Here is a 57,460-nt window from a genome sequence, read left to right as displayed (position 1 = left end):
GCCGCTGACGTTGCGCGCGAACGTCGGGGACTGTTTGAAGGTGAAGCTGAGCAATAAGATGAAGCAGGGCCGGGCGTCGTTCTCGGCGCTGGGCCTGGCGTTTGACCCGAAGGATTCCCTGGGCGCGAACGTCGGTCACAATCCTGGCGAGCAGACCGTCGCTCCGGGTGAGAGCCGCGTCTATACCTACTATGCCGATCCGTTCATTGGAGAGACCGCGTCCCTGGTGTGGGATTGGGGGAATGTCATGACCAATCCCCGCAACGGACTGTACGGCGGTATTGTGATCGGGCCCAAGGGGGCGACCTATCGCGATCCGAAGACCGGTGCGGATATTTCCACGAAGAACAGCTGGGTCGCCGATGTGATTGTGGATCGGACGATTCAGGGCTATGAACATCGCCAGAACTACCGCGATGTGGCCCTGTTCTTCCAAGACGAAGACAACATCATTGGGACGAGCTTCATGCCCTACGTGCAAAACACGGCGGGACTGACGGCCGTCAATTACCGTTCGGAGCCCTATAAATTCCGTGAATCGACCGGTTGTACTCTCGGCAGGGTGTTCCAGCCCTGTTCGGTGGACAAGCCGGAGAGCATCGCCACGCCGCTCATCGAAGCGCATGCGGGAGATCCCGTGCGCATCCATGTGTTCGGCGCGAGCAATGAGCAGAACGGCATGTTCAGTGTGGAGAAACATGAATGGCCGATTGAGCCCTTCATGCGCGGCGCCGACCAAATCAGCGTCGTGGAGTTCTCAGCGTCGGAAACGCTGGATGCCTTTATCCCTGCCGCAGGTGGAAGTTTCCGTCTGCCGGGTGATTATGTCTGGAGCAATCAGCGATTGCCCTATGCCCAATCGGGTCAATGGGGTCTGTTGAAGGTGTTGCCCACCGATGACCAGCGAATCCTCCCGTTGAGCCAGCAGGCGCCTTCGATCAAGCGGGCGGGGTCAGAGGCGGGAGATCCCATTGTCTCCCGCATGTCGAACCCCATCCAATAGGGTGAGGGCGGCGGCCTCTCTTCACGGGGGGCCGCCGTATGGATGCAGTGCCGGTCCTAATCACCAGACTGCGGGAGAGCCCACGGGGGCTCTCCCGCAGTTGTGTTTTTGCACAAATGGAATGTCGGAGTCCTGTGCCCACGGGCTGAGAGCATTGCGGCAGCCATGCTGTCGGGCCGTGCGTGAACGGTGGTCCGTTATCTCCCGCGTACCTGGGCCACCAGGCTCTGCAGCATCTTCAAATCCATGGCCCCTGGTACCAACTCGGTGCCGACGATAAACGCTGGGGTGCCGGTGATGCCGAGGGTCTTTGCGAGGCTGCGGTTGCGATCGATCACCGTTTGCCACTCCGGCCTGTTGATATCCGCCTCGAGCCGACTCACATCCAGGCCTACCGTCTGGGCAATCCGAAACAGGTGTTCTTTCGTGAGATCATCCTTCATTGCCAGCAGTGCCTCATGAAAAGCCTGGTGTTTCCCCTGTCGATGTGAGGCCAACGCGGCTTTGGCGGCCAGTTCGGACGTCTCGCCGAGAATCGGAAAGTCTTTATACACGACACGGATGCCGGTATCCCGTTGTTGTAGCTCGGTCAGCGCGGACGCCGCTCGTTTGCAATACCCGCAGCGATAATCGAAAAACTCCACGACGGTGATGTCACCAGTCCGGTTTCCGCTGATCGGGGAGTCCGGATCGTTGAGTAACTCCTGCTGGTGGGTGGCGATGGCGGCTTTCTGCCGTTGTTGCTCCTCGGCCGCCCGTGTGTTTTCCAATGCCTGCAAGGATTGTTCGATGACTTCAGGATGGGTACGGATGTAGCGTTCGATGATCTGTTCCAGGGCGAGTCCTGTGCCAGGGTCTCCCGTCGGTTCAGCAGGCCAGGCGTTTAAGGGAACAGAAGCCCACCATGAAGCGAAGGAAAACATCGTCAGAACGACCATGCGATTGGTGCCCGGTGTCATGCGGCCTCCCGTTGAGTCAGTGTGGAGCACGTCGTGGAACACGGTGCTGCAGGCGGGCATTATACAAGAATCGCGGGCGGCGAGGTCAGTTGGCGGGGTCTGTCGGCAGCTTGGCGATCTTGATCAACGTATGCTCGTCATTGAGTTCAAATGTGACATGGTCGCCAACGCTGAGGCCATGCAGCAGGCGAACGTCGCGAACGGGGAGGGCGCGTGATTCTCCCGTGGGAAGGAGAATGGTAAGCGTCAGGGCCTCCTGGTCGATGGATACAATCGTGCCGCCCAGCAGGGCAGACTCGGCGGGTGGGGCCGCAGCCACAAAGCACGCCGTGGTGCAGGGAAGGACGAGCAGGATGAACCGCAGTACCAGCAAAATCATCCGATACCATAACGCATACCCGATTCGCGCGGAACTAGCATTTCCCCTAAAGCGGCTCCGCGCAGTAGACCTAGCAGGATGCGGAAAAAGTCCACCAGCGGCGTTCTCGCCTCGTTCAGCGGCTCAACGTACGACACGAGTACGATTCGCCGCTTCACTCGCTGCGGCCTTGCTGGATGGCCTTGTTGCGCATCCTGCCGACTATCCTGATACCAACATGCCACGTGAGCTGATCGCGGCGTAGCGTGCAAAAAATGAGGTTTTCCGCAGCCTGCTAGAGCGGCGGTTGAGGGATTTTCCGGTTGCGCTGATCGTACGGGCGATTTATGGTGAGAGCAGAGAAAGGACGTCATGCCCCAAGCCGATCGTGAAGTCCCAGCCGTGCTGGTCGCGAACGCCGGATCGTCGAGCGTCAAATGGGCGTTGTTTCATGTGGGAGGTTCGCCCGTCCGGGCGGCAGCGGGGCGGATCGAGCGCATCGGGCTTCCGGACGGCATCGTGACGTTCACCGATGGCGAGACCGGGCAGGACCAACGGCGTGTCGCGCAGATCCCGAACCATGCGGCAGCCGTGCAGGTCCTCATTGATCAACTCGGGCAGAGCGGCCGGGGATTGTCACTACAAGCCATCGGCCATCGAGTCGTCCATGGAGGCAGCCGCTATACGAATCCGGAGGTGATCTCGAAGGCAGTGAGAGAAGAGTTGCATCGGCTCAGTCCCTACGATCCCGAGCATCTTCCGGCGGAACTCACCCTGATCGACGCCCTGGACATTCAATACCCGGCCATCCCGCAAGTCGCCTGTTTTGATACCGGATTCCATCAACATCTGCCGCCGGTCGCTCGTCTCATGGCGATTCCCCGCCGGTACGAAAAACAGGGCATCAGGCGATATGGATTTCATGGCCTGTCCTACGCCTACTTGTTAGAAGAGCTGGAACGGGTGGCCGGCCGTGAGGCCGCGCGCGGCAAGGTGATCCTGGCCCATTTGGGAAACGGGGCCAGTCTCGCCGCAGTGCGAGAGGGCGTGAGCATTGATACGACGATGGGTTTCACCCCGGCCTCCGGGCTGCCCATGAGCACGAGATCCGGCGACCTGGACCCTGGTCTGGTGTCCTACCTCGCTCAAACCGAGGGCATGACGGCGGATCAGTTTCATCATATGGTCCATGCGCAGTCGGGCCTGCTGGGATTATCCGAGCTCAGTTCCGACTTACGGGACTTGCTCGCGCAGGAAGGCCGCGATACGCGCGCCGCAGAGGCGGTAGCGGTATTTTGTTATCAGGGGAAAAAGTGGATCGGCGCCTACGCGGCGGCCCTCGGTGGCGTCGATCAGCTGGTCTTCAGCGGCGGCATCGGCGAACATTCATCCGTCGTGCGGGCGCGGATGTGTGACGGCCTGGCATTTCTCGGCATTGAGTTGGATCAGGCGCGCAACGAGGCCCATGACGCGGTCATCTCCCGGCCGGGCAGCCGGGTGACGGTGCGCGTGATCCAGACGGATGAAGAGCGCCACATCGCGCAATCGGTCTGTCGGCTATTGGCCCTGCCCGTCAACCGTGGAACGAAATGAACCCGTCGCGTCATCGTTTCGGCAGGAGGCGGCAAGGGACGCGTACATCTGAAAGAGGGACTTCATGAAAGAGACGACCCGTGCGAATCAGCCGCTGAGCCCCGAGATGCTTCAACGGATCCACGCCTACTGGCGAGCGGCCAATTATCTTTCCGTCGGGCAGATCTATTTGTATGCCAACCCGCTGCTCAAGCAGCCACTGAGGCGGGAACATATCAAGCCGCGCCTGCTTGGCCATTGGGGAACGACGCCGGGGTTGAATTTTATCTACGCCCATCTCAACCGCATCATCAAGGCGCAGGATCTCCCGGTGCTCTACGTCGCCGGACCTGGTCACGGCGGTCCCGGGCTGGTCGCGAATGTGTACCTCGAAGGGACCTACAGCGAAGTCTATCCAAACATCTCCCAGGATGAGGCGGGGCTGCAGCGTCTGTTCAAGCAGTTTTCTTTTCCCGGCGGCATTCCGAGCCATGTGGCGCCGGAAACCCCCGGCTCCATCCACGAGGGGGGGGAGTTGGGCTATTCTCTGGCCCATGCCTATGGGGCGGCCTTCGACCATCCTGAGCTGCTGGTGGCCTGTGTCATCGGCGACGGAGAAGCGGAAACCGGTCCGCTGGCGGGCAGTTGGCATGGCAATAAGTTTTTGAACCCCGTGCGGGACGGAGCCGTGCTGCCGATTTTGCATCTGAACGGCTACAAGATTGCCGGCCCGACCGTGCTCGCCCGCATGCCGCCGGATGAACTCGAATCGCTGCTGATCGGGTATGGCCATCAGCCGTTTTTTGTCGAAGGCGATGATCCTGAAACCATGCATCAATTGATGGCCTCCACGCTGGACGAAATCGTGGTTATGATCCGGCGCATACAACACGATGCGCGCACGAAGGGATTCACGACGCGGCCGCGCTGGCCCATGATCGTGTTGCGCTCGCCGAAGGGCTGGACCGGCCCGAAAGAGGTGGACGGCAAGTTGACGGAAGGAACCTTCCGTTCCCACCAGGTGCCGATGGCCGAGATGGATAAGCCCGGGCATGTCGAGTTGTTGGAGGGCTGGCTGAAGAGTTACAAGCCCGAAGAACTGTTTGACGACGCAGGGAGACTTGTGCCCGAGCTTGCTTCGCTGGCGCCGGCCGGTGAGCGGCGCATGGGCGCCATTGCCTGCGCGAATGGCGGCAGCCTCCTGCGCGATTTGCACATGCCTGATTTCCGTCAGTACGCCGTGCCGGTGGTCAAACCGGGGGGAGACATAGCCGAAGCCACGAGGGTGCAGGGCCTGTTTCTTCGCGATGTGTTGAAAACGAATACACACAACTTCCGGGTCTTCGGGCCGGACGAGACGGCATCCAACCGGTGGGGCGCCGTGTTCGAAGTCACCGACCGGTGTTCGACGGAGGAAGTGCTCCCGACCGACGAACATGTGGCCCATGACGGACGCGTCATGGAGATCTTAAGCGAGCACCTCTGTCAGGGCTGGCTCGAAGGGTATCTGCTGACCGGACGTCACGGGTTCATGAACTGCTACGAGGCGTTTATTCACATCGTCGATTCCATGTTCAACCAGCATGCCAAGTGGTTGAAGGCCTCGCGCGAGATTGCCTGGCGGCGGCCGATTGCCTCGCTCAATTATCTGCTGACATCCCACGTGTGGCGGCAAGACCACAACGGGTTCAGCCACCAGGACCCCGGGTTCATCGACCATGTGGTCAATAAGAAGGCGGAAGTGATTCGCGTGTACCTGCCGCCCGATGCCAACACGCTGTTGTCGGTGACCGATCACTGCCTGCGCAGCCGCAACTACGTGAATGTAGTCATCGCGGGCAAACAACCGGCGCCGCAATGGCTCGACATGGAGTCCGCCATCCTCCATTGCACCGCCGGCATCGGCATCTGGGAATGGGCCAGTAACGACCGCGGCAGCGAACCCGATGTCGTGATGGCCTGTTGCGGCGATGTGCCAACCATGGAGACCTTGGCGGCGGTGGAAATTCTGCGCGTGGCTCAACCCGATTTAAAGGTGCGTGTCATCAATGTGGTCGATCTCATGAAGCTGCAGCCGGCGAGTGAGCATCCGCACGGGATGTCCGACAAGGAGTTCGACGCGTTGTTCACCACTGATAAGCCGATCATGTTTGCCTTTCACGGGTATCCCTGGTTAATCCACCGCCTGACGTATCGTCGGACGAATCATCACAACTTGCACGTGCGAGGCTACAAAGAAGAAGGCACGACGACGACGCCATTTGATATGGTCGTTCTCAATGACCTGGACCGGTTCCATCTCGTGGCCGACGTCGTGGACCGCGTCCCGCAACTCGGCGCGCGGGCTGCGTATCTCAAGCAGGAGATGCGGGATAAACGCATGCAACACAAGCAATACGTCAAGCTCCATGGCACCGACATGCCCGAGATCAGCACCTGGAAGTGGAGCGGAAAGCGATAAGACATGGCAGATCCTACAGTGGTCGCGTTGTTCGATGTCGATAATACCTTGGTAGACAACGACCGGATTACGACCGACCTCACGCAACACCTGGATGAAGAAATCGGCGCCAGGGGAGAGCGGCAGTACTGGGCGATTTTTGAAGAATTGCGGGAAACGCTGGGCTATGTGGATTATCTGGGCGCGCTGCAGCGCTATCGCCAGGAGTATCCCCGCGATCCCCATCTGTTGACCCTTTCCCGCTTTCTGCTGAATTATCCCTTTGCCGAGCGGGTGTTTCCGCAGGCCCATGACGTGATTCGCCAGATGTCGCAGTGGGCGCAGGCCGTGATCCTTTCCGATGGTGATGTGGTGTTCCAGCCGCGCAAGATCGACCGCTCAGGCCTCTTTGAAGCCGTCGAGGGGCATGTCCTCGTCTATATTCACAAAGAGCGAGAACTGGACGACGTCGAGCAGCGGTATCCCGCCGATCACTATGTGTTGATCGATGACAAGTTGCGTATTCTCACGGCCGTGAAGGCGTATTGGGGCCGGCGGGTGACGACGGTCTTTCCTCGCCAGGGGCATTATGCAAATGATCCCGAGGTGATACGGACATTTCCTGCCGCCGATCTGAGCATCGATCGCATTGGCGACTTGCTCACCTTCGATCGGGGTTCGCTTGTCGCCGCTGCCAGGGCCCGCACATGATGAGGTATCAAAAATTTGTCGCCGCGAATTCACCCTCACCAGGCAGGTGATCCATGACACCAAAAATCCCCGTGAACAGAATCTGGTCCCTCCCGCTCGATCGCCGGCAGCTCTTGAAAGGACTGAGTGTCGCCGGATCGCTTATGGCGCTCGGGGGGCCGGGGCGTGTGGTCGAAGCGCTTGCGGCAGACGTTCCCGTCACGGGCAACTCATCTGGCGAGCTCCCCCGGCGCGCGTTGGGAAAAACCGGCTTGCAGGTGTCGGTCCTCTGTTTCGGCGGCGCGCATTGGGGCCGCATCCCGGATGATGGGGAAGCCATTCGCTTGGTACACGCGGCCATCGATGCGGGGATGAATTTTTTCGACAATGCCTGGGAGTACAACGGCGGGCGATCCGAAGAGCTGATGGGCAAGGCGCTGCAGGGAAAACGGCAGCAGGTGGCGCTCATGACGAAGGTCTGCTCGCATGGGCGCGACAAGAAGGTGGCGCTTCAGCAGCTGGACGACTCGCTCCGCCGATTAAAAACCGATTATCTCGATCTCTGGCAGATCCACGAAGTGGTCTACGATGACGATCCCGATCGGCACTTTGCCCCGAACGGCGGAGCGGAAGCCTTGTTGGAGGCGAAGCGGCAGGGAAAGGTGCGGTTTATCGGATTCACCGGGCACAAACATCCCGGTATCCATCTCAAGATGCTGTCGCGCGACTTTCCGTTCGACACGTGCCAGATGCCGTTGAACGTCTTCGACGGGACCTATCGCAGTTTCGAGCGGGAGGTGCTGCCGGTGCTGAACCAACGCGGGATCGCCCCGTTGGGGATGAAGAGTCTGACCGGCAATGCCGAGCCGATCAAGCAGGGCATTGTCCGGCCCGAGGAAGCGATCCGGTATGTGCTGAGTTTGCCGATCGCCTCGTTAGTGAGCGGGATCGACTCGCCGCAGGTCCTGAAACAGAATCTCGACATCGCGCGCCGCTTCACGCCCATGACTGTGGCTGAAATGGAAGGCCTGCGCGCCAGAGTAGCCATGTTCGCAATGGACGGGCGGTACGAACTGTTCAAATCCACGAATCGCTACGACGGGCGCATCGGCCGCGAACAGCACGGCATCTCGTAGCAGGCTGTTGAGAAAGGCCGCCCGCGGCGTTCTCGGTCGCACGCCTCCTTGCGACGTACAGATGGGTAAAACAGAACTACTTGTGGGTGTATCCGTTCGCCAAGAGTATCTGTGAGGGCGAACGGGTCAAACAAAGTTTGGTATGTACCTCCTCAGTCAGCGTGCTTCCTGCGGCCTTGCTGGACGGCCTTTCTGAACAGCCTGCGTGGTATTCAGGTTGTTGCTGTACTCGTAGGGCTACTCCAACAGGATGCCGTCACAAATCTCTTCGCTCACGCCGGCGGCGTTCCCGGTCGCAGATCTGGAGAGGCGCGTCATCGTTCGCCTCTCAACGCCACTCGACTGCGCCGAAGCCGGAATCACCTAAGATGACATACATCAGGCTGACGGCGGAGACCGTCTGGTTGCGGAATTCTACGCTCGGATACTGGGCATCCCGGTGGGAGACGGTGTAGCGAAGCGCCACGCCGTGCCGGTCGAAGACCCGAAGCGTAAGGGAAGACTCCGCGCGGATGATATTTTCCTGCCCGTGCCGTTCGGGCGAGAGAAAGTCACTGACATAATATTCCCGTCCCGTGATGTCCAACATGGCGCGATTGGCATAAATGAGCCGGAGCGCGATCAAGGCCTGCGGCGTCGTCCCGTAGTGGTAATCCCGTGCTTCCGTGCGCTGGATGCTTCCGGCTGCCCCATAGCCTGCCCCGCCCAGCAGCGTGCCTTGCAGCGCAAGCTGGTCCGACAACCATGACTGCCACACGGTTCCCAGCGAGAGAGCGGTGCTGGAGACCCGGAATACCTGCGGCGAAATATAATCGTAGCTCCCGAAAAGCCCCCAGATTCCACGGGTCGTGTCGCCGGATGCGTAACTTCGACCTGCGAGCAATCCGCGCGTGGTGATGGTCTCCAGCGTATTGGCCGTGGCCGCGGAGACATGAAAATCGAAATAGTCGAAGGGGCGTGCGTAGCCGTAGCCTTCCTTGCCGGGAAGTCCGTAGGTCAACGTGAATTCCCCCACCGCGCCGTGCTGACTCACGTTCGACGAGACGTTGTGGCTGCTCGAGGTCAGCGTGCCTCCGCCGGCCAGACGGATGAACGTGGCGGGGCGATGGCTCGGATAGACGGCGTCGAAGCGATCACCGAACATCAACCGATTGAATCCGGTGGGCGGCGAAATGATGGCGGCGCCGAGTTCGCGCCAGAAACCGGGGCGGCCATCGTCGGTTTCGAGGAGCAGATTTGCCATCCTGAATAGGGGCTCACCCAGGAATGTTCCGCCGATGGGCGTCGCAATCATGTCATTGATCGAAGGATTCGTTTTTTCGCCGCCGATTTCCCAGAGGAAACTCCCGGCGACGCTATACAGCGACGATTCCCAGAAGTTCAGCCCCGATGAGCGGGCCAGTCCATGGTAGACGCTGCCGCTGTAGGGATGCAGGAACTGGTTGACGGAAAACTGATCGTTGTCGAGCACCCATTTTGAATCGGTGAGGTGCTGCCGAATGGTGGCGCCGGTCGTACGGTACTCTTCCATCGGTTCTGTGAAGTGCCGGTCGAATTGGTTCAGCAGAAAGAGATACGTGAGAATCTCCGCGGCCGGAATCAGATAACTACGGCCCGCTCCCGTCTCCCAATTGAGCGTTGAGGAACGGTCTGACTGTTGTGCCGAAGCCTCTGCCGGATCGGCGTGATTCACCGGCCCGATCAGGTTGCGTTCGCCGGTTTCCTCGGCTGACTGAGGGGCCTCATCCCGAGTTAGGCCCGTGCCCGGCAACATCAAGACCAGCGCCGATATCAACGGGAGGATTCGGACAACCTGACTGTGGCGCAGGAACGACATGATGCCGTGCGAGACCTTTCACCCTGAGTTGAGCCCATCGGTCTGCGCCGGGGTACTCGGGGAACCCCTAGCTCCTCACGGATCATGGTTGGTCAGGCGGATGGGTTCGTTTCAGCGGGGCTTCACCAGTCGTTGGAGGCTGCCGCCGGTAGCAAGGCGCGCGAACTGCAGCTTCAACGCGTTCACCCTGGCGAGGTAACTGGCGGCATGGTGATCGCCGCATTTCTGGTGGGGACTGAGGCGGAACCCGCGAACGGCGAAGGCGTGCCCGGCGCCCGCACCGCAGAGGTGGATCAGCGCGGCGAGGTCTTGCTTCTGCTGCCTGCTGACGGAGGCGCTTCGCCGGGAACCGGTCACCATGGCGACCTGGCGATCGAGCAGGGCCGCAGTCAGCTCGATGGCATGGCTCGGCAGAACGCGGGTGTAGAGGCTGTTGAACCAGCAGGTACGAACATCGTTCCACGGGCCGTCCTCGACCACCATATGGTTCTGGATGCAATAGCGTTTCGCGTCGTGAAATGTGCCGTCGGTCAACTGAAACATTCCCACCGCGCTTGAGGCCGGCCGATACCAGTCGAACGGATTCCAGGAGAATCGCCAGCGCCAATAGGTTCGTGCCACAGGGTTTCCCGCTCCTTCCACTTGAGCCAGCGCCGCGAGAAGCTCCGGCGTGATGATCGCCGTCGAATGTTCGCGGAAGAGCGAGCCGTATTCCCGCCACGTCGCCGCAGGGTTCTTGTCCAGCGCCTCTTCCAGGGGAAACAACACTTCGGCCGGTTTGTTGATCGCGTGATAGGTCCAGTTCAGGGTCAACCAGAGAGAGACGAGGAGAATGACGCCGATGAGAAGGCGCGGGAGCGGATGGGTGGTTCCCAGCGCGCGCAGGAACGCCCGAAGATCGCGCCAGCGGCGGCCGGCAAATCGCCAGAGTGCGGAGAGCGTGAGCCGGCGGGGGGAGCGACTTCTGCGGCGGGGCGAGGTTCCGGCACGATGAGTCACTCTAGTCGCCATAGCTTCACTATACCCGAAATGGATGCGCGAGCCGCGTAGTTATGATCGAGGATAGGTGGCGATCGCTTGTCGATTGGCGCCTCAGCGCAGAGAGCTGTGGCTGCCGGATGGCGCTACCGCCCGTGGTGGCCGCCACCGCTGTGAGAATGACCGCCTCCACTATGCCCGCCGTGGCTGCCGGATGATCGCGGCGTCATGCTGACCGACGGGCTATGCTGCGGAATTGATGGAAGATTCTGAATGTTCGGCGGACTGGGGCGCCAGAAATGGTTGGGGTGGACCTGATATGGCGGCGGCTGCGGAACGGATTGGCGCGCGACCGGAGGAATCGATCGTGGTGTGGGGATGACGACCACGTCGCCCACCTTGGCCTGCTGGCCCTGGCTGTTGAGGAGTAGTGGGGCCTGATGCTGGTGCATTTGAGGCGGAGGTGGAACCAACAGCGAAGGGCGCGGTGGCGCAGAGGCCGGCGATTGTGCCGGGGGAGTGTGGTTGTTGTACGCCGTGATCGCCCGTTGCGCCAACGGGAGATGGCGATGATGCGGGGAGAGGCGCTGCGCCTGGAGCAACAGGCCGTTGATGCCCGCCGCTCCGAACCAGGGAGAGGAGGCGAAGCCCAACGTAGGATAGGTCCAACTCGTCCAGGCCTGTGACAGGAGCGCGTTGGCCTGCAACTGGTCGAGCATGTCCTGACGTTGATCCTGGTAGAGCTGGACGTTGCTTGGAGTAGAAGCTGCGGCCAGCGCGCGATTGGTGGCATCGACCTGTTCTTGTAATCGATCGGTCTCGGTCCGGAGCGCGAGCAGTTCCTGACGGGCCTGGTCGTTTTCCCGAAGCGCGGCAATCGCCTGCATCACGTCATGCGGGTCGATCTCCGCTGTCAGATCCACGCGAATGATGAGCTGGTCCTGTTCCAGCCTCGTCGTGACCGTCTGATCGATCACCTTCACAATTCCGGCGGTGAAGCTGCGGATCTCATCGCGCGTGACGGTGAAATCCCGCACCGCGGTGATGCGTTCGACAGAGGTCGCGACCTGTTCCAGCGCGTCCTGCTTCGCGGCTTCTGTCGCCAGGCGAACCGCATCGGCGCGACTGTCGTGATCACCCATGCGGTATTCGCCGCTGGCGGTGATCGTGCGCGTATCGGCCGAGCGCATCTGAGGATCGGCTGCCGGAGCAGGTGGTGGTGTGTTCCGCGCTACCTGCTGGTCGAGGTCCTGCTGCGTGAGTTGGTCGCGGTACTTTTCCGGGACTGATTCGAGTTCATTGGTGAAGGTCGGGACACCCTCGTCAGTGGTGTAACTGTAGATGGTGGTGGCTGCGAGGGTCGGGGAAGTCAGCACTGCGGAACCGGAGAACCAGAAGGAGAGAATCGCGGCGGACGTCAGCAACCTGCGTGAGAGGCACATGGTGAAACCTCCCGTGTCTTGACCAGGTCAGGATAACACAGGGCGCTAAGCCAAAACCGCTGGGGCTAGCCTATATATGTTGAGGAAACGAGGGGCGAGTTTGTCGTGTAGGCGTGTGGGACGGGTCGCCACCGCAGCCGATGCTCTGGTTAGGTGTTGTCCCGGAAGGATTGCTAATGCCGGGAGCACACAAAGCTATTGTTCTGAGACTTCCCAATCAGGAAATCGGTTGGAGTCCGGTCGTGTAAGCCTCACGGAACCGTTCTAAGCCATGCGCACCATCATTTACCAACCGATGTGCGGCTGCGAGATCTTCTCCCAAGAGTGCTTCCTTGATCGGCCGCTCCTTAAAATCCCGTTCACGCTGAGGACAGTATTGTTCCGTCCACCCCACCATTTTTTAAGGGTTGCCGTAGAATGGCGAACCGCTCATAGCCATGTTCGGTCGTCAGTTGCTTCATGAGATAGCCGTTTTCCCACTCGTTTGCCGAAACCGTCACCCGAATCCTGTGTGTATGAAATGGAACCATTTTTATTGGCCCGTAGATATGTTTATCTATGCCGGTCGTTACTCGCGACATGCTGTTGACAGCGAGTTTGATTGGCAGTAGCCTCCCTCGCGGCGCTCACGGGAGTGGTACCTAGGCAAGTAATTCAAGCAGGCAACTTCTACTGGGTTGGACGAGGTGTTTGAACTGTTCATCAATCGGGAATGCGCCTTGAACCCGTGGTTCCCACAGATCGCCACACCACGTTGTGGCTCATGTTCGGTACTGCCTCGGGCAACTGTTTGAGAGGTCTTTCGTGAAACCGCACACCTTTGTTGCGATGCCCTTTGGTGTGAAACAGGATAGCCAAGGAAATGAGATCGATTTTAATCGAGTCTATCGTGAGCTGATCAAGCCTGCATTGGAGGCGGCGGGGCTGGAGGTCTTCCGAGCGGATGAGGAGCAGCGGGCAGGAGGCATCTTGCCCGACATGTTTCAGGAATTGTTGGTGGCTGACCTTGTGGTCGCTGATCTGACCATCGACAATCCCAACGTCTGGTACGAACTTGGAGTTCGACATGCGCTTCGTGCTCGTGGGGTGGTGCTTATCTGCGGAGGGCGGGTAACGACGGCCTTCGATCTCTACACGGATCGTAAACTGCGCTACTCGATCAAGGATCGTGGGCCGGACCTCTCGACCATCGAACAGGAGAAGGCGAGTCTCACCGCCATGGTCAAGGCCACCATGGAGTCATGGCATGGCCGCAAGGTCAGTCCCGTCTACCACCTGATGCCGCATCTACGAGAGCCGGACTGGAAGTCGCTTCGCATCGGCACCGTCCGGGAATTCTGGGCGCAACATGAGGCGTGGGAGTCACGCCTGACGCTGGCGAGAAAAGCCGGCCATATGGGAGATGTCTTGGTGTTGGCGGAGGAAGCGCCCATCGCGGCATTTCGAGCAGAGGCCTGGATCAAAGCGGGCGAGGCGTTGCGCAAGGCCGAACACTTCAATCTGGGTTTGGAACAACTGGACAAGGGGCTTGCCATCGAGCCGGATAATCTCCGCGGCTTGCGGGAGAAAGGGATCTGTCTTCAGCGGTTGGCGTTGGCGGAAAAGCCGGGTCATTCGTTGGGCCGCACACGGGAGCACTATCGCACGGTGCTGGACTCTTTCCCGAACGACTCTGAAACCTGGGCCTTGCTGGGCCGCGTGGATAAAGATGCGTGGGTGGCGTCCTGGCGTCAGGCCTCGCGCTCTCCGGCCCAGATGCGGGATGACGCAGCCTATGAGGATGCCCTGCTGCGAGCGGCGATCGAGAGCTATGCCACCGGATATCGCCGCAATCCTGCACGCTATTATCCCGGCATCAACGCGTTGACGCTGATGCATGTGTATACGTATCTCACCAAGGATTTGCGATATGAGAAAGAGATGTCCTCCATGACTGGGGCGGTACGCTTTGCCGCTGAGTGCGAGTCTGATAACTCGCAAGCATTCTGGTCCAAGGCGACGCTTGGTGATCTGGAAGTCTTGGTAGGGACCGCAGAGACGGTTCGGGCGGCTTACAAAGAGGCCATCGCAAAGAATGACCAGGACTGGTTTGATTTGAACTCCTGCCGTGCGCAGCTGCAACTCCTCCATGATCTGGGCTTCCACCTGGAAACCGTCGATGCTGGGCTGGCGACGTTCAATCGTGCAGTGGAAAATCTCAAGAAGCCAGAAAGCCGCTGGCAGCCGCGGAAGGTGTTTCTCTTTAGCGGACATATGGTCGATGCGCCTGACCGACAGCCGCCGCGCTTCCCTGACAAACCAGAAACGTTGACAGCCGCTGCGCGAAGGATTGCCGATGCCTTGGCAAACCTCGATGCCGGCCCGGATGACCTCGCGCTCACACAAGGCGCTTGCGGCGGCGATTTGTTGTTCACTGAAGCCTGTCAGGAGCGGGGCGTGGACGTCCAGTGGCTGCAGCCCTTTCCTGAGCCGGAATTTATCGAAAAGTCAGTGGTATCCAGAGGTGAGAGCTGGCGCGCCAGCTATCTGGCGGCGAAAGCCAAGCTCACCAGAGCTATCCGTTCGGCTCCGGAAGCACTTGGCCCTCCGCCGAAAGGCACCGATCCCTATCAACGGTGCAATCTGTGGCTTCTCTATACGGCGTTGTCGTATGGCATTGCCAACGTTCAGTTCATGTGCGTGTGGAATGGTGAGGGCGGCGACGGCCCCGGCGGCACCGCGCACATGTATGAGGAAGTGAAGCGCCGAACCGGCCACGTCACGTGGATCGACAGCCGAACGTTGTAGGAGCCGATTCGATGAGGCAACTCTATTCCCATCACACCCACGTGTAGCCGGAGGCAAAATGAGCACGCACCTAAACGCACGCATGGCGGCTAAAGGGCCCAAGAAAATCTTGGCGCTTGATGGCGGCGGCATTCGCGGCATGATGACGGTCGAAATCTTGGCAGCCATTGAGGGGCTCTTGCGTGACAAGCAGCCGCCGACGACACGGGACGCGTTTGTCTTGGCCGATTATTTTGACTTTGTTGCAGGCACCAGCACCGGTGCCATTTTGGCGGCCTGCATTGCCATGGGTATGTCGACCAGCAAGATCCGAGAGTTTTACCTGCAGAGCGGGGCCGATATGTTCGACAAGGCGTCGCTCCTCAAGAAATGGAAATACCAGTACAACGATGGAGGCCTCGCCAACAAACTCAAGCAGGAACTCGGAGCCGACACCACGTTGGGCAGCGACAGATTGCGGACCATCTTGATGATGGTCATGCGTAATGCCTCGACCGACTCCCATTGGCCCATCTGGAACAATCCCAAAGCGAAGTTCAATCGGCGGGTGCGCGAGGATGGCTCACCACGGAATGACTGCAATCTCGATATTCCGTTGTGGCAATTGGTGCGGGCCAGCACTGCGGCTCCCACCTTCTTTCCGCCGGAGGTCGTCACGTTTGCTCAGGGAACGCCGGATGAATATCGGTTCATCTTTGTCGACGGAGGCATCACCACCTACAACAATCCTGCGTTTCAAGCCTTCATCATGGCCACCACCGAGCCCTATCAGGTCAACTGGCCCACCGGGGAAGACAAGATGTTGCTCGTGTCGATCGGGACCGGTACCAATCCCAATGCGAATAAGGATCTCGGCCCAGACGAGATGAATCTCATGTATCACGCCACCTCGGTGCCGTCGGCGCTCATGTTTGCTGCGCTCAATGAACAGGATCTTCTCTGTCGCGTCTTCGGAAAATGTCTGGCCGGGGATCCACTGGATCGTGAAGTGGGAGATCTCATCGGCAAGCAGGGACCGGTGTCCCCCAAGCTGTTCACCTACCTGCGCTACAACGCGGAATTGAGCGAGAAGGGCCTCGCTGCACTGGGATTGAGCCAGATCAAACCGGAAGAGGTTCAGCAGCTGGACTCAACGGACCACATCGATAGTTTGCAGAAAATCGGCCTGGCCGTCGCGACACACAAAGTGTCGGCAGAACATTTCGCAGGGTTCGTGTGAACGGTGTTGGAGAGAATTTTGAGAGGGCAATCTGAGTGGACTGAAGTGCTGCGCGGCTGCTGATCGAGCAAACGAGGGGAGATCGCGCAAGTGACGAGGAGCATGACCATGAACCGAGGCTGGTGGAGGTGGAGCGGTATCGCCATCTTGCTTGGGCTCTGCCTGGTGGCCTTGACCCGGGCGGCCGAGCCGCCCACGGAGCCGTTGCTGCGACTCGAAACCGGCATGCATACGGCGCCGATTAAACGCATCGCCACCGACCGGGAGGGCCGCTGGGTGGTCACCGCGTCGGAGGACAAAACGGCACGGGTGTGGGAGGTGGCGAGCGGGCGCCTCGTTCAAGTTTGGCGCCCCCCGCAAGGGGACGGCAACGAAGGGAAACTCTATGCGGTGGCCATGACGCCGGACGGGACGACCATGGCGCTGGGAGGATGGACCCAGTTCCATGATGGTCAGAACACCCTCGCACCAGATGGGTTCTCGATTTACCTCGTCGATCGTGAGAGCGGCCGCCTGCTGCGCCGCATCGCCGGCTTGCCCAGTGTGGTGAACCACCTGGGCTATTCCTCCGATGGCCGTTGGCTCGTCGCGAGTCTTGGCGACGCCGGCGTCCGCCTCTTTGAGGCAGCCAGCGGGGCCGAGGCTGGCCGCGATGCCGACTACGGGGCAGACTCCTACAGCGCCCGCTTCCGGGCCGACAGCCGGCGCCTCGTGACCACCAGCTGGGATGGTCAGATTCGTCTCTATACGGTGGAGGCCGGCCGCCTGCAGCTTCTGAAATCGGCCAAGCTGACCGGCGGCGCGCGTCCGTTTTCTGCCAGCTTCTCCCCCGATGGCCGTTCCCTCGCGGTGGGATTTGACGATAGCACGATTGTGCAGGTGCTCGATGCCGAGACCTTGGCGGAGGTGGCCCGTCCGGCAACCACCGGCATCAACAATGGCCGCCTGAATAGCGTGGCCTGGAGCGCCGACGGCCGGTTCCTGTTTGCGAGTGGAACCTGGGATGTAGGGGGTAAATCCCCCGTCCGTAGCTGGACGGTAGGCCAGTGGACGGAGTTCAAGGACGTCCCCTTAGCGAACGATACCGTGCTAGACCTCGCGCCGCTGCCGGACGGCGGGCTGCTCTTTGCGGCCGCAGATCCGACTTGGGGGGTGCTGAGCCGCGAGGGCTGGGTGGACCGCCGCCAGGACAGTGTGCTGGCGGATTTTCGGGGACATGGTAATGAACTGCGCCTGTCTGCCGACGGCCGCCGCGTGCGATTTGGCTATGAGCATGGGGGCAGAGAGGCCGCGACCTTCGATTTCTCCAGTCGCAGCCTGGGAGCGGATGATCCGAGTCTCCTCGCCGTCCGCATCGAGGCCCCGGGCCTCACGATCGAGGACTGGAAGAACACCAGGACTCCCCGCCTGAATGGCCAGGCCGTGGAACTCAAGCCCTACGAAACGTCGCGCAGCTTCGCCATCGCCGCCGACGTCCAGCATTTCGTCCTGGGTGCCGATTGGAGTCTCCGGTTCTATGACCGCACCGGCCAGGAACGCTGGCAGATCCCAGTGCCCGGCGTGGCCTGGGCGGTGAACCTCAGCGCCAATGGCCGTTACGTGGTGGCGGGGTATGGCGACGGGACGATCCGCTGGCATCGGGCTACTGACGGCAAGGAACTTCTGGCGCTCTTTCCCCATAACGACCGCCAACGCTGGATCGCCTGGACGCCCGAAGGCTACTTCGATGCGAGCCCCGGCGCGGAGGACCTGATCGGCTACCACCTCAACCGGGGCCGCGACCAGGCGGGTGACTTCGTGCCGGTACGCCAACTCTGGGAGACCTTTTATCAGCCGGGCCTCATCGCCCACCGGTTGGATGCCGATGGGGACCAGCGGGTCGCCGAGATGGTGCGGCAGCGTGGCGACATTCGGCAGCTGCTCACCGTGGCGCCGCCGGTGCTGGAATTGCTCTCTCCGGCGACGGGGGAGAGTGACGGGACGTATCGGGTCAAACTCCGGATCACCCACCTGGGGCAGGGCACGGGGCGGGTGGTGCTGCGGGTCGACGGGCAGGAATTAGCAGGGCGCTACCAGGCGCCGGCACTCACGCCGGGCGGGGTAGTGGAGTTGCCGTTGGAATTGGCCGAAGGGACGCGCGAGGTGACGGCGGAGTTGATCGATGGCCGGGGCATCGGGTCGAAGCCGGTCACGGCGCGCATCCAGGTGCGGGGGCAAGCGAACGCCGAACCGGCGACGCTCCATGTCCTCGCGGTGGGCGTGACGAATTACCGGGATGGCGATCTGCGTCGTGGTGTGGCCTTTGCCGCGAGTGATGCTGTGGCTATTGCCGGGCGATTGAAGGAACGCGGTGCGCTCTTGCCGACGTTCCATGAAAGAGTGGTCACGAAGACGCTGGTGGATCAGCAGGTGACCGTGGAGCAGATCGATGCGACGCTGAAGATGATGGCGGCAAAGGCACGACCGGAGGATGTGTTTGTGCTGTTCATGGCCGGCCACGGCACGACTCTGGACGACGAATACTACTTCATGCCGTGGGACTTGGACTATGAGAACGATGCGGCGTTGCGTCGCCAGGCCATCAGCCAGACACGCTTGCGTGAGTGGCAAAGCCGGCTGCCAGCCCGTTCGCTGTTTCTGTTGGATACCTGCCGTGCAGGGACCGTGCTGCAGCTTGCCTCTCGCGCCGGGGAGGACAAGAATGCCCTCGCGAAGATGATCCGTCTCAGCCAACGCAATGTGATCGTCGCCACGAGCGCCGACCGGATCGCCCTAGAAGGCCACGAAGGGCATGGGGTGTTCTCCTGGGCCGTGCTCGACGCGTTGCTTCACGCCGACTACGATGACAACGGCCGTGTGGACGTCACCGACATCGCCACCCATGTGCGCAAGCATGTTCCGGCCATTACTGAGCAGAAGTTCAAACACCGGCAAGTGCCGATGCAAGATACTCCCGGCGAGCCCTTTGCTGTTGCGGTTCCGGAGCCACTCAAGAAATAGATCGGTTGCTCTGCGTATCTGTGCCTTGACGCGAACTGGTCTCAAACACTGTCGAGAGGATTTGATGGATTTGGAGAATAAGTCCGACGCCGAGATTCTGGCTGTTGCCGACCCGATCATGGACAACCTGATGGAGGCGTCGACCGCCATCGACCATGCGCGCCATGTCCGGGACTTCACGGACCGGCTGAAGGCGATTGTGACGAAAGATTATCTCGAACGGGTGTGCCGCCAGTATCAAACCGAAAAGGGCGGGTTCGGCGCGCGTATGCCGGTCGCGGTGTTCCGCCGGCCCGGCTCCATCGCCATTGTCTGGAAACAACATTTTACCAACTCGCCAGGCGAATATGTCGCGGAGATGGTTCTGGTGCAGCAGGGGGGGCGCTACCTCGTCGATCACGTGTTTGTGTTGTGACCTGCATCGTTCGATGCGCGGAATCACAGATGATTCCCGCCTAGTCCGTCCTGTTCCCTTGATCACAGGAAATCGCGGGACTTACGCGGCCTGCGTCCCATTTCCAAAACATACAAAAGTCGGTGCGGTGCGGTTCGTGAAAGATGTCCCGGTAGCAGACCGTCCCATGATAGTAGAGCGCCGACTTAGCTGTTTGTATGGCCGTGATTTCTTCGGCGGTTAATGGCGCTTCGCGGATTGTTTCGGGTCTGGATACCTTGCCTACGAACCACTTTGGTTTGTCCGGCTGTTGATTTTCGGGGCAGGTGACTTGCTCGAAGTTCTTGGTCAGCGGGTAGTCGGCAACAGTGATGGAAGCCTGGATGGCATCGTTGTAAGCCGGGGTCCGCCCGATGTTCTGGATCGTCCCCCGGACCCGAGGCGATACGCCTTCTTTCAGCGCCGTTGGCCCGACCGCGCGGGCGTCGACGTAGGCCCGCAGTTCGAGTTTGGCTTTTTGCTGCGAGACGTAGTCCTGCCATGTCGGATAACCCACGAGCGCGCCGATGATCGCGGCGATGACCACACACACAAAGACGGCGAGTCTGAGGCGAAAGCTCCGCTCGTCGTCGGCGGTGGAATCCGCAGCCGTTTCAGGCACGAGACTATCAGGGGAGGAAGGGCTGCTCGGTCGATCTGCATCCATGCTCATCCTCCTCGTGTAAAGGCCGTAGCCTAGCGATTCTGGTACGTGGGATCAAGCAAGGATTCCCTGCACTGCAATCACACTATCTCCGGGCGGCTGAATCGCGTATCGTCGAGAGTCATGGAAACAATCGTCTCATTGCGCGGCGCGTCGGTGATTGTGGCGGGGGCAGGGCTGGCCGGACTGACCGCCGCGCGTGAGCTGCAACGGCGCGGTGCGCGAGTGAGGGTTGTGGAGGCCCGTGACCGCCTGGGCGGTCGGGTCTGGACGAGACGTGACGGATTTGCGGATGGGCAACATGCCGAGGCCGGGGGCGATATGATCGATCCTGATCAGGAAGCCATCCGCCGGCTGGCCCATGAGCTGGGGCTGACCCTGTCGCCGATCTTGCGCGGCGGGTTTGCCTTTGTCCGTCAGGCAGCGCGCGCGCCCGTGATCGTGCGAGCTTCGGAGGCCTGTGGGCTGTGGGCCGAATTGGCGCAAGCCGCCGAGCCGTGGGTGCGAGCCTATCGGTTGAACGAGCGTCGATGGGATGGTCCGATTGCACAGCGGCTGGCCGACCAGTCGGTTGCTGAATGGCTCGACGAGATCAGGGCCAACCGCCGGTTACGCGCGCGGCTGAACGGCATGCGAGGATTTTTCCTGGCCGATCCTGCGAACCTGTCGTTGCTCGCGCTTGTCGATCAACTGGCTGCGGAGTCGTCGGCAATGAACCACTTCTACCGCATCAGGGGAGGCAACGATCATCTTGCCACCGCACTCGCCGGGACATTGCAGGAGCCGGTTCAACTCAAGACCATCGTGCGCGCGGTTGCGCAGCATCGAGGCCGGGTGCGGGTAACCGTTCGCAGGGGGGACGGACAGGGCCACCTCACCGCGGATGCGTTGGTGCTGGCGCTGCCTGCCACCATGGTGCGGCGCCTCGCCTTCACCCCGCCGCTTCCTGTGCCGCAACGAAACGCGTGTCGGAATGTGCGATACGGACCAGCGACGAAGACGCTCCTGCAGTTCGATCGGCGATTCTGGCGGCGTCCGGGCAAGCCCCTGGCGTATGGAACCGACCTGCCGGTCGGCGCGATCTGGGACGGAAACGAGGAGCAGCGGGGTCGGGGCGGTATTCTGACGTTGCTTGCAGGCGGATCGGCCAGTCGTGATACGAAGCAACTCCTTGCTGACGGTGGGGTCGAGGCAGTGGCGGCAAGGCTGAAGTGGTTGGGGGTGACGAAGGCCCGGTTACGCGCGTCGCGCCACGTGTCATGGGAAGACGATCCATTCGTGCGCGGCGGGTATGCGGTGTTTCAGCCCGGATACGATCCGGAACAACGAGCCTGGCTATCCAAACCGTATGGACGGATAGTATTCGCCGGCGAACAGACCAGCTTGCGTTGGCAAGGCTACATGAACGGGGCGGTCGAAAGCGGGCTGCGGGCTGCGGAGGAAGTCACGGCTCTATTGGCGAGGTGTCGCCGGTGACCGCCGGACAACGGGCGAGATACTCCTGCCGCAACATGCCGTACACCTCCACATCGATGCGTTGCCCGAAACGAAGATAGTGTTCGCGCAGCCGGCCCTCGTGAGTCATGCCCGCCTTTTGCAGCACTCGCCCGGAAGCCGGGTTGGTATGAAAATGCGGCGCGTAGATGCGGTGTAGCTTCAGGTGGTTGAAGCCGTACTCCACGAGTGCGGTGACGGCTTCGGTCCCGTAGCCTCTGTTCCAATAGGCATGGCCCAGCCAATAACTGAGCCGCCCCTGTTCATGCTCAACGACGAGCTCCATACCGATGGAGCCGATGACTTCTCCGCTTCCCGCGAGGGTGATGGCACAGGTCACGCTTGTTCCTGCCGCCCCGTCCTTCAAACGCTGCGCGATCCAGTCTTGTGCCGCCTGCCGATCCATCGGATGCGGGAGAAAGGTGCCGGCGGCCACGTCTTTTGCCCCCGCTAAACGGTGCACAGCCTCGGCGTCGCCCATTTGAAATGGCCGGAGCGCGAGTCGCTTGGTTCGGATGGTGACGACAGGGGGCATCGGTCGATCTCATCACATCGACCGGGCAGGACACAACTGTCGGCTGTCACTCTGAGTCTTCACGCTCCTCCCGTTCCCACGTAAGAGTTCTCCTGTGTTATAGAAGGAGATTCAATGGACGTCGCTCAGGTGTTGATCGCGCAATATGGCTGGCAGGCGCGCTAGTTGTGAACGACCGGCCGTTACTCCCATCGTTGCTCAATCGAATCCATCCTACGCATGCACTCTTATCGCTCTTCGTCTCCTCGATAGGTCCTGCCCGATTACGAGCGCTGCTGTTCGTTTTTGTTGACATCGTTCCTTCCTCCGCTCGCGTTCACAGACAGACGGGAGAGGTCTTTTTCTGAACCAGGGCGCTGAGCCGGTACGGATCTGGTCCGGGCCACGTATTCTCCGCACACACGTCCTGAGCCAGGACGGCCACGCTTGACCATGGCCTGGAAGCCCCGGAGCTGCCGGCGCATACGCCGCCCCCCGGCCCTCAGGGTCTCGATTGAATGGATTGGCTGTGTACCGCGCTCTTGGTCGGCAGCGTGGTCGGCGGTCTGTGGGTCGGCACACGCTACGTCTTGTTCCGGTTGCTCGGTTGCCGGAAGTCGGATGCGACGGTTTTCGCCTTCATGGGGCTCGTCAGCGCTACGGCGCTGTTCTGGCAGCCCATTCCCAACTCCTATTCCTGGGGTTCACTGTCGATCGTGCTTGCGCTGTTGTTGTATGCCGAGCAGCGCCCCGCGGGAGCGAGCCGCTACGTGGCGGCCAGCGCGCTGACCTGGCAATGGGATGGGCATGCGATGCGCGTCACGTTACGCGGCCCAGCGCAAGTGTTTCGATTCGGAGCGGCCTTTCCCCCCGGCGCCGGGCTGACCGTCACGCATAAGCCGGCGACTCCCTGATGGTACGTCTTTCCATGCTCCTGTCGTGACCGCGCACCACATCGAGATGATGTCGCCGGCTCCCGAGTTCCTCCCCTCGCATCAATACGTCCGAAGGATTACAATCCAGCCGATGCCGATCTGTTTCGTGGCTACCACCATCGAACCGAGGAGTGTTGCCGATGTTGAAACCGGAACCGGCCGGAGGGCCGACCCCGCAGTTGTTCTTCCAGACGGCTAATGCCTACCAGCGGTCGCAGGCGCTGAAGGCCGCGGTCGAACTCGATTTCTTCACCGCCATTGGATTAGGCCACGACCAGGTGCCGACGTTGGCCGAGCGCTGCGGTTCGGCCAAGCGGGGCGTGCGCATTCTGGCGGACTATCTCACTATCCAAGGGTTCCTGACCAAGGAGGGCGATCGGTACAAACTGACGCCGGACAGCGCGATATTCCTGGACCGGCGCTCGCCGGCCTACATGGGTTCCGTATTGGGGTTTCTGCATGCGCCGAAGTTCATCGCGGCGTTTGAGAATCTGACCGGGGCGGTGCGCAAGGGAGGAACGGTGGCAGGGGAGGCGGGTACGGTCACGCCGGAGCATCCGCTGTGGGTGGATTTCGCGCGTTCCATGATTCCAATGATGGCCAAGCCGGCCGAGGAGATTGGCATCTTCGTGCGGCAGTCGCAGCCGAATGTGAAGAAGGTGCTGGACCTTGCAGCGGGGCACGGTCTCTTTGGAATCGAGATCGGAAGTCGTTGTCCTCAGGCGGAAATCGTGGCCCTGGATTGGCCGAATGTGTTAACCGTGGCCAGGGAATTAGCCCAACAGGCCGGCATTGCGTCGCGCTATCGGACCATCGCCGGCGATGCGTTCCAACAGGAATTTGGCGAGGGCTATGATCTCGTCCTGCTCACCAACTTTCTCCATCATTTTTCCGTACAGACCTGCGAATCGTTGTTGCGCAAGATCCATCGGTCGCTTGCGCCCGGCGGCCGGGTCATCACGTTGGAGTTCGTCCCGGACGAGGACCGGGTCACGCCGCCGCCGGTGGCGGAGTTCAGTCTGATCATGCTTGCGACGACCCCGGAAGGGGACGCGTATACGTTCCGGGAGTATGAGAAGATGTTTGCTGACGCGGGATTTTCCAGTACGGAGCGTCACCCTGTGGCCGGTTCCATCGAGCAGGTGCTGGTGTCCTCGGTGTAGTCTGTTACGCGGTCAGTCACCCCGGCTGCCGTGCCCGTTCATACAACGGACAGCCGGCGAGAGAGTTGAGTACGCTCGAAAGAGGAGGACACCGTGCTGCAGGTCCCGGTTGGTCATGATGCATAGACTTCGGTCGCCACGGGTGCGGCTGGGCGGCTATGTCATCCTGCCGCGACTCATTGACAAGGTGCGGCTCCATGCGGAGGGGCTCTTGCCTGAATCGTACGTGCCGTTTCTGCTTCGTCCCGGCTTGCCGTTGGATGGTCGTTTCCTCGCCTTTACCGGCATCCAGCCGGAGGCTCTTCGCCAGGCGGTGTGTTCAATTGACGACGATGAGGCCATCCTGGCCTGGGTCACAGAGGCGGCGCCGCCGCACGACCCCCAGGAGATCGAAGCGTGGAGCGACGGGTTGGAGCGGCTCCGGCCAGATCGAGCCTTGGCCCGGTTCCTGACCAGACTGAGCCCCGAGTTGGCAACGCAGGTCGAATTCACGCAGCATCCCCTCTTCGACCTCATCGATATGGATGAACGACGGCGAGCGATTCCCGCTGGTTCCTGATTCCTCTCGTCAGGTGGCGCGTTGCCCGCCGGCGTTCCGGCTCCGGTCGGGACCTTGGTTGCAGCCTCGTCTTTGGGGCGCCATTCTCTTCGATAGACGATTCCCCGTGAACCGGCATCCTGTCAGCTTGGGGTGATTCGCCCGGGAACTAGGGTTTCCGAGAGGTGCCTTCCACCTGTCGCCGGTATTCAATACTCGCAGGGTATGAGCGGTTGTTGAAAGGAGGGCCCCATGCGGTATGCCATCGCCATTCTCCTGACCTGCTTGTCGTTCGCCGTTGGCCATCCGGCCGAGGCGCGTGACCTCAGCGGCGTGTTCAAGGCCAGTGAGTTAATCGGGATGAAGGTGTTTGGAACCGATGGAAAAAACCTGGGCGACATCAAGGATCTGGTGATCAATCCCGATGACGGGGCCATTGACTACGCGGTCCTGGACTTCGGCGGCTTTCTGGGCATCAAGGACAAGTACTTCGCCATTCCATGGGATGCGCTGCAGGTCACGCCGGATAAAGAGAAGATTCTCATCGACGCGACGACGCGGGATCTGAAAAACGCGCCGGGCTTCGACAAGAACAATTGGCCCGACTTCGGCGATCTGGCGCAGACGACCCTGATCTACGAATTCTACGGCGTCCCCGTCCCCAACGTGAGCGGGGAACACAAGGTCACCAGGTGAGAGTCACGCGACAGTGCTTCTGTGGCTGCCAGGTTGCCTCGCGTCCACAATAGACGCCGCAGCGGCCTAGAAGCCGCGGCCGCCTCCGCCGCCGAATCCGCCGCCAGACGAGCCACCGCTGCTGAAGCCTGAGCCGCTAGAGCTGCGTGGCGCCGATGTCATCGTCGAACCGGTTCGTGATGCCATGTCGCCCATGCGACTCGTGAAGCCTCTCGTGTTGAACTGAGCGAGGTCGCTTCCCTGGTACCAGGCGGGAGCGGTCATGACGATCGACTCGAATGCGCGCGCCCAATTCTGTTCCACGCCCAGGGCCATGGCATAAGGGAGAAATTTCTCGAACAGTTCTGGTGTCTTGATGAGGCGATCGAACCGGTCGGCTTCGACGCGTGTCAAAAATTCCTCAAACCCTAACACCCCTTCCAGGGCCTTTGTGCCTTGCTGTGTACGGGCCGGCATGATGCGGCCGAATCCGACCACAATCACCCCCGAGAGCAAGCCGGCGGCCAGGGCTGTCAGGGGCGCCATGCCCCAGCGGTCGGCAAGGGCCAGGAGCCCGATGGTCAACACTATCCCGAGCGTGATGCCGCCGGCCAGATAGCCCTGCTTCACGCGGTCTGGCCGCTGCCCGTAATAGTGACGGGTCTGCAACGAGTTGAAAACCGCGTCGTGGATTCCCGGCAGGGATTGATAGAAGCGGTTCTCGAGAGCGCTGAGCAGAACCTCGTCGCCTTCGCTGTCCTTGAATACGGCTTCCAGCAGGAGCCGCTCGAAAGCGGGCAAGGCCGCCCACTCCTGCTGAGGCTTGATGCGATGGAACAGATAGTCCAGGCTCGACCAGAGTCCGAACAGGTGCTCTGCCTTCCGTTCGGTGATCCGCAGGTACCCTCGCACAGCCAGGTCCACCAGGGTCGCGGTGATATCGCGAGTGTCCGGGCGTTCATCCACGAGCGTGCCGACTTCCGCCGGTGTCAGTCGATCCGGAGGTTCATACATGACGGCAATGGGCCGGAGGCGCGGATCCCTTCCACGCGTGGACCAGAGGCGATACATCAGGCCGAAGATCAGCAGGGGAATTCCCAAGGGCCAGTTGCTCACGAGTGCCATGCGTGTCCGGTCCAATGCGGTCGGGGCGGTGACGAAGCCCGTATCCCAACCGACGACGGCGGTGAGTCCTTCGCGGAACCCAAGGGGGCGTGTCATGGTCATCTCGATGCCGGAGCCGGCGATCGTGACGGTCGCGGCTTGTTCGCGCGCGCCATAGGCTCCGGTGAAGGCCTGGGCGCGGACCCCGGTTGTCTGCGGCGGAAGGATGATGCGTACGGAGGCCTGCTCGATGGGCACATCCCATTCGTCTCCGGTGACGTTCCAGTACAGTTCGTCGTGGTCTTCGAAAAATTTCAGACCGTTCCGGACGAGGTATTTCAACACGAAGGTGCGTGTGGCGTCAGTCGCGCCGGGAATCCAGATCCGGAAGTTCCGGTAATGCCGTTCCCGGCTGCTTTCAAATGTGAGCGGGGTTCCCTGCTCGTCGGTGACCGAGACCCGATCGAGCAGCAGGGAGTAGTTGAAGCCTTGCGGGGTGCGATACTCGATGGGAATCAGGCGTTCGATACCGTTCCAGGCGCCCTCGAAGCGAGGACTGACCGTTTCCGTGACGAGCAGCGCACCGCCGGGCAACACGTGTAGCTCCACGTCGAAGCGACTGAGCACGAACGAGCGCGCATCTGCGGGCAGCAGGCTCACGCATTGAAGAAGGCACAGAAGGGCCAGGCTGAATAGGGCGGGAGAGAAGTGTGGGCCTCGTCTCGATCTCACGGTCGGATCGCCGGCACCATCCACGCTAAAACTGCACCCGTGGCGGCTCGCGCTGTGTGTTGTCGGTCAGCTCGAAGAACTGTCGGCCGACAAAGTGGAACCATCCTGCAATCACGTTGGTCGGAATCTCCTGGGTCTTGGCATTGTAATCGCGGACGACGGCGTTGTAATAGCGCCTGGCCTGCTGCAACGCCTCTTCAATCTGGTTCAGGCTGCTCTGAAGCTGATTGAAGGCTTCGACCGCGCGCAACTGCGGATAGGCTTCGGCGAGCGCAAACAGCGACTTCAGTGACTGGCTCAGCTGATGTTCAGCAGCGGCTTTGGCTTCGGGACCCTGCGCCGACATGGCCTTGGCTCGTGCATTGATTACGGCCTCCAAGGCTCCCTTCTCATGGGCGGCATAGGCTTTGACGGTTTCGACGAGGTTCGGAATCAGGTCGTAGCGGCGCTTGAGCTGGACATCGATGTCGGCCCAGGCACTTTCGCACGCGGCGCGGAGGCGGACCAGCGAGTTGTACATACCGATGACGATCAGCACGAGCGCAACCAGCACGGCGAGGATGATCCAACCCATCGGTGTCTCCTTGCGGAATTGGGTGAAGGTACGTATGGGACAGCCGGGATGATAGCCTGCCCCTCGGATTCTGTAAAGGAGCGCGCGCAGTTCCTGCCGCGGTCGTCGTGGGTTGGTGTCGGTTGCCAACTGGTAGGGGGTTGCGATGGCCTCGTGACATTCCTGAGTTCCCCCGCTATTCTCCTCGTGACGAAATCCTGTTTGAACGGCAGGCCCGGTTTCCCAGATGGTGCCTGATCATTATTTCAAGGAGGTACCTATGGTGCATCGCAACGGACGAATCGGATGGAGCCTCATCGTCGTACTTGTCTGTGTATTGGCGGGGGAAGCTGTCATGGTTCCGGCGGTCTTGGCTGAAGAGCCGGCGATTGAGGTCAACAGCCAGGAGGCGGTCCGGCAGACCCTTGAATCACAGGCGGGCAAACGCGTAAAGGTCAAATTACTGTCCGGGCAGGATCTCGATGGCAAGGTGGCGAAAGTCGGCGCCCAGGCGCTAGTCTTGACCGAACTGTCCGGGATGGAGTTCTTCGATGCGACCGTGCGATTGGATCAGGTGGCTGCGGTCATCGTCCGGCGCGGCAAGTAGTGTTCGATTCAAGTCACGTCGGCCAGGCTGGTGTGTCGCATCCAGATTGAGGCGATGATGCCTATGCCTATTCTGCGCAGAACCGTGGACCTGTCCGGGTTTCCGGACCTCGTGGTCATCTACCTCGGGATGCGAGTCAACCGCTGGACGGGGCTCAAGACTCTGTTCGGGTTCGGCCCTCACATTGCCCAATCAGTCGAAGCTCAACCGGAAGGGCTGCTGCTCCATGAAACACTCCTCTGGTCATTGATGCCGCCTCACATCGGGATGCGGCAATATTGGCGCGACTTCGATGCGCTGGAACGCTGGGCTCGCTCCGATCCCCATCGCCAGTGGTGGCAGCAGTTTCTCCGCGATACGGGAGGAACGGGATTTTGGCACGAGGCCTACTTCATGCGCGGCGGGATGGAGGCGGTGTACATCGACATCCTGCAGGACATCGGGTTCTTGCGGTTCGCACCGGCCCACGCAGCCAAGGGCGCGCTGTTCAGCGCGAGAAGTCGAGTAGGACGAACCGGTGAATCGACGTTGCCGCCGGCGGTGAAGGAGGAGGAGTTGAATCGGTGACTTGCGGGTCCTCAAGCCGATTCCTGGGCAAGCCCGAGGGCGGAGACCGCCGGCTTGTGGCGGAGACTTGGCCTCTTGCCCGCAGGGCTCCAGCAGCCCTGTGAAGACCAGTGTCGTGCAGGCATGTTTCTTCTATCGCTGCAGCAACTGTCTGCTCAGTATGCCCGTATTGCCGATAGGGCGCCACAGCATGACCTCCCCCGTAGTGGTGTGTCGAGAATTCAAACTGCGCGGACCCCGCGACCCCTTCGAGAACGCACGGAAGCCTGTAGTGTTACGCCGCGACCGGTGATAGAGTGCAGTCGTAGTGTATCCCGTGATCTGCAGTCCTCAATTTCTCGCCGGAAGGAGATCTTATGGGCCTCTTTAGCTCGATCCTTGACAAGCTTGGCTTTGGTGCGTCTCATGCGCAGGCGGCTTCGCCACCCGCGGCCCAAAAGGCGCCATCGACGCCGACCCCTGCCGCTCCTCCGCCTCCTGCTGCCACGACGGTAGTCGATGTGGTTGGGAAGTTGGAAAAACTCGCGGCGTCCTCTCCACAGAAGCTCAACTGGAAGACGTCCATCGTAGATTTGTTGAAACTCCTGGGATTGGAAAGCAGCCTCCAGGCCCGCAAGGATCTCGCGACCGAACTCGGCTGCCCGGCAGACAAAATGGGCGATTCGGCGCAGATGAACATATGGCTCCATAAGACAGTGCTCCAGAAGCTGGCTGCAAACGGAGGAAATATTCCCAAGGAGTTGCTGCACTAGCCCTTCGAAGTATCCTGCATACTGTCCCTGCTCCATCGCTCGGCCCGCGATAGTTCGCGGCCGGGCGATGCCGCTGGAGGACGATGTGCGCGTGGAGACATACTCGCATGCGCGCAAGATCCGGATCGGCGAGCGCCAACGCAAGGCTGTCCGATCTTTGCCCTGACTGTTTCTCAATGCCACGATCTGCTCTGCCGAGAATCGTGACCGCTTCATGCGCCCGCGCCTTCCTCCGCGGCCATCCTGTTGGATCATCGCCCCGTTTCCTGACTTTGGAACGTTGACAGTCTGCTCCCCAGGCAGTAGGGTCTGTCGCTGATGAGGGGAGCGTCGAGCAGTCGTCGAAGGAACCAGATCGAGCTCACGACGGACGCGATCGGATGACAGCAGGAGACAAGGACCGGCCGGGACCCATCACGACCTTGCTGGCGGAGGATCATCGACGATTGGACCGGCTGTTACGCTCGGCGTCAGCCGCTGCCGATCACGTAGACCAGGCGGTGTACGACCAATTCCGCGCGGGACTGCTCAGGCACATCGGCATGGAAGAAAAGCTCTTGTTGCCTGCTGTGCAGCGGTGGCGAGGCGGAGAGCCCCTGCCAATTGCTGCGAAGCTTCGGCTCGACCATGGCGCCTTGGCCACGTTGCTCATGCCCACCCCGACCGTTCAGATCCTGGCGACCATTCGCCGCATCTTGTCGGATCACAATCGTTTGGAAGAAGGTCTTGAGGGGCTCTATGCTCTCTGCGATCGATTGCCGGCTGCGGAGATGGAGTCGCTTCTGGAGGCGCTGCAGGCTGCGCCCTCTGTCCGCGTCATGCAGCACTCCGACAGTCCGGCGGTGATGAAAACGCTGGAGGGTGCGCTGGGCCGGGCGGGCTACTGCCTGGAACCGATCCCCACGCCCACAGTGGGCGAGTCATGAGGAGATCGCCGAAGGGGTCGTTCCGATGACGATCCGCCATCCGCGACGGCTTCCGCTGCTTGCGCTCGGCATGGTGGCCTTGCTCACGGGGTTGTGGGCCGGCCTCGCGCGTCTCGGGTGGGATGTCTCTGTGCCGCGGCCCGGGTTTTCATCGTTGCATGGTCCGCTGATGGTGTCCGGCTTTCTCGGGACGCTGATCAGTCTTGAGCGGGCGGTGGCTCTCGGTCAACCCTGGGCCTATGCGGCGCCGTTGCTCACGGGTCTTGGTGCGCTTGTCTTGATCGCAGGCGGCCCACTGATCGCGGCACAGCTGTTGATCCTGGGCGGCAGTGCGGGTCTGGTGGCGATTTTTGTGGCGATTATTCGCCGGCATCCGGCGCTCTACACGTTGACCATGGGCGGCGGGGCCGCCATCTGGTTGATAGGCAATGTGCTCTGGTGCGTCGGCCGACCGCTCTTCCACATCGTATTCTGGTGGGCCGCGTTTCTACTCGTAACGATTGCCGGTGAACGGCTTGAGCTGGCCAGACTACAGCAAGTCACCAGTAGGGCTCAGGCGCTGTTTCTGTTTCTGCTGGGAATTCTGCTGACAGGGCTGGTCCTGTCGGAGTGGTCGTTTGATCCCGGGGTTCGCGTGACCGGCGCCGGGTTCACCGGCCTGGCCGTATGGTTGAGCCGCCATGACATCGCCAGACGAACCGTGACGCAGACGGGCCTCACTCGATTCATGGCGATCTGCTTGCTCAGCGGGTATGGCTGGCTGGGGTTGAGCGGACTGGCGGCATTAGGTTATGGCGGCGTGCCGGTCGGAGCGCAATACGACCTGATCTTGCACGCCTTTTTCCTGGGTTTCGTGTTCGCGATGATTTTCGCGCATGCGCCGGTTATCTTTCCGGCTGTGCTCGGTGCACGGATGACCTATCGGCCGCTGTTCTACGCGCATGTGGTGCTGTTGCAGATCACGTTGTTGATACGACTGGGCGGTGACGTGACCGGGTGGGGGCCGGGACGGCAGGTCGGTGGTTTGCTGAACGCCGTCACGCTGGTTCTGTTCCTGGCGAATACGATCACGGCCTTGAGGAGTGTGCCGGAGCGGTCTGGCGCCACGGCTCGCGCACGGTCCTGATGCGAGTGCTCGTGAGGACGATGGGGTGCGAGTAAACGGGAGCAGGGGATGACGATAGAGAAACGAGAAGCAGGTTCAGATCCGCGAGTGATGGAAGCCTTGCGTCAAGTGGTGGATCCTGAGTTGGGGATCAACATCGTCGACCTGGGGCTGGTCTATGGCGGCGATGTGCGTGACGGGCAGGTGCATGTCACGATGACGATGACGACGCCGGCCTGCCCGATGGAAGAGCTGCTGATGGAGATGGTGCATTCGGCGATCTTGCGTGAGCTGTCCGAGGCACGTTCAGTGGAGGTCGACCTGGTGTGGGATCCACCGTGGACCCCGGACATGATGAGTCCGGCAGCGAAGGTCCAACTCGGTCGGACTTGAGGTTCCATCTGACAAGGGAGGCGGTGGAATTGTACCCGCCTGAGAGGGACTCTGGCCGTGAGCGAGAACCAGCCTCAACAGGTACGCGCCCTGGTGGAGGAGATCTACCGCACCCAGTCCCGTCAGGTGCTCGCTACCTTGATTCGCTTGCTCGGAGATTTCGATGCGGCCGAGGAGGCGCTGCATGAAGCTTTTGCCGTCGCGGTGGATCAGTGGGCGCGCGAAGGGGCGCCGGCCAATCCGCGGGCCTGGCTCGTGTCAACCGGGCGATTCAAAGCGATCGACGGCATGCGGCGGCGAGCCAAATTCGACGCGTCGTTGCCTGACCTGGCCCGGCATCTGGAAGTCACTGCTAACGCTGCCGCTGATGAGGGAGAGGAGTCGGTTGAAGATGACCGGCTACGATTGATCTTCACCTGCTGTCATCCCGCGTTGTCGACGGAGGCTCAGGTCGCCATGACGCTGCGGGAGGTCTGCGGTCTCACGACCGATGAGATCGCCCGCGCCTTTCTGACGAAGCCCACCACCATAGCGCAACGCATCGTGCGCGCCAAGGGCAAGATTCGTGATGCCCGTATTCCCTATGCCGTGCCGTCGGAGGCCGACTTTCCAGACCGCTTGGATGCGGTGTTGAGAGTCGTCTACCTCGTGTTCAACGAGGGGTACAGTGCGTCGTCCGGCGACTCGCTGACCAGGCACGATCTGTCCGCCGAAGCCATACGCCTGGGGCGGGTGCTGGTCGGATTGCTTCCGGGCGCCGATGTCCTGGGGCTCCTGGCGGTCATGCTTCTGCAAGATTCGCGTCGCGCCGCCCGCACCTCGCCGACGGGAGATTTGATTCTGCTCGAGCAACAGGATCGCTCGCTGTGGAATCGGGAGCAGATTGCCGAGGGCACGGCTCTGGTCGAACGGGCGCTGGCTTCACGACAGGTCGGTCCCTATACGATCCAGGCGGCGATCGCCGCGGTGCATGCGGAGGCTCCCGATGCTGCGGCGACCGACTGGGCGCAGATTGTGGGACTGTACGATGTGCTGCTGCGGGCTGAGTCGTCACCGGTGGTGGAGCTGAACCGGGCGGTGGCTGTGGCGATGCGTGACGGTCCGTCGGCGGGTCTCGCGCTGGTCGATGCCATTCTCTCGCGTGGCGATCTTACCAATTATCATCTGGCGCATTCCGCGCGAGCGGATCTCTGCCGCCGGTTGGGGCGAACCGCCGAAGCCTGCGCCTCGTACGAGAAGGCCTTGAGCCTTACGCAGCAGGAACCGGAGCGGCGGTTCTTGGAGAGGCGCCTAAGCGAGCTACAGGATTGAGAAGGGGAGTCGTAGGAATGTATGGCGATGTGCGAAGATAGCGAAGGGTTCATCCGCGCGCACAAACATTAGGATTTACGCAGCAGGAACCCGAGCGGCAGTTTTTGAAGCGGCGCTTGAGCGACCTGGGGCAGGGGGGACAAGTATAGCTTCAGGATTACCTCGATCTTGTCATCGAGACCTACCGCCAGGCTCACGTCGCATTACGCCGCGGTGCGTTTGCGCGCCGTCCGTCTTGAACGCGACGCGAGACTCGACCGTCGCTCGTGGAGACGGCCGGTCGCGAATTTATGCAGCACGCTCGCCATGAGGGTTTGATACGGTATGCCTTCCTCCGCCGCTCGTGCCTGGATATCCGCCAAATCCAATGTGGATAAGCGGATATTGACACGCCGGTTCTTGGTGAGAGTGGCCCGTGCATATTCGCGGTATCGACGCAGCGAGGCCTCCGATGTCACGACGGATTCGAGCTTGCCCTTTTCATATGCCGAAAGAATCCGTTTTTCATATCGATCGAGTCCATTCATTTGTCACCTCTTCTTCCATAGTCACGGGTGGCTTTCCGACTCGGAATGATGGTTTTGAGAAATAGATGATCATATTCCTCAACGTGAGGAACGAGATAGACATACTCCATTACCGCCACCACGAGCACCTTCTGATTCGGATATTGTTCTTGATTTGGATGAGAGAGAACATCAATAAGTCCACCCGATTCAATAGCTAGAACAATATCCTCGAATGAAATACCCCTCGACTCCTTCAGCTGCTCGTTTTTGTGTTCGTTCCATCGGTATGTCCTCACGCCGTGATCATAACTGAGCGTGTGCCTTTTGTCATCATGACAATGAACAAGCGGACGCCGCGCCGCGCATGAACGGGCGCTAGCCCCTACGAAGCAGAAGCCTGAGAATCAGGTGGACCATACTTCTTTTCGTGTGAAAGCGATTCGGAGTCAAGGACGGTGAGTATGCCTTTCATACCGAGCAAGTGGTGAAAGTGCACGGTGCATTTGTATGTGTAGGTTCTCGGTTGCAGATCAATCGTAAGCGAAGCAGTTTCCCCCGGCTTGAGGATCGGCGTCGTTTGATCTACGCCGTTGACTTGTATGGAAAAATTGTGTGGGATCACCACGTCGTTCCTGACGGAGAATGTAACGGTCCCCGCGTTCACCTGTGACGCAACAGTGCACTGCTGCCTACGTGGAGACCATGAGAAGTTGGGCTGGCGCAGGCGGATAAAGCGACACTGGGTATCACACATCGTAGCGCCATAGCGCCGCACATCGGGACAGTCACTGACGCTCCGGCTTACCTGCTTTGACGATATGCGCAGGCAAATCGAACATGACGTGTCCCCGGTCTCGGACGTAAGGGCTAAGAGCCTGTTCAGCTTCCTCCAGTATTCGTTCGATCTGCTCCTCGGCCAATACAACCTTCATGACCGGCAACCAGCCTCTCAAGTCTGCCTCTACCATCGAGTGGACGTTCGGGAAGTGTGCCGTGCCGATATGCGTCGCGATCTCCACCGACCCCATACCGGCCTCATTGAATAACGATCCAAGCTCGCGCCGATTGCCTAGAGCAAATGGTGCACGTAGGGCATCGGCAGCGTGCCTGCCGGCAATCCGCTCAAGTAAGGCGACCTCGAGTGCGTATGCCGGTATGTTGTCGAGAGAGTCCCAGACAGCAACGATCAAATAGCCTCCGTTAGCTAAGACCCGCACCATTTCGTGAATCGCCTCGCGCCGATCGGTGAAAAACATGAGCCCAAACTGGCTCAGAACCGCGTCAAAGAACTGATCCGGATAGGGGAGCGCCTCTGCCGTTCCTTCCCGCCACTCAACTCCAGAAGCCAGCCGTCGGGCCACTGTCAGCATTCCAGGGTTAGGATCGAGGCCGACGACCGCACCAGCATCACCCACGCATAATGCGGCCTCCCTGGCGAGCACTCCAGTGCCACAAGCCACATCCAACACCCGCTGGCCAGGCTTGAGCTGAGCTGCAGCAACGACTCGCGGCGCCCATTCTTGGAATAACGCCGGAACAAAAAACTCCTCATACGCGGTTGCGGCATCGATCTGCGCTTGCAACATCCGGTCGGTCATGTTTCCGTCCTCTTTGTACCTCTGGACTTGTCACTCATACCAAGAGAACACTTTCATGCTAACTCGGCGCGTGCCCATTGTCATCTGGACCGGTGGTCTCAGGCGGCTGGCGGTGGTTTCTGCCTCCTGTGGTTTCGGTGGCTGTGGCGATGCGTGACGGTCCGTCGGCGGGTCTTACGCTGGTCGATGCCATTCTCTCGCGTGGCGATCTTACCAATTATCATCTGGCGCATTCCGCGCGAGCCGACTTCTGCCGGCGACTGGGGCGAACCGTGGAAGCCCGAGCGTCATATGCACGCGCGCTGGCACTCACGCAGCAGGAACCGGAGCGGCGGTTTCTGGAAGGACGATTGAGAGAGCTGAGCTAAGTGCGACGACGGGCGGCTGACACTGCGGCCCTTAAGGCGTCTTGTTGGACTTTCGTCGATGTATCAGGATGGAGTTTCCATCCGGGTCCGAGACGATGGCCATATGGCAGACGGGCGTCTCTAACGGCTCGAGGCGGAACCGGCATCCATTCGTTTTCAGTAGCGCAATGGCGGCGTCGAAATCCTCCACCTCTAATGCCGCCGACCCGCCGCCCGGAGACGGATTCCAATCCGGTGCGCCGTTGCCGATCCCGAGCGTGCCCGCTCCGATGTCGTATTCCACGAATCCCTTGTCGTCTGAGCCAAAAAAGCGCGCTTCCTTCAACCCCAATATGCCCTCGTAAAACCGGCGGGCTCGTCGGAGGTCCGTCACTGGATAACAGGTGAATGCAATGTCCGTGACTTTCATTTCGATCCTTTCTTTGAGCACCGTGATGTCACGGTTACTCCGGCCGTGTGCGCGGAGCGGAGTAGCGCGTGCTATGAGTCGATAACGTGCTCCTGTACCAGGAGATATCCGTATACCCCATCAGAAGCAAACCTCTTGTTTGGAATTCGTTTCGAACCAGAAATATGGTCAAAGCGCTCCTTGGGATCGAAGCCGGTTACTATTCTGCCGATCGAGTAATCATATTCCGGCTGTGACCCGTGAACAACAGTTGCTTGCTGGCTAGCTCGACCAAATACTGCCGCGTCAATATAGATTGTAGGCAGGGCAAATGGCATTTCGCGCCGAGGCCACCTTTCGGTGTGCGCAGGCTGCGGTTTGCCTAGCAACATAGAGATTGCACGGTCTAGGCAATACCGTCCATTCGCCGTCGTGGCCTCATTGGGCGGAAATGCCCTATCGTACCCAACATGCCATGTGCTATCTTTTTCAGCCCTAAAAACTTGTGGCGTGAGTCGTCGTAGATTCTCAAGTTCGGCAGTGGTTACACCTCATTCAACACCATCAAGACGAAGGCGTTCATGATCGATTTGAACATCATCAATTGGGGTGTTGACGTGTTGATCACTCCACTCTTTATTGCGCGTCCAGTTAGGCGATTTGTGCCCACCTCTGCGTAGTAGGCCACGCAATCCCATACGTTCATTGGCCTCGACATCCCCCCATTGTTCGCATATTCGTACTCGATTTCAACGAAGAGCGCTTTTCGTATGGAGATCAGCGCGTCTAGTGGCTTGTCTTCGTTGAGCAGTGCAACCGCTTCGCGTCACAGTTTTTGCGCCTCACCCTGATCTCATAGGTCAGAAAGAAATATGGCTCGAAAGTTTTCCCGAGCACTTGCGGAAGAATGCTTGAAATCGCTGCATCGGCAGCCTCGGCGTCGCCTCGAACTGTGATTGATTCTGCGAGCTGGCCGTAGTGCGTAGTGACGACCCGCTGTTTGTGGTGGGCCGGCGAGAATTGATGATTCATACTTGCTGCGTCACATGTGCTTCTCTTCAACGACTTTTCGCAGTCGCAGTTCCCTTAAGGTACCCACTATTCCCGGAATCATACTCCCATCGGAAAACGGTTCAACCGATACAATCCGTTGAAATTTCATTCCTTTGGCAGATAGCCCCTCCCATATTCTGCAGCTGGTGGTTCCTTCTCCAAACCTGATGTCGATTTTGTTCGATTCGAACGACTATCTTGCGTGTACAAGAATCTGATCATCATGAGGGGAGGATCCCATGGCAAAGACGAAGCAGGCACGAACGAGTAAGGTGGTCAAAATGCCGGCGAGTATCTGTTGGTTTGAGGTGCCGGCTGACGATATCGCGCGGGCCAAGAAATTTTATGGGGGACTGTTCGGTTGGACTTTCGCGAAAATTCCTGCCGCCATTCATGACTATTGGCACATCGACACTGCCGGCAAGGATGCGTCGCCGGATGGAGGATTGATGCCGCGTATTTATAAGGAGCAGGGCATCACCAATTATGTGGCGGTGCCGTCGGTCAGCCGGGCTGCGGCCAAGGTCGAGAAACTCGGCGGGACCGTCTGCAAATCTAAAACGCCTGTGCCGGGGATGGGCTATTTCGTGGTCTGTCAGGACACGGAAGGCAATACGTTTGCCCTGTGGGAAATGAATCCCAAGGCTAAGTAGTGCTATCGCGGGTGGGCTGGGATTGCGCGTCTATTCATGACATGAGGAACCCATTATGAAATACCTTTGCCTGGTGTATGTCGAAGAAAAAATTCTGCACGCCCTGCCAAGTGCCGAGCGCCAGACGCTTTCAGACGAATCCATGGCCTATTGCGACCGGTTGCAGAAGCTGGGCCAGTTGGTGACGGCGTCCCCGCTGCATCCGGTCGAGACGGCGACCACCGTGAGAGTTCGCGATGGCAAAACCATGACGAGCGACGGACCGTTTGCCGAAACCAAAGAACAACTCGGCGGCTTTCTCTTGCTCGATGTGCCGGATTTGAACGATGCCATCCGCATCGCCGCGCAGTTTCCTGCCGCACGCATCGGCAGCGTGGAGGTTCGACCCATGAAGGAGCAGGGTTGCGCCTGACAGGCGTCGATGGAGAGTCAAGGCTTGCCATGCGGTCATGAAATCACCTCGCGCCGCAGGCCGGTGCGAATCGAGGAAGGAGTTGGATATGAGCAGTGTACGAGTGCTCGTCGGAACACGAAAAGGCGCATTCATCCTGACATCGGATGGAACCAGGAAACAGTGGGAGGTGACCGGTCCGCATTTCGGCGGGTGGGAACTGTATCACCTCAAAGGGTCGCCGGCCGATCCCAACCGCGTCTATGCGTCGCAGAGCAGCAGTTGGTTCGGGCAGGTCATTCAGCGTTCGGATGACGGAGGGAAGACCTGGCATCCTCCGGGCACCAAGCCCGAGGATCTCATGGGAGCGGACGGTATGCCGAATGGCGCGAGCAACATGTTCGTCTATGACCAGTCGGCGGAAACCGGAAAGCCGCTCACCACACATCAACATTACGACGGCACGCAACGTCCGTGGGAGTTCAAACGGGTCTGGCATCTGGAACCGTCCACGACCGATCCGGACACGGTCTATGCCGGTGTGGAGGATGCAGCGCTCTTTCGTTCGACCAACGGCGGAAAGACCTGGCAGGAGCTGGCCGGGCTCCGCGACGCCAAGGGGAAGCTGTGGCAGCCGGGCGCCGGCGGGATGTGTTTGCATACCATCGTGCAGGATCCGGGGAACGCGCAGCGAATGCACATTGCGATCAGCGCAGCGGGTGTGTTCCGCACCGACGACGGCGGCAAGACGTGGCGGCCGACGAATCGCGGACTGAAGTCGCAGTTTGAACTGCCGGATCCCGATGCGGAGGTTGGCCACTGCGTGCATTGCATTACCATGCATCCCTCCCGCCCGAATGTGCTGTTCATGCAGAAACATTGGGACGTGATGCGCAGCGACGACGGCGGAGAGTCGTGGCATGAAATCAGCGGGAACCTGCCCACGGACTTCGGCTTTCCGATTGCGGTACATGCGCATGAACCGAATACCGTCTACGTGGTGCCGATCAAGAGCGACTCCGAGCATTACCCCCCGGAGGGCAAGTTGCGCGTGTATCGTAGCTGTAGCGGCGGCAATGAATGGGAGCCTCTGACGAAGGGGTTGCCGCAACAGAATTGTTACGTGAACATTCTGCGTGATGCGATGTCCGTGGATTCCCTCGATCCCTGTGGCCTGTACTTCGGGACGACGGGCGGCCAGGTGTACGCCTCGTCTGACGGCGGTGACAGTTGGTCGCCGATTGTGCGGGATTTGCCGGGGGTTTTGTCGGTCGAAGCCCAAACGCTTTAACGGCTGCTGAAAATGGCCGCCAGGTGCGTCCTCGGTTGCGATGCTCACTGCGACGTACCCAGAGGGTACGCTTCATTCGCGTCAGGCCCTGCGGCCGTGATCTCTCGGTGAAGCGGTAACGCTCGATTCAAGAGAGAGGCGAACGATGTCTGGAGGTTCCCAATGGTACGCGTGATATTGCCGCAACATTTGCGAACGCTGGCCAAGGTTGACGGTGAAGTGTGTTTGGATGTGCGTGAGCCCGTGACGCAAGAAAGGGTCCTCGATGTGCTGGAGCTGTGCTATCCCGTGTTGCGCGGGACGATTCGAGATCATGTGACCAGGCGGCGTCGGCCGTTCATCCGGTTCTTTGCCTGCGAACAGGATCTGTCGCACGACTTGCCTGATACTCCGTTGCCCGATTCGGTGGTGAGGGGAGAGGAACCGTTGTTGATCGTGGGCGCCATGGCCGGCGGGTAGCCCCGTTTGCACAGAGATCAGTGGAGGCACGTCCATGAAATATCTGTTGTTGGTTCATCATAATGAAGAGGCCTTTGCCAAGATGACAGAAACGACGAGGCGGGAGATGTTGGCCGAATCCGTGCAGTTGACGCATCAACTCCATGCCACTGGGCAATATGTGAGTGCGTCGCCGCTGCATCCGACTTCAATGGCGGCGCGCGTTCAGGTCCGTGAGGGGAGGGCGATCGTGACCGACGGTCCCTTTACGGAAACACGCGAGCAGACGGCCGGGTATTTCCTGGTTGAAGCGCAGGACCTCCAGGCCGCGATCGGTATTGCGTTGCGGATTCCCGGCGCACGACTCGGCACGGTGGAGGTCCGGCTGGTTCGGGAGATAGACGGTTTACCGGAAACCTAGTCGAGGCGCTCTGGCTGGTCGCGAATCGTTCCTGTTATTGGCCTGTCGATTTTCAGCTCTCCGTTCGACTAATGAGCAGAAGCAACGTATGGACACCGTCGTCTGCTCAGAGAAAGGAGCCATCGAATATGCACACCCTCACTCCCTGCCTCTGGTTCGATCATCAGGCCGAGGAGGCAGCACAGTTTTACGTGTCGATTTTCAAACATTCGAAGATTGGACACATCACCCGTTATGGGGAAGCCGGGGCACAGGCTGCGGGAAGACCGAAAGGGTCGGTCATGACCGTCGCGTTTGAAATCGAGGGGCAGGAGTATGTCGCGTTAAACGGCGGGCCGGTCTTCACATTCACCGAAGCGGTTTCGTTCATGGTGAAATGCCGGACGCAAAAGGACATCGACGACCTGTGGGAGGGGCTCACGCGGGACGGGGGAGAGCCGGGGCCGTGTGGATGGCTCAAGGATAAGTATGGATTATCGTGGCAAATCGTCTCTCCAGAGTGGGAGGCGATGTTGCGGGACAAGGATCCGCAAAAATCCGAACGAGTCATGCAGGCAATCTTACGGATGACGAAACCCGATCTCGAAACCCTGAAGCAGGCCTACGAGGGCCAATAAGGAGCACCGGATTATGCGGTGTATGATCATCGTCAAAGCTACCAAAGAGTCCGAGGCCGGCGCCATGACGAGCCAGCAGGTATTAGTGAGATGGGCCGCTTCAACGAGGCACTCGTCCAAGCCGGTGTGATGTTGGCGGGCGATGGACTCCACCCGAGTGCCAAGGGCGCGCGTGTGAGGTTTTCTGGCGCTCGACGTACCGTGATCGATGGTCCCTTTACTGAAACCATAGAATTGATCGCCGGGTATTGGGTATGGCAGTGCCGGTCGAAAGCAGAGGCCATCGAGTGGGTCACAGGTTGTCCGAATCCGATGCCCGGCGAATCCGAGATTGAAATTCGCCAGGTGTTCGGGGCAGAGGACTTCGGCGCGGAGTTCACATCGGAATTGAAGGAGCAAGACGATCGCCTCCGCGCGAAGATAGCGAAGAATACCTAGATCATCGAGGACCTGTCGGAGAAGACGGTGATGTACTTAGGCACAACCCTATTCTTCGTCTCCGGCGCATTGACCAGGCCGCCGCCACGTGATTGACTGGATGCGGACCACCTGGACTGCCGAGAGACGGCGCACCGTGTCACGTCAGACTTTACGAATCGGAGGACGCTATGCGATCGAATGACATCATCCCCACCCATAAGGAGGCCATCATGCGGTGTATATCAATTACGCTCGCTTGTCTCTGCACGCTCATGATGACGCTGCCTGTCTCCGCCAAGGAGAAGAAGTCTGAAAAGGCTCTGGATCCTCAAGCCATGATGGAAGTGTGGAAGAAGGCCGCCATGCCGGGAGAGCCCCATAAGTTGTTTGCCAGTCTCGCCGGTAGTTGGACGACTCAGACTAAAGAGTGGATGGAACCTGGGAAGCCGCCGTCAGAATCCGCCGGCACCGCTGACATGAAGATGTTGTTGGACGGACGTTTTCTCTATCAGGAATTCAACGGCACCATGATGGGACAACCCTTCGCCGGGATCGGCATCGACGCGTACGACAATATCAGCAAGAAATATGTCACCGCCTGGATGGATACCATGGGGACTGGAATTTTTACCATGCAAGGTACGGCCAGTGCCGACGGCAAAACGATTACGTTGAAAGGCTCACATCCGGAACCTGGCGGAGGGCAGATGCATCACCGTGCGGTTTGGAAAATCATCGACCAGAATTCACAGATCTTTGAGATGTATGGAAATCATGGGCATGGGAAGGAAATGAAATTCATGGAGATTACCTATACAAGAAAACCATAGAACGAGGCCTCTGTGTGGCAGCGAATGCCGGTCGATGAGTCGGCGCCATGACGAAATGGCCTCCGGGGATGCGTATCCTGCACGTGTGAGTGATGCGCATCCCCGCGACCGGCGGGACGATGAATCCCGGTTCCAGATATCGATGACACCCTCCATGTCTCCACTTGAGCAGCTGCCCTTTCCGGTCGATCGTGCGGCCATCGTTCGCTGAATCGTCGAAATGTGGTTACGATGCCCCTGCCGAGGTGTCGCTCGTCACTAGTGGACGGGCCAACCGTGCTCCTCCGCTCCTCGATGCGGGTGAGGACCTTGGCAGGCGGGAAGGGGCTCCGTTGCTTGTGTGGCGGCCAATCAGTAAGATAGGCTGGTTGTTACATCAGGCGCAGATGCCGCTTGAAATTTTATCAGGGAGTACGCATGGCCGGCCGATCACGATGGTTCACAGTGGCCCCGGTGTTTGGGGGGTGTCTTGCATTGGCGTTGCTGCCGGGTTGTAAGCAGGACGCGGGCTCGTCCCCGGTGCCTCAGGTTCCGGAGGTCGGCATTGTGGTGGCCACCGCGCAGGATGTGCCCGATGAGCCGGAGTTTATCGGTCAGTCGGAATCGTCTCGCCCGGTTGAAATCCGCTCGCAGGTCACGGGCATTCTCAAGGCGTGGTTTTTCAAGGAAGGCCGCGAAGTAAAAAAAGGCGATCGTCTCTACCAGATCGATCCGGTGCCCTTTCATGCCGCGATGTTGAGCGCAAAGGCGAAAGTGTCCCAGTCTGAGGCGCGGCTGATCCAGGCCAGGCAGAATTTAGCCCGCGTGAAACCGCTCTTGGCCGAACAGGCCGTCAGCACCAAGGATGTGGATGACGCGGTGGCTGAAGAGCTGGCGGCCAAGGCGGCCCTTGAAGGCGCCAAGGCCGAATTGGTGAAGGCGAAGTTCGATCTCGACAACACGCTGATCGTGGCTCCCATTAGCGGCATGATTGAGCGGACGCGCGCCTATGAAGGCCGATTGATATCGGCGCAGACCGATCTGTTGACCATCATCCAGCAGGTCGATCCCATGTATGTCATCGTCAGCGCGCCGGAAAGCTTTCTCTTGAAGCGACAGCGTGATGTGAGCGCGAAGCGCATTCAGCATCCCGGCGTCTATCAACTGCGTGGCGTGTTGACCTTTGCCGACGGGACGATCTACGGGCAGGAAGGCGTGCTGGATCTGCTGGATGTCGGCCTCAAGACCGATACGGGATCGCGGCAGGTCCGGGTGGTGTTTCCCAACCACGATATGGTGCTGCTGCCGGGACAATTTGTGCGGGTACGGTTTAAGGGCACCCTGAAGACCGGCGCAATTCTCGTGCCGCAACGCGCTGTTCAACAAGGCACGAAGGGCTCCATTGTGTTTGTCGTCGGGGCCGACGACAAAGTTGAAATGCGGGAAGTGCAGGCGGCGAGCTGGCAAGGCAGCCAATGGATCGTCGAGCAAGGGTTGCAGGTCGGCGACCGCGTGATTGTGGAGGGCTTGCATAAAATCGCCCCTGGAGCGCCGGTAAGGGCTGTGCCGGTTCCCGCCGCTGGCGCGATGACCGTTCCGACTGCCGCCCCGCCGCAGCCGGAGCACGCTTCGTGATCTCACACTTTTTTATCGACCGCCCGATCTTCGCATCGGTGTTGTCGATCGTCATCGTCGTGATTGGGATGGTCGCGTTGCAGGCGCTCCCCGTCGCCCAATTCCCTGAAATCACTCCTCCGGTCGTGCAGATCGAAGCCGACTATCCCGGCGCCAATGCCGAAATCCTGGCCGATTCGGTGGCGCGGCCCATTGAGGTGCAACTCCCCGGCATCGACAATCTGCTGTACTACGATTCCACCAGTACGAACGACGGGCACATGTCGATCAAGTTGACCTTCGAGATCGGCACTGATGTCGATATCGCGCAGGTGCAAACGCAGAATCGCGTGAAACTCGCGGAGCCTCAATTGCCGCCCGAAGTCGTGCGGCAGGGCATCAGCATCAACAAAGTCTCGCCGGACCTGTTGGCCGTCGTCGCCTTGAGTTCCACCGATCCCATGCATGACACGGTCTATCTCTCCAACTATGCAATTCTTCGCGTCCTCGACAACCTGAAACGTCTCCGCGGCGTGGGCAATGCGATCGTGTTTGGTTCCCAGAATTACTCGATGCGCTTGATTCTGGACCCGATCCGCATGGCCCAGCTCAGTCTCACACCGACGGATATTGCGAATGTCGTTCGTGAGCAGAATCGTGATTTCCCTGCCGGAACCATCGGCCGCGAGCCGGCGTTGAAGGGCACGGAGCTGACCATCCCCGTCATTACGCAAGGCCGTCTGACGGAAGTGAAAGACTTTGAAGAGATGATCGTCCGCGCCATGCCGAACGGGTCTATGGTCCGATTGAAAGACGTGGCCCGCGTTGAATTGGGAGCCCAGTCCTACACGCTGGAAGGGCGTTGGAACGGCAAACCAAACGTGTTTCTGCTGACGTTCCTCTCGCCCGGCGCGAACGCGCTTGAAACGGTGAAGCGGCTTCGAGGTGAATTGGCGGAAGTCTCCAAGGCGTTTCCCGCCGGCGTGTCGTACGACATTCCCTATGACACCACGCGGTTTATCGATGTCTCCATCAAAGAGGTCGTGAAGACGCTGGCGGAAGCGATGGTGCTCGTCATCCTGGTGGTCTATCTCTTTTTGCAGAGCTGGCGCGCGACGTTGATTCCAGGTGTGGCCGTGCCGGTGTCGCTCATCGGCACGTTCGCCGGGATGCAGGCGCTGGGGTTCTCGATCAATACCCTGACTTTGTTTGGAATGGTCCTGGCAATCGGCATCGTGGTGGACGATGCGATCGTCGTCGTGGAGAATTGCGAACGGCACATGACCCAAGGCAAGCTTTCGGCAAAGAACGCCGCCAAGCGTGCGATGGAGGAAGTGACGGGGCCGGTCATTGCCATTGTGCTGGTGTTGTGCGCGGTGTTCGTGCCCGTAGGGTTTCTCGGCGGCATCACCGGGGAGTTGTACAAGCAATTCGCAATCACGATTTCCATGGCCGTGATTATTTCCGGTTTTGTGGCGCTGACGCTGAGCCCTGCCCTCTGCGCCCTCGTGCTCAAGCCGGGCGAAGAACGACACCACGGGTTGTTCGGTCTGTTCAACCGGGCCTTTTCATGGATGCAGGGGCGATATATCTCGACAGTCGGGATGGCGCTGACGCGGCGCCTGTTGTCGGTGGCAGTGTTCGTCGTACTCCTTATCGGCGTCTTTATGTTGTTCAGGATCATTCCCAGCAGTTTCTTGCCGGAAGAAGACCAGGGATATTTCATTACGATCGTACAACTTCCAGACGGGGCATCGAAGCAACGTACGGATACGGTGTTGAGCAAGATCGAAAGCTATTTTTTGGCCAACCCGTCGATACATTCGACGGACGCCCTTTCGGGACAGAATTTCGTATTCAGTACGCGCGGACCCAATGCGGCGACCATGTTCGTTCCGCTCAGACATTGGGATGAGCGCACGGCGCCGCAGCAGCATGTCAAATCATTGATTGGCGCGGCCTATGGAGAATTTGCCAAAATTCCGGAAGCCTTGATCCTGGCCTTCAATGCCCCGTCGATTCGCGGACTCGGCGCGACAGGTGGATTTTCTGTGCAGCTTCAGGATCCAAGCGGTGGTGATTTCAATAAGTTCTCGACGGTGGCGCAGGAGTTTGTCGCCAAGGCGCGACAGAACCCGGCGATTGGGGCCATCGGAACCAGTTTTCGCGTCACGGCTCCGAGAATTTTCGCCAAGGTGAATCGCGAGCGCGCCAAGGCGTTGGGGGTGCCTATTTCAGAGGTCTTCGATACGCTGCAGGCCTATTTCGGCAATTTGTACGTCAACGACTTCGTCAAGTTTGGTCGCGTCTTTCGCGTGCAGACCGAGGCCGAGGCGCAATATCGGTCAACCCCAGACGACATCTCCAAGATTTATGTGCGGGCCGTGGGCGCGCAGGGGACGACCATGATTCCCTTGGATACGGTGGTAAGCACGGAGTTCAACAGCGGTCCCGATCCGGTGACGCATTTCAACGGGTACAACACGGCGCTTGTGCTCGGTTCGGCGGCCCCAGGGGTGAGTTCCGGGCAGGTGTTGGATGCGCTTGATACGTTGGGGAAGGACGTATTGGTGCCGCAGGGATACGGGATCGATTGGAGCGGCATTTCCTATCAGGAACGTATGGTCGGCAATCAGTCGCTATATGCCTTCGGTTTCGGATTGTTAATGGTGTTCTTAGTACTGGCTGCGCAATATGAAAGCTGGGTGGTTCCCTTTGCGGTGATCCTTGCGGTTCCCATCGGCCTGTTCGGCGCGTTGAGCGCCGTCTGGCTCAAGGGGATGACCAATGACATCTACTTCCAAATCGGTTTGGTGACGCTGATCGGACTCTCGGCGAAGAATGCGATTCTCATCGTGGAGTTTGCGAACAAGCGCTATGAGGAAGGTCATCCCCTCTTGGATGGAACGATCGAGGCGGCTAAGCTCCGGTTCCGTCCGATCGTGATGACATCGATGGCCTTCATTCTTGGTGTCGTTCCCCTGGTGATTGCTACGGGCGCCGGCGCAGCTAGCAGAAATTCGATCGGGACGGGGGTGTTCGGCGGAATGTTGGCAGCCACGTTTCTGGCAATTTTCTTTGTGCCGCTGTTTTTTGTGTTGATTCGTTCGCTAGGTCGCGGCGGGAAAGGTCAGCTTCCTCCTTCCATCCAAAAGAGGCCGGATGAACCTGAAAAGGAGCGTGATCATCAGCATGCGTAGATTGGCATTGGTGCTTTCCTCGACTCTTCTGGCGGCCTGTGCGGTTGGTCCTGATTTTACCCGGCCTGATGCCACGGCTCCGGATGCATTCCGCATGGCGGAACCGGGCAGTGACACTGAGTCGATTGCGAACACGCCCTGGTGGGAGCTACTGAAGGACCAGGAACTGCAAAAACACATCCGGACGGCGTTAGAGGAAAACAAAGACCTCAAGCGCGCCGCATCGGCGGTCGAAGAATTTCAGGCCCGCCTGTTCATCGCGAAGACCGACTTTGCTCCGCAGATGAATGTGACGGCTAACGCACCGCTCTTCGGTCGTAAGAGTAATTTTCTCTTTCCCGGATTTCCTAACCCTTTCAACTATTACGTGCAGGGGAATCTGTCCTGGGAGATCGACATTTGGGGACGGATCCGCCGGTCCAATGAGGCGGCGCGCGGCGATCTTTTGGCTCGAGAGGAGAATCGACGCGCCATTGTGTTGCAACTGGTCAGCGGCGTGGCGGAGGCCTACTTCGACCTGCTGCAGTTTGATATGCAACTTGATATTGCTCGGCGTACGCTGAAGTCGTGGGAGGAGTCGGTGAGAATTGCCCAGGCCCGCTTGCGGCAGGGCATGATTTCCAAGCTCGATGCTGATCAATTCGAGGCTGAACGGGCCAATGCCGCGGCGAAGGCGGCGGAGTTCGAGCGGCAGAAGGTGCAAAAAGAAAATCAGCTGAGTGTGTTGCTGGGACGAAACCCCGGACGGATCGCGCGCGGACATTCACTTACCGAACAGGTCATGCCGCCGGAGGTGCCGCCCGGGCTCCCTTCGGAGTTGCTTCAGCGGCGTCCGGATATTCTACAGGCTGAGCAAGACCTTGCTGCCGCCACGGCCCGAATCGGGATGGCCAAGGCCGACCGGTTTCCCAAATTGAGTATTACCGGGATCCTGGGTGTAGCGAGTCCACACCTGTCTCGGTTAGTGGCAAATGAGACGGCGTTCGGGGTAGCCGGGCCTGGTTTGGCCGCTCCCTTATTGAATGCCCAAATCTTAGGATTTCAACAGAGAGCTGCAGAGGCACAAGCGCAACAGGCCGTGGCCCAATATGAGCAATCTGTGTTGGTGGCATTTAAGGAAGTGGAAGATTCCCTGGTGGCGGTGCGGACGGTGCGTGAACAGCGCGCTGCGCAGTTGCAACAGGTTGAGGCCTTGCGATCAGCGCTAAGCCTGGCAAACCTTCGTTATAAGGGTGGGTTGGCAAATTATCTGGATGTCTTGATTGCGCAACGCAATCTCTTTGAAGCCGAGCTGGCGCTCATGGGAGCACATCGGTTGCATCTGGTGTCCATTGTCCAGCTGTACAAGGCGCTTGGTGGCGGATGGACGCCCGAGGGGCAGCCATCGGTTTCACCGGTTTCCCCCGCGCTAGAAAAGAGCTAGTAGGACAGATCATTCCACGATTCCGAAATCTCTGATCCAATGATCAGACTTGCCGTCTTGCGAACTTGGTGTTGATCTTAGGTGCAGGACTTTCTTTGCGCCCGGCGTCGGTCCTGTGATCGGATAAGGGCGCAGGCGTGAGAATCATGGCAAGAGTTCCACCTAGCGCAGCCATGAGGATCAGGGTGAGACCACTGCGAATCCACGATGCGCTGGTTTGAATTCCGAAGGCAATGTTCGCCAAGTTGAAGATCCAGACTGTTGCCGCCACCCATGCCAGGTGTTCCGTTCGATTGCGCAACATGCGAATGCCTGCGACTGTGAAGCCAAGCGCCCCAGATAAGAGATTAGCCATGTAGGCAGTTGAGGGGTTGTTCTGCAGGGTGACTCCAATGAGAGCCATACCCAATCCGGCCGCAAATGTGAAACCATATACGATTGCCGCGTCGCGCAACACAATCTTTACGCTGACCGTCATTGCAAATGTTCCTCCTGTAGACGCTCGCCGGGACGACTAGGTTCCAACTGTGTCAAAACCAAAAAGGAAACGTCTGGAGAACGCCTGCGGCAGTGGTGGCCCGGGGGCTCGCGTGTGATTATGTCAGCCGAATAATGCGTCATGCGTCCATCCGTCTTGGCTCAGCGGGGAGTAACATACGTCGAATGCTCTGAGGCGAGGAGACTGAAGAGCCTTTGACGCGGTCCTTCGCCCGTGCGAAGGGCCGTGCGGGTTTTGCCGAGAGGCTCATTACAGTCGTTTCTTCCGGGCCGAGGTGAGTGCCGCTGGGTCATGGGGCACTGATTTTCGATTGCGCATCCATCGCTTCAGCCGCTTGGACAACGCATACACCAGGTTGTCGACTGCAAGCACCACCGCGCCGATCATGAACAATCCCAATACGAGAGCCAGCTCTACATCAATGGACATGCTAGATATTCCATGAGTCAGGTCGTCGGTATCGTTTATGCCGCCAAATGAGCCATGCTTTCTGTGCTTGAGGGTTGAATTGTTCTCTTGTCTAAATGGAGCTTGCAGGTACTGTTCGCTTCCTGCGTCTGTCGGTTTCGCTGTAGTACACTGTCCGACACATTCCCGCAATTCATGCAGCGCCATGCCTGGAGCCACATAGGTCCCGAGGAATCTTCCATATCGAGGAGAAAATCTTCGACCATGCATCCAGCGCAGCGAGAGCAACTCATAGTGGAATCCTCCGTTGTTACTGCCTGCATCTAAGCGTAGATCTTAGGGCTCCTCTCCGATAGACCTGAACGAAGTACCTCCTTGGAGGGTGCTCCCACGAGAACTCAGCGCGCGTGGTATGCGTTGAGAGCCTGGATGTTGAGGTCTGGCCCATGTGAACGAGGTCTCTCTCCTGGCTTTCACTGAGCGGGGTATGTGCTCAGTCCGCTGCGGTGATCGTGAGTGCCGACTGTGTTTCCTGGAATGCCACTTCCAAGGGGAAGACACGTCCAAGAAATCGATTAAGGCGATCGCGCTCATCTGTATCCATGATGAGAAGTTCGACTCCGAATCGCTCCTCCTGTATCCAGATCACTTTTGCCAGATTCACTGAAACAGGCCGCTTTTCTTCGGGAAGGTACAGCTTCATAGCGAGGAAATCGCCATCTATGAGTCTGTGGCTGGTTGTGCGCAACGTGCCGTCCCGCTCTGTAGCAAATAGCTGGGCAAGCTCCGCGCATCCTATGGCGCCGTCTGAAAGGATGCCGTGCAGAATGAATTGCGGTACCGAATCGCGTGTCATTTTCCCTCCTTGTTGGCGCTTCGCCATCACAAATTCCGGTGCCGAGGGTAGCCCGCTTTTGAACGGCCAGATAGTCTTCGAAGAGGGTACTTCTAACGAGTGATGGGAACTCTTTCGCGAACGAGGGGATGACGCGTGTCTGGCGTCATCTAGATTTGCGGGCCGGGCTGGTGACAATTAGACGTGCAGGGGCCGTCCTCGGTTTAGGGAGCCGTCCGGGCTCCGTCGATACGCTCGTCGTTTACGGTCAGGTCTCCCACGTTGGCGTGGCGGCGCCGGATGGCGCCTGATTTCTCGCTTTCGCGGCTTGGGCCCGGTAGCTGGGAATCGGGAGTTCCAGAATCACGGCATGATGGACCACCTGATCCAGGGTTGCCGCCGTGGTCATCGGATCCTTGAAGATCTGGCCCCACTTGCTGAAGACGAGATTGTTGATGATCAGCACCGACCGACGCTCATAGCATTCGGCCAGCAGGGTGAAGAGCGCTGCCATCTCTTCCCGGTCCTGTTGCGCATACCCGAGGTCATCGGGAATGTGTGGGGCAAAGCGGTTGCGCCGTTTCAGTTCGGCCGCGAGCAAGCGCTGGACAAGTCGGCGTCACGCGTTGCCATGCACGCCCAAATTGGGCCGCTTGGGCCACGGTCACACCTCGGTCTCGAACCAGATTCATCGCCTCAGTTCAGGCTTTCAGGTGAACTCCATCGTTCCATGCCCAACTCCGGTTTCGTTCATACTCCTACCTCGGTGCCTTTGAAATCGACAGCAGGCCAATTCCGAGTGGTTGTTTTCTAAGTAGCGCCCATATCTGTGGATGGAGGAACAGGACGGCAGGAATGAACCCTTGTTTTCGTCGTCGCCTGCCCACAGGTTAGCGAAATGTCAGTAGGCTGTTGAGGCCCTCATTTTTGGGCCTGTAGGTGGGATAGTGAAGGAGCCGAATGTGGACAGATCCGTCTAAGACTTCTGTGTCTGTGCCTGTTTGCATCACCGGCCGATAGAATCGTGGGTGGATCCACTTTCGAAAGCCGACAAAACATTCGCTAAACGAATCATGAATGAGGCTTAACATATTCGGCTTTTCTGGTATCCCGCCTGGCTCAATGGCCAATCCCTTTGCCACCGAGTGTCGCTGTATCCAGGCCAAGGACGCGTCAGCCAAATCTCGATCGGGATAGGTTCCGCCAAGGTCTCCATGCGCTCCAGCAAACCATCGTTGCTCAATGATTTGTCCAGCCTTGGGTGGGGATGTCCAGAGTGTCGCATTGTGGTCTGCCCGATGTTCATCGATCGCGACTGCATGACAAGCCTGTTGCACATTGGGACTTAAGTCAGTATCGCGAAAGTTGTACCGGTGTTCGTTCAGCCATCGGAGCGCGCTCGTTGGAATACCTAGCGGGCCCACGGTATCCCAGAGTCCCAGCAATGTGACGGCAATCTCCGAACCGCCTCTGCGTCGACTAGGATGAAATCCCGACGAGTGTCGAGCGTGCTGTAGGGTTCGATACAGCCGGTAGGCTTCATCGATGACGTGATTTTCAGGATCAATGACCATCCGGGTAAGGCATTCACGCAGATGCCCGGCTGCGCCAATCGAGGGCGAGAGCGGGCTTGCTGCCTTTCGCACCAGCCTGACATGGTCCGCATTGAGCCGTGTCGGTGATGGAAGACCGGCGAGCGTGAGGAGTCCTACTAGAGATCGGGCGGTATAGGCGCCCCGGCTGAACCCATAGAGATACAACTCATCACCAGGATCATACGTTGCCGCAAGGTAGGCATAGCCCTGGAGAATTGTTTGGTCCAGGCCATACCCGAAGGCGCCATCGCGGAATCGATTGAACCAGGGTATTGCGGTGCCGGGCTCATACCATTTTTGCTGTAGGCGTCCATCGCCTGCGCGAGGAAGAATCGACTGGTAGAGCCGTAAGACATTCGTTGCCGGAGGTGAATCGACCCGGGAGGCGGATCGAGATTGTCTCGAGGGTTGCTTTGATGAAAAGCCCCAGACGCCAGGGTTTGGAGGGCGGTCCCATTCACCATCGAAACACAGAATCACGCGTTTTGACACACAAGCACTTTCTCCGCGACAGGCGCAGGCAGTGAGATCTTCTCCGCATGAGCGACCCCTTGGACCGGAAGCACTCAAAGTCAGCGGGGATCAGATTTGGGCTGCAGGCAGGGGAGAAAGCAAGCCTGATGCCAGCAGTGCACTGCGCAGTTGCCGGAGGGCGATAGATACGAACCTGTCTCAAAATCGTTCATTGGTCGGGGAACCGTTTGCTCGAAGGGCTTGAACCGTGAGCAAATTGCAAAATCCTTGTAACTATCGCAATCGATGTCCTGGGGCTTGCATAGCGGGGTCCATCGGACTGTCGGTTTTCAATTTTGGGATAGGGTCATGTCGTCGAGTGCAGATTACGCGAAGGGCATCTCTGGAGAACCTGCGCAGCAGGAGGTGAAGTTCTGTATCTGATGCGATACGCAGCAGTATCTGAACGCATACGCGATCTGGTCGAGGCTGGTAACGACTGTATGGCGAATGCGCAGGACACGCATTGCTTGTCCCCCAGTTAGGTGAAGTGTTTTCGGGAAGCTGTTAGCGGAGACATGTTGCTGGAGCGATAGGCTACCAATGCGGAGCAACCGCCTACCGGCTGGTACTTTTTAGGATGAAGTCCCGGTCCTGCTCGATTTGTGCAGCTAATTGTTGGAGTGCCTGAGAGGTGGCTTCCTCAATCGGTTCTTGGTCTGAAGCGGTAATCCATCGAACTGAAGATCCCATGGCTTCGCCTTCGGCTGCATAGGTCTTGAAGGTCGCTTGCCCGGAATAGGACAGGTCAGCTTCCAGATGGACCCGATAAAGATAACGTTCCGGCGCTCGAAGGGTGAGCCAGGCTTTTACCACCAGTCTGAGGTCAGCTGGATCTGGTCCCACCGCTCTAAATGTCTGCCGTTCAGCAAAATAATGGATGGCGGCTTGACGCAGGTCTTTTGCCGGCCAATCGAGCATGGGAATCCCCGGCATGTGGTCGGCGCCTTCTATGGCGAGGAATGGCACGTCAAGCTGCGCGCCGGCAGGAATCGCCATCGTGGCCGGGTTATTCGATGGGGGTGCAACGTGAATTCTGTGGACACACCCGGACACGAGAAGGCCAGCTGCCAGCAGAAGAATCGTCAGTCGTGGCGCAACGTTGAGCATGGTCGAGTGTATCGGGTCTTCCTCGTTACCGAGAGGGAGGATTAGGGCTGAGCATATCCAGGTCGCGAATGGCTCGCGCCGCTTGTTCTCGATAGGTTCGTTCGGTGGCGCCGGTGTAGGTATCGATGACGCGCTGGTAGGTTGCCCGGGATTGAGCATAGTGTTTCTTGATCGAAAGATATTGTCCTAGAGCCAGCCAGTTTTGTGCGGCGGTTTCGTTGGCGGTGCGGAGGTCCGTCCATTCACGATCGATTTGATTGCTGCCTGGTTGGTTGACGCGTCGGGTGACGATTTCTCCCAATTGGGCGGAGAGGTGCTCAATGGCTTCGTTCTCACGAACGGCGGCCGCGACCCGGTCGTGCTTCAAATGATCATAGAACGATTCGACATGGTCTTTGATGGCGTCGGCGCGTTTCTCATGGATGTCGTGAGAGCAATGCGTAAGGGCCAGGGACACAGCGAACAGCAGCAGTCCGTGCCACATCACCGTCGTGCGTGAGCGAATCGCCATCCTCGCCTCCCTCATGATCTCATCACTGTTTTCGATCGTGCCGGATGAATGCCGTGATCCTACCTGAGCCAGAGTAGAAAGGCGAGTCGGTAGCCGGCGTTACGACGCAGACTTGAAGAACAGCACAGCCAGGGGGGGCAGGGTCAGGGTGAGGGAGTGTGATCGGCCGTGGGCAGGAACCGGTTCGGCCGAGACACCGCCGAGGTTGCCCAGTCCGCTGCCGCCGTACATCGAGGCATCGCTATTCAGCAATTCTTTCCAATAGCCGCCCTGCGGGACGCCGACTCGATATTGCAGGCGCGGGACCGGGGTAAAATTACACACCACGGCAATACTTTCCCGGGATGACCGTCCGTGGCGTAAAAGGCTGATGATACCGGCGTCCACATCCTGGCAATCGATCCATTCGAACCCTCGAGGATCAAAGTCGAACTCGTGTAGTGCCGGTTCGGCGCGATAGAGGTGATTGAGGTCGGCAACCCACCGTTGCAGCCCTTGATGAGGCGGATAATTGAGGAGGTTCCAATCGATACTGTCGTCATGCGCCCATTCGCGCCATTGGCCGATCTCCCCGCCCATAAAAATCAGCTTCTTTGCCGCTTGCGCATACATATAGCCGAACAGGGTGCGGAGGTTGGCGAACTTCTGCCAATCGTCGCCGGGCATTTTCCCCAGGAGGGAGCCCTTGCCGTGCACGACTTCGTCGTGGGAAAGCGGCAGCAAAAAATTCTCTTGAAACGCATAGAGCATCCGGAAGGTCAGGTTGCGATGGTGATGTTTGCGATACACCGGATCCAGCGCCATATATTGCAGCGTATCGTGCATCCAGCCCATATCCCACTTCATGCCGAACCCCAGCCCGCCGGCATAGGTTGGACGCGACACAGAGGGCCAGGAGGTTGACTCCTCTGCATAGGTTTGCACATCCGGGTGCCGGCGATAGATCTCTTCATTCAGCTGTCGTAGAAAAGTGATGGCTTCAAGGTTTTCCCGGCCGCCATGTTTGTTGGGGATCCATTCGCCTTCTTTGCGCGAGTAGTCGAGATACAACATCGAGGCAACCGCATCCACCCGAAGTCCGTCGGCATGGTATTGCTCCAGCCAGAAGAGCGCGCTGCTGATGAGAAAACTGCGCACTTCGTTGCGGCTATAATTGAACACCGCCGTTCCCCAGTCTGGGTGGAGGCCCTGGCGGGGATCTGCGTGCTCGAAAAGATGACTGCCGTCGAAGCGGCTGAGCCCATGTTCATCGGTCGGAAAGTGCGAAGGGACCCAATCTAGTATGACGCCGATCTGGTGCTGATGGAGCTGGTCGATGAGGTACATGAGATCTTGTGGCGTCCCGTAGTTGCCGGAAGGAGCAAAATAGCCGGTCGTCTGATAGCCCCAGGAGCCAAAAAATGGATGGTCCATGAGAGGGAGAAACTCGACGTGCGTGAAGCCCAATCGCTGCACATACTCGATTAGCCTGGGGGCAGCCTCGCGATAGCTGAGGGAGCGATTGCCTTCGCCGGGCACCCGCATCCACGAGCCGAGATGCACTTCGTACACACTGATCGGAGCCTGAAGGGCGTTGTGCCGGGCGCGGGTTTGCATCCAGGTCTGGTCCTGCCACGTGTAGTTCAGATTCCAGACCACAGAGGCGGATTTCGGCGGAATTTCGTTCAATTTGGCAAACGGGTCGGTCTTGATGAGTACGGCCCCATGATTTCGGGATCGGATATGAAACTTGTACAAGGCGCCGATTTCAACGCCGGGGATAAACCCTTCCCAAATGCCGGATGAGTGGCAGGGGCGAAGCGGGTGGCGGGTCGGATCCCAATGGTTGAATGTGCCGAAGACCGAGACCTGTTCCGCGTCCGGCGCCCACACAGAAAAATAGGTGCCCTCGACGCCCTGAAAGGTCGTGGGGTGCGCGCCCAGTTTGTCATACAAATGAAAGTGCGTGCCTTCGTTGAACAGATACACATCCTCAGATGACAACAGGCTACCGCTCTGCAGGGGCACGGCGGAGGAGGGGGGCGCCAAATCCAGGGGTTCGCCCGGTGAATGATTGCGAACATGATCCATACGCACAGAGTACTGTGGTTTGTGGCGGGGCGTCAATCGGCCGCCTCGCAGCTGATTGGCGGTTGGACTCACAATGAAGTCTGGAGGATCTTGGCTCAGACTAGTGACACCTCTCGATCAAGTATGGTATGAATCATTCCGCCGATACGGATCTCTCTTCGTCCCCATCGTCTAGCCTGGCCTAGGACATTGCCCTTTCAAGGCAGTAACACGGGTTCAAATCCCGTTGGGGACACCACACTTCTCCCCGTTGCTTAATGGCTCAACTTTCTCGGGAACAGGTCTTTTTCCGACAACGGAGGCCACATTTATACATGTATGTTAGTGGGTGACGGCATCATGGAGGATGGTCTCTGTCGTGGGAGAGGATTTCTCGTAGATCGGTAAGTGGCCGAGTCGCGCTACGGGGATCTCGACCGCGAAGTTGCATCGTGTGCCCCCTCATGATCCGGCGTCTTTGCGAGAGCGTGACGTAGGGGGGGCTTTCTGTGCCCAAATCAGCACCGCACGGCCATCTGGCATCTCACGGTGGATTGGCTTCGAGCCAGTCTGATATGCCGTGGTACGTTTTCTGCGCCGGTATCCTCCTGGGCACTTTACTCCTTGATGTCTACACACCATGGGGCGTTCCGGTCAGCCTGTTCTATCTACTTGCCGTGGTTGCTGTCGGGATGGTGTCTGGCTCCCGGATGCACTGGATCGTGACAGCCATCTCGACCGGACTCACTGCGCTCGGACTGTATTGGTCCTCGCCCGGGAGCGTCACCTGGGTTGAGGCGACGAATCGAGCCATTTCAATCGGCGCTCTCTGGTTGACGGCTTGGATTGTGTGGCAGTGG

General features: G+C 59.3%; 53 protein-coding genes, 1 tRNA gene and 3 pseudogenes (2 of these 57 only partly in view). 35 read left to right on the top strand and 22 right to left on the bottom strand.

What is annotated here, in order from left to right:
- A protein-coding gene (locus GDA65_10285; protein MBA5863079.1) for a multicopper oxidase domain-containing protein crosses the window boundary here: on the top strand, positions 1 to 1,003 show its end. 3,881 nt of this gene lie to the left of the window's left edge; 1,003 of the gene's 4,884 nt are visible here — the last part of the coding sequence; the start codon falls outside the window, past its left edge; its stop codon occupies positions 1,001 to 1,003.
- 197 nt (positions 1,004 to 1,200) lie between these two features.
- Here GDA65_10285 and GDA65_10280 read toward each other — a convergent pair whose 3' ends face one another.
- Together GDA65_10280 and GDA65_10275 are read right to left on the bottom strand one after the other, a co-directional pair.
- Positions 1,201 to 2,022 (bottom strand): thioredoxin domain-containing protein, encoded by an 822-nt coding sequence (locus GDA65_10280; GenBank protein ID MBA5863078.1) that lies wholly within the window; start codon positions 2,020 to 2,022, stop codon positions 1,201 to 1,203.
- A gap of 25 nt (positions 2,023 to 2,047) precedes the next feature.
- Entirely contained in the window at positions 2,048 to 2,341 is a 294-nt protein-coding gene (locus GDA65_10275) for a hypothetical protein (protein ID MBA5863077.1), read from the bottom strand.
- A gap of 351 nt (positions 2,342 to 2,692) precedes the next feature.
- Between GDA65_10275 and GDA65_10270 the strand changes: the two genes are divergently transcribed.
- The 4 genes from GDA65_10270 to GDA65_10255 all read left to right on the top strand — a co-directional run bounded on the left by GDA65_10270 (position 2,693) and on the right by GDA65_10255 (position 8,158).
- Positions 2,693 to 3,913 (top strand): acetate/propionate family kinase, encoded by a 1,221-nt coding sequence (locus GDA65_10270; protein MBA5863076.1) that lies wholly within the window; start codon positions 2,693 to 2,695, stop codon positions 3,911 to 3,913.
- Between the two features lie 64 nt (positions 3,914 to 3,977).
- Positions 3,978 to 6,353 carry a phosphoketolase gene (locus GDA65_10265; protein ID MBA5863075.1) on the top strand — a complete coding sequence of 792 codons (2,376 nt, stop codon included), beginning with the start codon at positions 3,978 to 3,980 and terminating at the stop codon, positions 6,351 to 6,353.
- Positions 6,354 to 6,356: 3 nt separating this feature from the next.
- Positions 6,357 to 7,043, top strand: coding sequence for an HAD family hydrolase (locus GDA65_10260; GenBank protein ID MBA5863074.1), 687 nt, complete (start codon positions 6,357 to 6,359; stop codon positions 7,041 to 7,043).
- Between the two features lie 53 nt (positions 7,044 to 7,096).
- Entirely contained in the window at positions 7,097 to 8,158 is a 1,062-nt protein-coding gene (locus GDA65_10255) for a twin-arginine translocation signal domain-containing protein (protein MBA5863073.1), read from the top strand.
- A 328-nt stretch (positions 8,159 to 8,486) separates the two neighbouring features.
- Here the strand turns inward: GDA65_10255 and GDA65_10250 are convergent, their stop codons facing one another.
- From GDA65_10250 to GDA65_10240, 3 genes are all read right to left on the bottom strand, one after another.
- Positions 8,487 to 9,995, bottom strand: coding sequence for a DUF3943 domain-containing protein (locus GDA65_10250; GenBank protein MBA5863072.1), 1,509 nt, complete (start codon positions 9,993 to 9,995; stop codon positions 8,487 to 8,489).
- Positions 9,996 to 10,106: 111 nt separating this feature from the next.
- A complete protein-coding gene (locus tag GDA65_10245) occupies positions 10,107 to 11,006 on the bottom strand; it encodes a transglycosylase SLT domain-containing protein (GenBank protein MBA5863071.1) in 900 nt (299 codons plus the stop codon).
- A 113-nt stretch (positions 11,007 to 11,119) separates the two neighbouring features.
- On the bottom strand, positions 11,120 to 12,415 hold the full coding sequence (locus GDA65_10240; GenBank protein ID MBA5863070.1) for a hypothetical protein: 1,296 nt from the start codon (positions 12,413 to 12,415) through the stop codon (positions 11,120 to 11,122).
- Between the two features lie 804 nt (positions 12,416 to 13,219).
- Between GDA65_10240 and GDA65_10235 the strand changes: the two genes are divergently transcribed.
- The 4 genes from GDA65_10235 (at position 13,220) to GDA65_10220 (ending at position 19,836) form a co-directional block, all read left to right on the top strand.
- Positions 13,220 to 15,202, top strand: coding sequence for a DUF4071 domain-containing protein (locus tag GDA65_10235; protein ID MBA5863069.1), 1,983 nt, complete (start codon positions 13,220 to 13,222; stop codon positions 15,200 to 15,202).
- Between the two features lie 58 nt (positions 15,203 to 15,260).
- Complete coding sequence (locus GDA65_10230) at positions 15,261 to 16,421, top strand: patatin (protein ID MBA5863068.1); 1,161 nt, start codon at positions 15,261 to 15,263, stop codon at positions 16,419 to 16,421.
- Between the two features lie 102 nt (positions 16,422 to 16,523).
- Positions 16,524 to 19,421 (top strand): hypothetical protein, encoded by a 2,898-nt coding sequence (locus GDA65_10225; GenBank protein MBA5863067.1) that lies wholly within the window; start codon positions 16,524 to 16,526, stop codon positions 19,419 to 19,421.
- A gap of 64 nt (positions 19,422 to 19,485) precedes the next feature.
- Positions 19,486 to 19,836: a hypothetical protein gene (locus GDA65_10220; protein MBA5863066.1), complete on the top strand. Its 351-nt coding sequence runs from the start codon at positions 19,486 to 19,488 to the stop codon at positions 19,834 to 19,836.
- A 40-nt stretch (positions 19,837 to 19,876) separates the two neighbouring features.
- Here GDA65_10220 and GDA65_10215 read toward each other — a convergent pair whose 3' ends face one another.
- Positions 19,877 to 20,521 (bottom strand): hypothetical protein, encoded by a 645-nt coding sequence (locus GDA65_10215; GenBank protein MBA5863065.1) that lies wholly within the window; start codon positions 20,519 to 20,521, stop codon positions 19,877 to 19,879.
- 120 nt (positions 20,522 to 20,641) lie between these two features.
- On the opposite strand from GDA65_10215, the gene GDA65_10210 reads away from it, so the two are divergent.
- Positions 20,642 to 21,994, top strand: coding sequence for an NAD(P)-binding protein (locus GDA65_10210; GenBank protein MBA5863064.1), 1,353 nt, complete (start codon positions 20,642 to 20,644; stop codon positions 21,992 to 21,994).
- Here the strand turns inward: GDA65_10210 and GDA65_10205 are convergent.
- Positions 21,963 to 22,547: a GNAT family N-acetyltransferase gene (locus GDA65_10205; protein MBA5863063.1), complete on the bottom strand. Its 585-nt coding sequence runs from the start codon at positions 22,545 to 22,547 to the stop codon at positions 21,963 to 21,965. The genes GDA65_10210 and GDA65_10205 overlap by 32 nt on opposite strands.
- A 518-nt stretch (positions 22,548 to 23,065) precedes the next feature.
- Here GDA65_10205 and GDA65_10200 point away from each other — a divergent pair.
- The 4 genes and pseudogenes from GDA65_10200 to GDA65_10185 all read left to right on the top strand — a co-directional run bounded on the left by GDA65_10200 (position 23,066) and on the right by GDA65_10185 (position 25,858).
- Positions 23,066 to 23,317 (top strand): annotated as a pseudogene (locus GDA65_10200) (hypothetical protein).
- Between the two features lie 284 nt (positions 23,318 to 23,601).
- Entirely contained in the window at positions 23,602 to 24,624 is a 1,023-nt protein-coding gene (locus tag GDA65_10195) for a methyltransferase domain-containing protein (protein ID MBA5863062.1), read from the top strand.
- Entirely contained in the window at positions 24,533 to 25,183 is a 651-nt protein-coding gene (locus GDA65_10190) for a DUF5069 domain-containing protein (GenBank protein MBA5863061.1), read from the top strand. The genes GDA65_10195 and GDA65_10190 overlap by 92 nt, the downstream gene beginning before the upstream one ends.
- 231 nt (positions 25,184 to 25,414) lie before the next feature.
- Positions 25,415 to 25,858: a PRC-barrel domain containing protein gene (locus GDA65_10185; protein ID MBA5863060.1), complete on the top strand. Its 444-nt coding sequence runs from the start codon at positions 25,415 to 25,417 to the stop codon at positions 25,856 to 25,858.
- 66 nt (positions 25,859 to 25,924) lie between these two features.
- Here the strand turns inward: GDA65_10185 and GDA65_10180 are convergent, their stop codons facing one another.
- Together GDA65_10180 and GDA65_10175 are read right to left on the bottom strand one after the other, a co-directional pair.
- Entirely contained in the window at positions 25,925 to 27,697 is a 1,773-nt protein-coding gene (locus GDA65_10180) for a DUF2207 domain-containing protein (protein MBA5863059.1), read from the bottom strand.
- A 1-nt stretch (position 27,698) separates the two neighbouring features.
- Complete coding sequence (locus GDA65_10175; protein ID MBA5863058.1) at positions 27,699 to 28,235, bottom strand: LemA family protein; 537 nt, start codon at positions 28,233 to 28,235, stop codon at positions 27,699 to 27,701.
- Between the two features lie 271 nt (positions 28,236 to 28,506).
- On the opposite strand from GDA65_10175, the gene GDA65_10170 reads away from it, so the two are divergent.
- From GDA65_10170 to GDA65_10140, 7 genes are all read left to right on the top strand, one after another.
- Entirely contained in the window at positions 28,507 to 28,833 is a 327-nt protein-coding gene (locus tag GDA65_10170) for a hypothetical protein (protein MBA5863057.1), read from the top strand.
- Between the two features lie 63 nt (positions 28,834 to 28,896).
- Positions 28,897 to 29,400: a DUF4188 domain-containing protein gene (locus GDA65_10165; GenBank protein MBA5863056.1), complete on the top strand. Its 504-nt coding sequence runs from the start codon at positions 28,897 to 28,899 to the stop codon at positions 29,398 to 29,400.
- A gap of 356 nt (positions 29,401 to 29,756) precedes the next feature.
- Positions 29,757 to 30,152 (top strand): DUF3597 family protein, encoded by a 396-nt coding sequence (locus GDA65_10160; protein MBA5863055.1) that lies wholly within the window; start codon positions 29,757 to 29,759, stop codon positions 30,150 to 30,152.
- Positions 30,153 to 30,532: 380 nt separating this feature from the next.
- Entirely contained in the window at positions 30,533 to 31,078 is a 546-nt protein-coding gene (locus GDA65_10155; GenBank protein ID MBA5863054.1) for a hemerythrin domain-containing protein, read from the top strand.
- Positions 31,079 to 31,103: 25 nt separating this feature from the next.
- Positions 31,104 to 32,204, top strand: coding sequence for a hypothetical protein (locus GDA65_10150; protein ID MBA5863053.1), 1,101 nt, complete (start codon positions 31,104 to 31,106; stop codon positions 32,202 to 32,204).
- A 48-nt stretch (positions 32,205 to 32,252) separates the two neighbouring features.
- Entirely contained in the window at positions 32,253 to 32,576 is a 324-nt protein-coding gene (locus GDA65_10145) for a DUF59 domain-containing protein (protein ID MBA5863052.1), read from the top strand.
- Between the two features lie 57 nt (positions 32,577 to 32,633).
- Positions 32,634 to 33,887 carry a sigma-70 family RNA polymerase sigma factor gene (locus GDA65_10140; protein ID MBA5863051.1) on the top strand — a complete coding sequence of 418 codons (1,254 nt, stop codon included), beginning with the start codon at positions 32,634 to 32,636 and terminating at the stop codon, positions 33,885 to 33,887.
- Between the two features lie 203 nt (positions 33,888 to 34,090).
- On the opposite strand, the gene GDA65_10135 is transcribed toward GDA65_10140, so the two are convergent.
- The 4 genes from GDA65_10135 to GDA65_10120 all read right to left on the bottom strand — a co-directional run bounded on the left by GDA65_10135 (position 34,091) and on the right by GDA65_10120 (position 35,994).
- Positions 34,091 to 34,414, bottom strand: coding sequence for a hypothetical protein (locus tag GDA65_10135; GenBank protein ID MBA5863050.1), 324 nt, complete (start codon positions 34,412 to 34,414; stop codon positions 34,091 to 34,093).
- A complete protein-coding gene (locus GDA65_10130) occupies positions 34,411 to 34,692 on the bottom strand; it encodes a toxin (protein MBA5863049.1) in 282 nt (93 codons plus the stop codon). The genes GDA65_10135 and GDA65_10130 overlap by 4 nt, the downstream gene beginning before the upstream one ends.
- A gap of 86 nt (positions 34,693 to 34,778) precedes the next feature.
- Positions 34,779 to 35,150, bottom strand: coding sequence for a hypothetical protein (locus GDA65_10125; GenBank protein ID MBA5863048.1), 372 nt, complete (start codon positions 35,148 to 35,150; stop codon positions 34,779 to 34,781).
- A gap of 31 nt (positions 35,151 to 35,181) precedes the next feature.
- Entirely contained in the window at positions 35,182 to 35,994 is an 813-nt protein-coding gene (locus tag GDA65_10120) for a methyltransferase domain-containing protein (GenBank protein MBA5863047.1), read from the bottom strand.
- Between the two features lie 134 nt (positions 35,995 to 36,128).
- Between GDA65_10120 and GDA65_10115 the strand changes: the two are divergent.
- Positions 36,129 to 36,362: pseudogene (locus tag GDA65_10115) on the top strand (RNA polymerase subunit sigma-24).
- Positions 36,363 to 36,393: 31 nt separating this feature from the next.
- On the opposite strand, the gene GDA65_10110 reads toward GDA65_10115, so the two are convergent.
- Positions 36,394 to 36,771: a VOC family protein gene (locus GDA65_10110; GenBank protein MBA5863046.1), complete on the bottom strand. Its 378-nt coding sequence runs from the start codon at positions 36,769 to 36,771 to the stop codon at positions 36,394 to 36,396.
- 1,271 nt (positions 36,772 to 38,042) lie between these two features.
- On the opposite strand from GDA65_10110, the gene GDA65_10105 reads away from it, so the two are divergent.
- The 11 genes and pseudogenes from GDA65_10105 to GDA65_10055 all read left to right on the top strand — a co-directional run bounded on the left by GDA65_10105 (position 38,043) and on the right by GDA65_10055 (position 49,080).
- A complete protein-coding gene (locus GDA65_10105; protein MBA5863045.1) occupies positions 38,043 to 38,456 on the top strand; it encodes a VOC family protein in 414 nt (137 codons plus the stop codon).
- Between the two features lie 55 nt (positions 38,457 to 38,511).
- On the top strand, positions 38,512 to 38,868 hold the full coding sequence (locus GDA65_10100; GenBank protein ID MBA5863044.1) for a YciI family protein: 357 nt from the start codon (positions 38,512 to 38,514) through the stop codon (positions 38,866 to 38,868).
- Between the two features lie 88 nt (positions 38,869 to 38,956).
- Positions 38,957 to 40,138, top strand: a complete 1,182-nt coding sequence (locus GDA65_10095) for an exo-alpha-sialidase (protein MBA5863043.1) — start codon at positions 38,957 to 38,959, stop codon at positions 40,136 to 40,138.
- Positions 40,139 to 40,300: 162 nt separating this feature from the next.
- Positions 40,301 to 40,597, top strand: a complete 297-nt coding sequence (locus tag GDA65_10090) for a hypothetical protein (protein ID MBA5863042.1) — start codon at positions 40,301 to 40,303, stop codon at positions 40,595 to 40,597.
- Between the two features lie 34 nt (positions 40,598 to 40,631).
- The gene (locus tag GDA65_10085) at positions 40,632 to 40,997 is read left to right on the top strand and encodes a YciI family protein (protein MBA5863041.1); all 366 of its coding nucleotides are present in this window, start codon (positions 40,632 to 40,634) and stop codon (positions 40,995 to 40,997) included.
- A 128-nt stretch (positions 40,998 to 41,125) separates the two neighbouring features.
- Entirely contained in the window at positions 41,126 to 41,614 is a 489-nt protein-coding gene (locus GDA65_10080; GenBank protein ID MBA5863040.1) for a VOC family protein, read from the top strand.
- 13 nt (positions 41,615 to 41,627) lie between these two features.
- Positions 41,628 to 42,052, top strand: a pseudogene (locus GDA65_10075) (YciI family protein).
- Positions 42,053 to 42,264: 212 nt separating this feature from the next.
- Positions 42,265 to 42,864 carry a DUF1579 domain-containing protein gene (locus GDA65_10070; protein ID MBA5863039.1) on the top strand — a complete coding sequence of 200 codons (600 nt, stop codon included), beginning with the start codon at positions 42,265 to 42,267 and terminating at the stop codon, positions 42,862 to 42,864.
- A 417-nt stretch (positions 42,865 to 43,281) separates the two neighbouring features.
- Positions 43,282 to 44,478 carry an efflux RND transporter periplasmic adaptor subunit gene (locus GDA65_10065; protein MBA5863038.1) on the top strand — a complete coding sequence of 399 codons (1,197 nt, stop codon included), beginning with the start codon at positions 43,282 to 43,284 and terminating at the stop codon, positions 44,476 to 44,478.
- Entirely contained in the window at positions 44,475 to 47,657 is a 3,183-nt protein-coding gene (locus GDA65_10060) for a multidrug efflux RND transporter permease subunit (protein ID MBA5863037.1), read from the top strand. The genes GDA65_10065 and GDA65_10060 overlap by 4 nt, the downstream gene beginning before the upstream one ends.
- On the top strand, positions 47,650 to 49,080 hold the full coding sequence (locus tag GDA65_10055) for an efflux transporter outer membrane subunit (protein ID MBA5863036.1): 1,431 nt from the start codon (positions 47,650 to 47,652) through the stop codon (positions 49,078 to 49,080). Before GDA65_10060 ends, GDA65_10055 begins: the two co-directional genes overlap by 8 nt.
- Before the next feature lie 43 nt (positions 49,081 to 49,123).
- Here GDA65_10055 and GDA65_10050 read toward each other — a convergent pair whose 3' ends face one another.
- The 8 genes from GDA65_10050 to glgB form a co-directional block, all read right to left on the bottom strand.
- The gene (locus tag GDA65_10050; GenBank protein MBA5863035.1) at positions 49,124 to 49,558 is read right to left on the bottom strand and encodes a hypothetical protein; all 435 of its coding nucleotides are present in this window, start codon (positions 49,556 to 49,558) and stop codon (positions 49,124 to 49,126) included.
- Positions 49,559 to 49,828: 270 nt separating this feature from the next.
- Entirely contained in the window at positions 49,829 to 50,008 is a 180-nt protein-coding gene (locus GDA65_10045; protein ID MBA5863034.1) for a hypothetical protein, read from the bottom strand.
- 472 nt (positions 50,009 to 50,480) lie between these two features.
- Positions 50,481 to 50,843: a hypothetical protein gene (locus tag GDA65_10040; GenBank protein MBA5863033.1), complete on the bottom strand. Its 363-nt coding sequence runs from the start codon at positions 50,841 to 50,843 to the stop codon at positions 50,481 to 50,483.
- A gap of 247 nt (positions 50,844 to 51,090) precedes the next feature.
- Positions 51,091 to 51,423, bottom strand: a complete 333-nt coding sequence (locus GDA65_10035; GenBank protein MBA5863032.1) for a hypothetical protein — start codon at positions 51,421 to 51,423, stop codon at positions 51,091 to 51,093.
- A 289-nt stretch (positions 51,424 to 51,712) separates the two neighbouring features.
- Complete coding sequence (locus GDA65_10030) at positions 51,713 to 52,993, bottom strand: hypothetical protein (protein MBA5863031.1); 1,281 nt, start codon at positions 52,991 to 52,993, stop codon at positions 51,713 to 51,715.
- Positions 52,994 to 53,488: 495 nt separating this feature from the next.
- Positions 53,489 to 53,929 carry a hypothetical protein gene (locus tag GDA65_10025; protein MBA5863030.1) on the bottom strand — a complete coding sequence of 147 codons (441 nt, stop codon included), beginning with the start codon at positions 53,927 to 53,929 and terminating at the stop codon, positions 53,489 to 53,491.
- A 136-nt stretch (positions 53,930 to 54,065) separates the two neighbouring features.
- Positions 54,066 to 54,551 (bottom strand): hypothetical protein, encoded by a 486-nt coding sequence (locus GDA65_10020; GenBank protein MBA5863029.1) that lies wholly within the window; start codon positions 54,549 to 54,551, stop codon positions 54,066 to 54,068.
- A 99-nt stretch (positions 54,552 to 54,650) separates the two neighbouring features.
- Positions 54,651 to 56,558, bottom strand: a complete 1,908-nt coding sequence (glgB, locus tag GDA65_10015; GenBank protein MBA5863028.1) for a 1,4-alpha-glucan branching protein GlgB — start codon at positions 56,556 to 56,558, stop codon at positions 54,651 to 54,653.
- Positions 56,559 to 56,781: 223 nt separating this feature from the next.
- On the opposite strand from glgB, the gene GDA65_10010 reads away from it, so the two are divergent.
- Positions 56,782 to 56,859 (top strand) — tRNA-Glu (locus tag GDA65_10010).
- A gap of 316 nt (positions 56,860 to 57,175) precedes the next feature.
- Positions 57,176 to 57,460, top strand: the beginning of a protein-coding gene (locus tag GDA65_10005) for a PAS domain S-box protein (GenBank protein ID MBA5863027.1). The gene runs 2,427 nt beyond the window's last position; only the first 285 of its 2,712 coding nucleotides appear in the window; the start codon lies at positions 57,176 to 57,178; its stop codon lies off the right edge, out of view.

The organism is Nitrospira sp. CR1.1 (assembly GCA_014055465.1).
In the GTDB taxonomy this organism is placed as follows: Bacteria; Nitrospirota; Nitrospiria; order Nitrospirales; family Nitrospiraceae; genus Nitrospira_A.
This window is presented reverse-complemented; position numbering and strand designations above follow the sequence as displayed.

Excerpts from the sequence above, each read along its gene's own strand:
- GDA65_10095 (MBA5863043.1), top strand. The coding sequence starts at position 38,957 with ATGAGCAGTGTACGAGTGCTCGTCGGAACACGAAAAGGCGCATTCATC.
- GDA65_10100 (MBA5863044.1), top strand. The coding sequence starts at position 38,512 with ATGAAATACCTTTGCCTGGTGTATGTCGAAGAAAAAATTCTGCACGCC.
- GDA65_10070 (MBA5863039.1), top strand. The coding sequence starts at position 42,265 with ATGCGGTGTATATCAATTACGCTCGCTTGTCTCTGCACGCTCATGATG.
- GDA65_10025 (MBA5863030.1), bottom strand. The coding sequence starts at position 53,929 with ATGGCGATTCCTGCCGGCGCGCAGCTTGACGTGCCATTCCTCGCCATA.
- GDA65_10085 (MBA5863041.1), top strand. The coding sequence starts at position 40,632 with ATGAAATATCTGTTGTTGGTTCATCATAATGAAGAGGCCTTTGCCAAG.
- GDA65_10240 (MBA5863070.1), bottom strand. The coding sequence starts at position 12,415 with ATGTGCCTCTCACGCAGGTTGCTGACGTCCGCCGCGATTCTCTCCTTC.
- GDA65_10190 (MBA5863061.1), top strand. The coding sequence starts at position 24,533 with ATGAGAAGATGTTTGCTGACGCGGGATTTTCCAGTACGGAGCGTCACC.
- GDA65_10110 (MBA5863046.1), bottom strand. The coding sequence starts at position 36,771 with ATGAAAGTCACGGACATTGCATTCACCTGTTATCCAGTGACGGACCTC.
- GDA65_10280 (MBA5863078.1), bottom strand. The coding sequence starts at position 2,022 with ATGCCCGCCTGCAGCACCGTGTTCCACGACGTGCTCCACACTGACTCA.
- GDA65_10055 (MBA5863036.1), top strand. The coding sequence starts at position 47,650 with ATGCGTAGATTGGCATTGGTGCTTTCCTCGACTCTTCTGGCGGCCTGT.
- GDA65_10045 (MBA5863034.1), bottom strand. The coding sequence starts at position 50,008 with ATGTCCATTGATGTAGAGCTGGCTCTCGTATTGGGATTGTTCATGATC.
- GDA65_10195 (MBA5863062.1), top strand. The coding sequence starts at position 23,602 with ATGTTGAAACCGGAACCGGCCGGAGGGCCGACCCCGCAGTTGTTCTTC.
- GDA65_10020 (MBA5863029.1), bottom strand. The coding sequence starts at position 54,551 with ATGGCGATTCGCTCACGCACGACGGTGATGTGGCACGGACTGCTGCTG.
- GDA65_10265 (MBA5863075.1), top strand. The coding sequence starts at position 3,978 with ATGAAAGAGACGACCCGTGCGAATCAGCCGCTGAGCCCCGAGATGCTT.
- GDA65_10220 (MBA5863066.1), top strand. The coding sequence starts at position 19,486 with ATGGATTTGGAGAATAAGTCCGACGCCGAGATTCTGGCTGTTGCCGAC.
- GDA65_10080 (MBA5863040.1), top strand. The coding sequence starts at position 41,126 with ATGCACACCCTCACTCCCTGCCTCTGGTTCGATCATCAGGCCGAGGAG.
- GDA65_10255 (MBA5863073.1), top strand. The coding sequence starts at position 7,097 with ATGACACCAAAAATCCCCGTGAACAGAATCTGGTCCCTCCCGCTCGAT.
- GDA65_10120 (MBA5863047.1), bottom strand. The coding sequence starts at position 35,994 with ATGACCGACCGGATGTTGCAAGCGCAGATCGATGCCGCAACCGCGTAT.
- GDA65_10210 (MBA5863064.1), top strand. The coding sequence starts at position 20,642 with ATGGAAACAATCGTCTCATTGCGCGGCGCGTCGGTGATTGTGGCGGGG.
- GDA65_10245 (MBA5863071.1), bottom strand. The coding sequence starts at position 11,006 with ATGGCGACTAGAGTGACTCATCGTGCCGGAACCTCGCCCCGCCGCAGA.
- GDA65_10125 (MBA5863048.1), bottom strand. The coding sequence starts at position 35,150 with ATGTGTGATACCCAGTGTCGCTTTATCCGCCTGCGCCAGCCCAACTTC.
- GDA65_10275 (MBA5863077.1), bottom strand. The coding sequence starts at position 2,341 with ATGATTTTGCTGGTACTGCGGTTCATCCTGCTCGTCCTTCCCTGCACC.
- GDA65_10170 (MBA5863057.1), top strand. The coding sequence starts at position 28,507 with ATGGTGCATCGCAACGGACGAATCGGATGGAGCCTCATCGTCGTACTT.
- GDA65_10260 (MBA5863074.1), top strand. The coding sequence starts at position 6,357 with ATGGCAGATCCTACAGTGGTCGCGTTGTTCGATGTCGATAATACCTTG.
- GDA65_10040 (MBA5863033.1), bottom strand. The coding sequence starts at position 50,843 with ATGACACGCGATTCGGTACCGCAATTCATTCTGCACGGCATCCTTTCA.
- GDA65_10065 (MBA5863038.1), top strand. The coding sequence starts at position 43,282 with ATGGCCGGCCGATCACGATGGTTCACAGTGGCCCCGGTGTTTGGGGGG.
- GDA65_10250 (MBA5863072.1), bottom strand. The coding sequence starts at position 9,995 with ATGTCGTTCCTGCGCCACAGTCAGGTTGTCCGAATCCTCCCGTTGATA.
- GDA65_10105 (MBA5863045.1), top strand. The coding sequence starts at position 38,043 with ATGGCAAAGACGAAGCAGGCACGAACGAGTAAGGTGGTCAAAATGCCG.
- GDA65_10185 (MBA5863060.1), top strand. The coding sequence starts at position 25,415 with ATGCGGTATGCCATCGCCATTCTCCTGACCTGCTTGTCGTTCGCCGTT.
- GDA65_10165 (MBA5863056.1), top strand. The coding sequence starts at position 28,897 with ATGCCTATTCTGCGCAGAACCGTGGACCTGTCCGGGTTTCCGGACCTC.
- GDA65_10160 (MBA5863055.1), top strand. The coding sequence starts at position 29,757 with ATGGGCCTCTTTAGCTCGATCCTTGACAAGCTTGGCTTTGGTGCGTCT.
- GDA65_10155 (MBA5863054.1), top strand. The coding sequence starts at position 30,533 with ATGACAGCAGGAGACAAGGACCGGCCGGGACCCATCACGACCTTGCTG.
- GDA65_10050 (MBA5863035.1), bottom strand. The coding sequence starts at position 49,558 with ATGACGGTCAGCGTAAAGATTGTGTTGCGCGACGCGGCAATCGTATAT.
- GDA65_10205 (MBA5863063.1), bottom strand. The coding sequence starts at position 22,547 with ATGCCCCCTGTCGTCACCATCCGAACCAAGCGACTCGCGCTCCGGCCA.
- GDA65_10150 (MBA5863053.1), top strand. The coding sequence starts at position 31,104 with ATGACGATCCGCCATCCGCGACGGCTTCCGCTGCTTGCGCTCGGCATG.
- GDA65_10090 (MBA5863042.1), top strand. The coding sequence starts at position 40,301 with ATGGTACGCGTGATATTGCCGCAACATTTGCGAACGCTGGCCAAGGTT.
- GDA65_10215 (MBA5863065.1), bottom strand. The coding sequence starts at position 20,521 with ATGGATGCAGATCGACCGAGCAGCCCTTCCTCCCCTGATAGTCTCGTG.
- GDA65_10230 (MBA5863068.1), top strand. The coding sequence starts at position 15,261 with ATGAGCACGCACCTAAACGCACGCATGGCGGCTAAAGGGCCCAAGAAA.
- GDA65_10145 (MBA5863052.1), top strand. The coding sequence starts at position 32,253 with ATGACGATAGAGAAACGAGAAGCAGGTTCAGATCCGCGAGTGATGGAA.
- GDA65_10270 (MBA5863076.1), top strand. The coding sequence starts at position 2,693 with ATGCCCCAAGCCGATCGTGAAGTCCCAGCCGTGCTGGTCGCGAACGCC.
- GDA65_10135 (MBA5863050.1), bottom strand. The coding sequence starts at position 34,414 with ATGAATGGACTCGATCGATATGAAAAACGGATTCTTTCGGCATATGAA.
- GDA65_10225 (MBA5863067.1), top strand. The coding sequence starts at position 16,524 with ATGACCATGAACCGAGGCTGGTGGAGGTGGAGCGGTATCGCCATCTTG.